Source organism: Pseudomonas sp. CG7, from assembly GCF_023701885.1.
GTDB classification, from domain to species: Bacteria; Pseudomonadota; Gammaproteobacteria; order Pseudomonadales; family Pseudomonadaceae; genus Aquipseudomonas; species Aquipseudomonas zanjanensis.
In genome coordinates this window covers 1-56941 of sequence record NZ_JABAEE010000033.1, presented here as the reverse complement: position 1 = coordinate 56941, position 56941 = coordinate 1, and the positions used below count along the sequence as shown (strand labels likewise).

Below are 56941 nucleotides of genomic sequence, written 5' to 3'. Positions count from 1 at the left end.
GATCCGGGTCGACAACAAGACCAAGCGCACCGCCGACGGACGCGACTTCCTTGGCATCAACCCCAAGGGTTACGTGGCCGCCTTGGTGCTGGATAACGGTGAGGTTCTGACCGAGGGACCCGCCATCGTCCAGTATCTGGCCGATCGGGTCCCTGGGAATACACTTGCGCCGGCCAATGGCACTTGGGAGCGAGTTCGTCTGCAGGAATGGTTGAACTTCATCAGCACCGAGATCCATAGCGGCTGTGCCCCGCTGTTCAATGCCGATATCGCCGAGTCAACCAAGGCGATCTTCAAGGCAAAGCTGTTCAAGCGCCTGGACTACCTCAGCCAGGCCCTTGAGCAACAGGATTGCTTGATGGGCCGCTTCGGCCTGGCCGACGCGTACCTGTTCACCGTTTTGACCTGGTTGCCGTTGTTCGATATCGCGATCGGCGACTGGCCGGTACTGGCGTCGTTCATGGCCCGAATCGCGGCACGTCCCAGCGTCCGGGCGGCGATGGCGGCAGAAGCGGCATGATCCATCCCAGTGCAAACTGACCCACCGCTATCGCGAGCAAGCTCGCTCCCACAAAGGTCGGCGGTGGATTCCGATTTCTTCAACGCCTCGAAACCACTGTGGGAGCGAGCTTGCTCGCGATGACGGCGGCACATCTAACATCCTGCAAGCTGACCTACCGCTATCGCGAGCAGGCTCGCTCCCACAGAGGCCTGCGGGCGACTCAAAAATTGAAGGGCTTATTCGCCCAAGGCCTGGCTGAAGGACGTGTCGATAATTCCGGCGGTGACCAACGGGGCCGGCAGCGCCTTGACCTTGAACAGGAAGTCCGCCGTGCTTTGCAGGTCGGCGGCGGCCTGTCGGTCCACCGGGCCGATGCTCATGTGAGCCTGGCGCAACCAATGGCGCGAGACGTTCTGGTCGAGGTTGGCCTTTTTCGCCCACAGGTCCGCGTATGCGTCGGTGTGGGTGTCGACCCAGCCACGGGCCTGCTTCACCCGCCCCAGGAAGTCGGCGATGGCTTCGCGCTTGCTGTCGATGGCCGGTGTCGAAGCGGCAATGGCGCTGAGGCCGGGCATGAGGTTTTTCGCCGTCAGGATCGGCCGGGCGCCGGAGAACAGGATCTGCTGCGAGATGTAAGGCTCCCATACCGGAAAGGCATCAATGCTGCCCTGGGGCAAGGCCGCCGCCGCGTCGATCGGCATCAGCTTGATGAAGTCCACATGGTTCTCCGGCAGGCCGGCCTGTTCCAGGGCTCGCAGGGTCAGTTGCTGGCTCCAGGCGCCCGGCCAATAGGCGACCTTCTTGCCCTTGAGGTCGGCGATGGTCTTGACCGGCGAGTCCTTGGGCACCAGTAGCGCGATGGTGTCCGGGTTTTGCCGCGAGACTCCGATCAGTTTCACCGGAGCCTGTTTGGCAGCCAGGAACAGGAACCCCGAATCGCCGAGGAAACCCAGGTCCAGGTCGCCGGTATTCAGTGCCTCGGCCAGGGGCGCGGCGGCCTGGAAATGTTTCCAGTCGACGCGGTAGGGAGCGCCCTCAAGCACACCCGAGGCCTCCACCGAGGCCCGCACGTTGTAATAGTTCTGGTCGCCGACGTGCAGGACCAACGGCTCGCTGGCCTGGGACAACGGTGCGGCGAACAATGTGCTGAGGAGCAGAGAACGGAAGAACTTCATGAAGGCATTCCTGAATGGATTTCATAGAACATAACGCTCTTGCAATTCCCATTCGAAATTCTTTTAAAGCATAAGCTCATAGTCACAAGCCGCCCATGTCCGTGGCGCAACAGTGTTGCAACAGACTGTTGGCTGGGCAACAGCCCCTCGAAGCCTCTACCCCATGGCAACGCCCGCACACCGCCCCTTCCAAGGCTATGGCACAGAGCCTGCAATATGCCTTTCAGACGGGTTTCAGCCCCGATCCGATCTTTCGGAAATAAGACTATTGCCGCCTTGCCTGGAGCTGTTCCATGAAACCCGACTTCCGCTTCGCCCTGGCCCGCGCCAGATACCTGATCGGCGCCTGCGCCCTGGCGCTCGGCCTGCCGTCCATAGCCGTGGCCGCAGAAAACCCTCCCGCCGAAGTGCATCTGGATTATGCCTACTATTCGCCCGTGAGCCTGGTGCTCAAGCATTTCGGCTACCTGGAGGAGGCCCTGCCTCAGACCAAGGTCAGTTGGGTCCTGAGCCAAGGCAGTAACCGCTCCCTGGAATACCTCAACAGCGGCGGCGTCGACTTCGCTTCGTCCGCCAGCCTCGCCGCGGTGCTGAGCCGGGCCAACGGCAGCCCGATCAAGTCGGTGTATGTCTACAGTCGCGCCGAATGGACCGCCCTGGTGGTGCGCAAGGATTCGCCGTACCAGACGGTCGCCGACCTCAAGGGCAAGAAGATCGCCGCCACCAAAGGCACCGATCCCTATCTCTTCACCCTGCGCAGCCTGCAACAAGCCGGACTGAAGAAAGACGATGTGGAGTTGGTGCACCTGCAGCACCCGGACGGTCGCACCGCCTTGGAAAAAGGCGACGTCGACGCCTGGGCCGGTCTCGACCCGCACATGGCCGCCAGCGAAGTCCAGGCCGGGTCGCGCCTGCTGTATCGCAACCCCGTCTTCAACAGCTACGGCGTGGTCAGCGTCACGGAGAAGTATGCCCGGGAGCACCCGCAGACCATCGACACCGTGCTCGCGGCCTACGAACAGGCCCGGACGTGGTCGGTGGAGCATCCACAAGAGCTCGCCAGATTGCTCGCCGACGAATCCGGACTGACGCTGGAAGTGGCCCGGCTGCAACTGTCCCGCACCGACCTGGGCAGCCCGCAGTGGAGTGCCAAGGATGTGCTGGCCTCCAAGGCTGCCGCGCCGATCCTGGTCTCCGAGGAATTGGTACGGCGAGGGGTGAATGTGGATCAGGTGATCGATCAACTGCTCGATACCGGCCGCCAGCAGGCCGTGGCCCGTCAGTAACCCCTTGCCCAGGCGACAACCGATCCGCGCCTGGCGCGGATTCGGCGTTGCCGGAGAACCGCCATGAGCAGCAACAGCAAAGACCTCTCCAGCCCTCCCCTGGCCCTGTCCGCACCGGGCAAAGCGCCCCTGTTCAATCCCGACCACTGGCGGCTGCGTCTCAAGGGTCTGGCCCTGCCGGTGCTGATCATCGTCTTCCTGGAGATCATCGTGCGCATCGGTTGGCTGCCCGCCTACCAGATGCCGGCCCCCAGCGAGATCGCCCTGACCCTCGCCGACCTGGCCGAAGGGGCGTTGTGGAAACACATCAGCGCCAGCCTGTTGCGCGTCTTGCTGGGCTTTGCCATCGGCGCCAGCCTGGCCTTGGTTTTCGCCGCCTGGGTTGGCTTGAGCCGGGAAGCCGAAGCCTATCTGGAACCGACCTTCGCCGGCTTGCGCTCGATCCCCAGCCTGGCCTGGGTGCCGTTGCTCCTGCTGTGGCTGGGCATCGACGAAACCTCGAAAGTGGTGCTGATCGCCATCGGCGCATTCTTTCCCGTGTACCTCAATGGCGTGGCAGCGATCCGCAACATCGACCGCAAGCTGGTGGAGGTCGGTCATATGTACGGCTTCAGCCGCCGCCGTCTGGTGCGGCGGATTCTCCTGCCGGCCGCCCTGCCCGGCCTGTTTACCGGGTTGCGCAGCGGCATGAGCCTGGCCTGGATGTTCCTGGTGGCCGCGGAACTGATCGCGGCCACCAAAGGCCTGGGCTACCTGCTCAGCGATGGCCGCGAAACCTCGCGCCCGGACATCGTGCTGGCGGCGATCATCGTACTCGCCCTGCTGGGCAAGCTCAGCGACGGCTTGCTTGCCCGCTTGGAAAAACGTTCCCTGGCCTGGCGCGACACCTTTAACGGCACCGAGGAGTGAGCCATGACCCAAGCCCTGCTGGAGCTCCACGTCGAGCGCAAGACCTTCGCCACCACCATCGTGCTCAATCATATCCACCTGCAATTGCAACCCCGGGAAACCGTGAGCCTGTTGGGCCCCAGCGGCTGCGGCAAAAGCACCTTGCTGCGCATCGTCGCGGGCCTTGAGAAAGACTTCGAAGGGCAACTGCTCAGCCACACCGAACAATTGGCCTTTGTATTCCAGGAACCGCGGGTGATGCCCTGGCTGACGGTGCAGCAGAACATTGGCTTCAGTGATGACGACGATTACGACCAGGTCTGGGTCGCGCAGTTGATCGAGGAAGTCGGCCTCAGCGGTTTTGCAGACGCCTTGCCCAAGGCGTTGTCCGGCGGCATGGCACAACGGGTGGCGATTGCCCGCGGCCTGTACTCGCGACCACGGGTGCTGTTGTTGGACGAACCGTTCAGCGCCGTGGACGCCTTCACCCGAATGAAACTGCAGGACCTGATGCTGCAACTGGCCGAGCGGCACGCCATCGCCCTGTTACTGGTGACACACGATATCGACGAGGCGCTGTACCTGAGCGACCGGGTATTGGTGATGGAGAACCGCCCAAGCAGCATTCGCCAGGAACTGGCGGTGCAACTGGACCACCCGCGAGACCGGCGCGACCCATCGCTGGCCCGACTCAAGGCCCTGGCCCTGACCGAGTTGCACCGCGCCCATGTGATTTGAGCAGGTCACCTTGCTAAGCATTTAAAAGCATTAATAAATAAACAATCAGTATTTATTGGTTATATACATAACCACGTACGCTCAGCTCATCCCGTCCCATTGGCCACGACAGTGAAGTGCCTTATGAAACCGACTGACAACGTTATCGACTTCGTCCAGTTCCGCAAACGCAAGCAGGCCCAGCAACTGGCCCGGGCCATGTGGGAAATGTACGCGCGCAATGCCGGTTACCAGGCGTTCCAGTGGGTCCACGCGGCCCGGCCGACCCGGACGTACCACGCGTGAGTGCCCAGGAGCCCTCGCGCTTCTTGGCGAGTACCGACGAACCCGAAGTGGACCTCAATACCCTGGCAGCCCTGGATGAGGATCCGATCTGCGAACGGGTCGCACAGCACCTTCAGCGTCTGCGCGGCAAGCGACACCTGTCCCTCGACGCCCTCGCCCGCCAATGCGGCGTCAGCCGGGCCATGCTCGCGCAGATCGAGTCCGGACGCAGCGTGCCGTCGATCAAAGTGCTGTGCAAAATCGCCAAGGGCTTGAAGGTGTCGGTCGCCGCCTTCCTGGAGCACCGGGCTTTCGAAGGCGTGGCGGTGCTGTCGGTCAGCCAGAGCAAGCGCCTGGTCAGCGCCAATGGCGCCTTCGTCAGCCGTGCCCTGTTCCCGTTTGATGTGGCGCGCCAATCGGAATTCTACGAACTGCGCCTGGGCCCCTTGGGCGAGGACCAGTCCGAAGGGCACGGACCTGGTGTCCAAGAGAACCTGGTGGTGTCCCAAGGTGTGTTGGAGATCCGTGTCAACGACGAGCGTTACCTGCTTTCCACGGGGGATTCGATTCTGTTCTACGCAGACCAGCCTCACCGTTATCGCAACCCGGCCGACAGTGAAGCGGTGGCGTATCTGGTGGTCACCTATCCGGAACGCCTGGACTGAAAAAGCCCGGCCGTATCACCGGCGCGGGCTTTTCAGGATGGGCTTGAGACACGGAACCTGTGGCGAGGGAGCTTGTCCCGCTGGGCTGCCCAGCGGCGCTATTTCGTGAGCGCTCCACACTCAAACGGGAGCAAGCTCCCTCGCCACAATGGATCGTGCCCGCTTCAAGAGCGTTAGCCGGTTGTAATCAGCAGGTGCAGCACATCATCGGCATGCCATTGCAACTCATCATCATCGGCATGCCGCAGTCGTCCATCATCTTCATCATCAAGGCGCAGCAGTTTTTCATCATGTCCATATTCATGCCGGCCATCGGCATGATTTTGCACATCATGCAGTCGGCCATCACGGTGCATTCCATCACGCATTTCATCGACGGCATCGGCATGCCCATCATCGGCATTGGCATCATCATGCTCGCCATCGGCATGGCCATGCTCGCCTGGGACATGCACATCATGCTCATGTTGCCGCAGTGCATCATCATCGGCATGCCGCAGTTCATCATCATCTGCATCATGTCGGCGCTGTTCTTGAACAGGGCCATGTCCATGCCGGCAGCTGGCATCATTTTGCACTGCATGCCGTCATCCATCATTTCGCAGGTCATGGTCGCCATCATCATCGGCATGCCCATCATTGGCATCATCGGCATGTTGGCGTTCATCGACATTGGCATCTGCATGGCATTCATCATGGTGGTGTTCCCTGTAAGTTCGAGAGTCGGACAAGTTGATGGGGCGGATTCTAAGCATTGACCCTGGCCCGACAAGATGGCGATCGAACAGCAGGAATGAACGTTCAAGCAGGCTTACCGGAGTGACGCACGCCAAGCTGTCTGTTGCTGCATGCAGAACGGTTTCATTGCAGATATTTCCCAGGCGACAGCTTCGATTCTTCGGTCATGGATATACCCTCCAGAGCTATACCCATAACCGTAAGAAATAATCGATCTAAATTGGGTCCTGAAATGCCCCACCACGCGGGCTCAGCCGATCAACCTCGCATACACCGGCCGGTCGATATTCCCCCCGGTCAGAATCACCGCCACCTTTTTCCCCCGCATCGCTTCACGCTCCTGCATGAGCGCCGCCAAGGCCGCGGCGCCCGCACCTTCGGCGAGGTTGTGGGTGTCGGTGTAATACACCCGCATGGCCTCGGCAATTTCAGCGTCGCTGACCGCTACGATCCGCGCCGCAGCGGCACCGTAGATGGCCAAGGCCTCGGGAATGGGTTTGCGCACGGCCAGTCCGTCGGCAAAGGTGTTGGCCGAAGGGGTCTCGCAAAGTCTTCCCGTTTCAAAGGACGACTTCGCCGCGTCGGCCTCGGTGGACACGACGCCCACCACGCGGGTTTTCAGGCCCAAGGCATCGCGGGCGGCGATGACTGCGCAAATCCCCGATCCGCAGCCTATCGGCACGTAGACCGTATCCAGGTCCGGCACCGCCTGGAACAACTCAAGCCCATAGGTCGCCACGCCCTTGACCAATTCGGGATGAAACGGCGGCACCAGGTAGAGACCCTGGGCGTGGGCCAAGCGCAAGGCCTCTTCGCGGGCCTCATCGAAATCGCGGCCAAACTCGACCACCTCGCCGCCAAAGCCACGCATGGCGTTATTCTTCTCCACCGAGTTACCTTGCGGCACGACAATCAGCGCTTTCAAACCCAGGGCAGTAGCCGCCAGCGCCAGGCTCTGGCCGTGATTGCCGCGCGTTGCCGTGACGATGCCTTTTGCCTCCGGGTGTTCGCGCTTGAGCCAATGCACGAAGGTCAGGCCACCGCGCGCCTTGAAGGCCCCGGTCGGGGTGTGATTCTCATGCTTGACCCACACGGTGCAACCCAACCGTTCAGCCAGCAACGGCCAGGCGTATTGGGCAGTGGCGGGCATGAATTGATAGAGATGGCGGGCAGCCTGTTCGATGTCGTCGCGGGTCAGTGTGTGCATGATGGGCCTCCAGGTTTTAGCCCAGTCTAATCAGCGCGCCATCGGCGGGCTTTCAGAAAACTGACCTGACTTTCGGGCTTGCTCTTCATTACTATGCGGTTCATGAGCCCGCGAAACCGCCAGTCGCCGCCCCCACCAGAACCGGTCCGTCGTATCGAGGCCGGACCCTGGGCGATCGAATTGCTGCCCGGCTGCGCCTACGCCACTCGCTATGTCGCGACCCAGTCAGCCATCGGCTTTGCCTTCGACAGCCAGCGCGGCCTGCATGCCATCGGCAGCGACCGCGTGCGGCCCTTCGAGGCGCTGCCCAACGGCCTGGCATTCGTTCCCGCCGGGTGCGACGTGATCTCCGAATCTCCCGCCGGCGGTGAATACCTGCGAGTCGTGCGTACCGACGGTATGGCGTTACCGGGGACGCATGCATTCAACAATCGCATTGACCCGCAGGCCATCACCCTCGCGTTGAGAATGCGCAGCGCGCTGTTGCGTGCCACCGCAGAGGACGATTGGGAAGCCTGGGCGCTCGGTTTGGCTGAACGCGTGATCGACCACAAAGCGTTTTCACCACGCCCTCAAGGCTCCATCACGGACGGCCGGATGCGCCTGCTCGACGACTTCATCGACGCCAGTCTCGACAGCCCGGTGGGGGTCCAGGCCATGGCGGGGCTGCTTGGCTTGTCCGAGGGTTATTTCATCCGAGCCTTCAAGCAGGCGACTGGCAAAAGCCCGCACAGCTACCTGATCGACCGGCGCCTCGCCAAGGCACGGGCGCTGATGCGTGACTCAACCGCCCGGCTGACCGACATCGCACACACCTGTGGCTTCAACTCCCAGGCGCACATGACCACGCTGTTCAAGCAACGCCTTGGCATCAGTCCGGCGCAGTTGCGCAGGTAGTTGTTCGGGCCTGATACACCGTTATCGCGAGCAGGCTCGCTCCCACATTCGATCGCCAGCAGACAGAACAGCCGTGGGCAGCACTGCCCCCTGTGGGAGCGAGCTTGCTCGCGATGAGGTCCTGCCAGTCGGCATTGATACTGAATGAAAGACCGCCATCGCGAGCAAGCGCGCTCCCACAAGGCCCCCAGGCTAGCCGGCGGTAACAGTCATGCCACCATCCGCCATGACCACCGCACCGACCACAAAACTCGCACGGTCCGAGGCCAGGAATGCAACCACATCGGCAATCTCCTGCGGCTGTGCAGCCCGGCCGATGGGCGCAGCTTCACCGTGCTGGGCGAGAAACGCCGGACCGTCCTCGACTACGTCATTGAGGATGTTGGTGACCACATCGCCAACACCGATGGCATTGACACGAATACCGTGCTCGATGGCGTCCAGCGCCAAGGTGCGCGTCAGTTGCGCCAGGGCCCCCTTGGAGGCGGTGTAGGCGGCAATGGTCGGGAAGGCAAAATAGGACGCGTAGGAGGCGATGTTGACGATGGCCCCCGACTGGTTGGGCACCATCGCCTTGACCGCTTCGCGCGAGTGCAGGAAGGCGGCGGTGGCGTTGACCGCCTGGATGCGCTCCCAGTCCTGGCGCGTCATGTCGATCACTAACTTGTTGATGATGATCCCGGCATTGTTGACCAGGATGTCCAGCCGACCGAACTGCTCGACGGCCAGGCCGACGGCGCGCTCGGCGGCTCCATCCGCGGTGATGTCGGCCTCCAGCGGCACCAGCCCCGGGCGGGCCAGCTCATGGACGGCAGGGTTGATGTCTTCAGCCACCACCTTGGCGCCGCGGGCATGCAACAGCAATGCGACAGCCCTGCCGATGCCACTGGCAGCGCCGGTGACCAGCGCAACCTTGCCTTCGACTTCGTGGGGAATAGTGGGTTGGATATCGGTCATGATCGCTCTCCTGCGTGAGCGGGCAGACGAGACATTCGCCGGCCCGGCGCCCATGGGCGCTGTCGTATGGACGGCTTCACTTTCTCGCATCCGAGGTGACCGGGCTTTCGCGGGTTTGCTGGGACTGTCGGGGTTTTGCGCGAATCTGTCCGTGAGGGCCAAAGCCGTGCTCTAGCTGAACCATCGCCATCGCGAGCAAGCTCGCTCCCACAGGGGAGTGGCGGTGGATGAGCCTCTCGCAGGCGCCCCAAAAAATGTGGGAGCGAGCTTGCTCGCGATGACGGTCGCACCGTCAACATCATTTCATGAGCAGTTGATCCAGGCAGCGGCATCAGCGAACCAGATGCTGGACGCCAATCGCTGGCCTGTCGGGGATAATAGCGGCGGACTACAAAGGCTCTGCAGTCTGGATGAGCGAATTGAGCACCAGCTTTATTTCAATCGCCGGATCTTTATGCCCTTGCAATATCAAGCCTTCGGCCAAGGCCGTGAAGGTCTTCGCAAGCGCGGCATGTTCCAGCGGTGGTTTCTTGCCAGCATGGTTGAATATGACAGTAATCAACTTGCCCAAGGCCTCGCTGTTTTCCTCATGCAAGTCGTAGTAATGCTGCGAGAACTCTTCATCACGCAGGGCAATCAATTGCAACTCGGCATCGAGGATCGCACAGCGGGTATTATTCTTCAGGGTGTCGATATAGGCATTCAAGCCATGGCTCAACTGCTCTGACGAATACCCCGACGTCAGGGTCGTACTCAATCGATCGATTTCAACGCGCTTGAAGCGTTGAGTCAGTTGCAGGAGCAAGTCCGATTTACTGGAAAAATTGGAAAAGAAGGCGCCTTTGGAAAAGCCGGCCTCCTCGGCAATGACGTTGACGCTGGCGGCATGAAAACCTTTGCTGATCATCAGCTCAGTAGCGGTGTCGAATAATTTGTCTCTTGTTATTTGCTGGCTCTCTTCTCGACCTAGTCTCTTTTTAATCACGCCCTCGGCTCCTTTGGCCAGTCAAAATATGCACCTGTATCTGAATGCGACGAAGCGATTACTCACTGTAGTGAACCGGTGTCCGCCATCATATCTTATACGCGCCTCATTCAATCATTTACATTTTAACTTTCAAAAAGTGCCATGTATGTGCCATGTAACCGGGACAGCCTGCCGTGATGCAAGATGGACTATGCAGTCACGTTTTTCACGCCGGGAACAGGTAAATCCAAACCATCGAGGCTCGTTGCTGGCGAGCGGGTTGGCCCCTCTTTGACCTTCCTCAACGCCGCATTTTCCGCACCTCCATGCCACGCTATCGGATGAAAAAATCCGCGTAACGGCCGGTTCAGAGCCATCGATTCGCTAGCCTTACGAAATACCGCTTGATTTCCAGATACCGAATGGTTTTTACTTGCGCCGTTGGTGGAGCCCAACGCCTGATCAGGGCATCGAGTCAGTGACACCGATCTCGATGCAATGACAGGTCACCTCACAGGAGCGGGATTTTAATGGAATATGCCTTCGTTACAGGCGCTACTGGCCTGCTCGGGAATAATGTCGTTCGTGCGCTGTTAAAACGAAACATCAAAGTAAAAGCCCTGGTTCGTTGCGCCGAGAAAGCCAGGAAACAGTTCAGCGGCCTGCCCGTGGAATGGGTCGAAGGCGACATGCTCAATGTCGACGCCTTCAGTCATGCACTGCAAGGGTGCGATGCCTTGTTCCATACGGCGGCTTATTTCCGCGACAGTTACAAAGGCGGGAAACACTGGCAAAAACTCTATGACACGAATGTGACCGGCACCGAGCGCTTGTTGCAAGCCGCTTATGACGCCGGCATCCGTCGTGCCGTGCACACCTCTTCCATTGCCGTATTGAAGGGCAATAAAGATCAAGTCATCGATGAAACCATGTCTCGCAGTGAACAGGAGGCTGACGATTATTACTTGAGCAAAATATTGTCCGAACAAAAGGTCCAGCAATTTTTGGCGCAGCACCCGGACATGTTCATTGCCATGGTATTGCCAGGGTGGATGTTCGGCCCGGGGGATATCGGCCCGACTTCCTCAGGCCAGTTCCTGCTGGACTTTGTCGGACAAAAATTGCCCGGTGTACTTCCTGGCAGCTTTTCCGTCGTCGATGCCCGGGACGTGGCCGAACATCAAATCGCGGCCATCACCCGCGGCAGGTCCGGAGAGCGTTACCTCGCCGCCGGCAATCACATGGACATGAAGAGCATCTTCCAGGCGCTGGCCAGCGTCAGCGGCGTAAAAGCCCCTGAACGAAAAGTGCCTTTGTTCATGCTGCGACTGATCGCACTGATCTATGAAGGCTATTACCGGATTACCAAGAAGCCGGTACTGATCAGTACGTCTACGGTCAAGCTCATGGCGCAAGAACAAGACCGCACGCATTTCAGCCACAACAAAAGTTCAAGGGAGTTGCAATGCCAATTCCGCCCTGTCGCTGAAACCCTGACCGATACCCTGGACTGGTATCGGAATAACAACTACACAGATGCTTAATTGAGACCATTCATATAAAGCCTGCCTCTGTAGTACTTTTTTGACACGCCCTATATCCAAGGATTGAAAGAGGTTGGTAAATGAAAAGCCTTTCATATAAAGAAGGTTTTCTGCATCGTTTTGTCGGTTTTTCGGAATCTTTTCCCGAGCAAGTTGCTATCCGGCACTTAGACACGGAAGAAGACACCGTTACTTATCGCGAGCTGCGCATCAAGGCCGAAGCCTGCAACGGCGCCCTGACGGCACTCGGTGTATTGCCAGGCGATAAAGTCGCGCTGGTGCTGCCCAACGGGGTGGCATTCATCGCTTATTACCTGGCGATTATCGGGCGGGGTGCCATTCCGGTCATCCTCAACCACAAGTTGACCGTTTTTGAAATGAACAGTGTGGTTAGCCTCGCCAGGCCAACCCTGGTGGTCACGACCGAAGCGTTATGGATGCAACACGACGAGATATTCCAGCCCAACAACGGCGTCAGACACGCCCTGGTGCTGGACGACGGGAGCGAACCTTCATCGCCCCTGCCCGCCAATGCAACGGCCGCCTCTCAATTGCCTCAACAGCTCGAACCCTTGTTGCTGCCCGAAGGCAATCCGATCGGCTCGGTGCAGTTCACTTATCGAGGCATCGGCAGGCCCCTGGCGGTTTCTCACCGCTACCTCGACCTGACGCAATCGAGCGATGGGCTGCACGAGCATTTTCACCTGCAGGGCGTCGGCTCCGTGCACCTGGTGACACTGCCGCTGTATGCCATCTTCGGCCTGTCGGTGATGATGGTGTTTCCCTTGAGCGTGGGCGCCACCCTGCTCATGACCAACACCCTGCTCAACCGGGACCTGGCAGAAGTCCTGTCCGAGCACCAGGTCACCTTTGCCTGCCTGGTGCCCGATGTCATTCGCTACTTCAATACGCGGCTGGCCAAACGCAAAGGCCCGCGGTTGCCGTTGCACCCGCAATTGATGATCTACTCGGGCGGCAGCCACCTGCCGGCCGATGAAGCCGAAAAGCTGGGCACGCTACTGGGCGGCAATCCGGTACTCCAGGGCTACGGTTTGACCGAAAGCATGCCGGTGATCGTCCAGAGTTCGATAGGCCCGGTCCACCGCGGCGCCATGGGCCAGCCGATCAGCGGCGTGGAACTGCGCGTCGTCGATGCCGAGGGCCAGGACGTGGCACCCGGGCGCATCGGCGAGTTACTGATCCGCGGCGCGATGGTGATCGGCGGCTACAACGATGCCGAGGACACCAATGCCCGATTCTTCCGCGACGGCTGGTTCCACAGCGGCGACCTGGTCTGGCGCGACGACGATGGGCATGTATTTTTCTTTTGCCAACGCCTGCGCATCTCGAAGATCAAGGCGCAGATGGTCGATCTGGTGGAAATCGAATCCATCGCCCTCAAGCACCCCGACGTGGTGCGCGCCAGGGCCTATATCGTCCCGGATCACAAGGAAGTCAACGTGCTGCACCTGTGCGTCGAAGGGACCGGCGAGCTGACCCAGAACGCGCTGGGCACCCTGCTTTCCCGCGATCTGTCGGGCTTCAAGCTGCCCAAGACCATCGAGATCATCCCGCTCAAGGAAGAGGCACATGCACACTAACAGCACCCAACCGGTACTGGCCGTTGTTGACTTCGACGGCACGTTGACCGACCGGCACACCTTCTGGCGCTACATGCGCTACATCGTCGGCACCCGGTCGTTCTGGCTGCGGATCATTCCCCTGCTGCCCAAGATGCTCAGCGTGATCCTGGGCATCACCCCACTGATGCAAGCGCGCCTGGCCTTCATTGCCTGTTACCTGGGCGGGCTGTCGGTGGAGCAAGAACGCGAGCACGCCAAATACTTCATCAGCGAACAGCTGCCGCTCTGGCTCAGGCCCGAGGCGTTGCGGCGACTGCAATGGCATCAGTCCATGGGGCATATCACCGCGCTGGTCAGCAACTCGCCGGAAAACTACCTGATCCCTTGGGGCCAGGCCGCGGGGTTTGACTATGTGTGCGGCACGCGCCTGGCCACGGCAAAAAACAAACTCACCGGCGGGATCGCCGGTACCAATTGTGTAGAGCGAGAGAAAGTCACGCGCCTCAAAGGCTGCCTGAGCAATCTGGATGATTTTTATATTTATGCCTACGGCGACTCATCAGGCGACGACGCCCTGCTCGGCATTGCCAACTCTCCCTTCTACAGAAACTGGTACTGATCGATGAACACGCTGAGCAACTTGGCCCCCAAGCATTTCAAGCGCCCTGACAGCGCCCCGACCGTCATGATCGTCGGCGCCGGGCCCATCGGCCTGTCCCTGGCAATCATGCTGAAAAAATGGGGCGTGGCGTTTCGCATCATTGAAAAGAACGCCGGCCCCTCGACCGCGACCAAGGCGATGGCGATCCACTCCCGCACCCTGGAAATCTTTCGAGACCTGGGCGTTGCCGAGCAAGCCATTCACGACGGTTTCACGATCAACCAGTTTTCCGTGCAGTCGAATGCCAAGCGAGTGCTGAACTACAACTTCTCCTACCTGGACGCGACCTATCCCCTGCTCTTGAGCCTGCCACAGCCGCAAACCGAGAAGATTCTCCTGGAGCGGTTGAAGGAACTGGGCGCGGAGGTGGAGTGGAACACCGAACTGGTGGACATCGAACACCTGCCGGGTTCGGTGCGCATGACGCTCAAGCATGCCGACGGCACCGACGAAACCTTCGCCAGTCGCTGGGTGGCCGCCTGTGACGGTGCTCGCAGCAACATCCGAAAACGCCTGGACATGACCTTCGAAGGTTCGTCCTATGACCGCTTCTTCATGCTCGCCGATGCCGATATCCAATGGTCCGGCAGCCAGGATGAGGGCGCGTTTTTCCTCGGTGCACAAGACGGTTACGTGGCGGTTGCGCCGATCAGCGCCCAGTCCCGTTATCGGCTGTTCATCGAAATGCCCTACAACCTGCCGCCAGAAGGCGAGCGTCCGTCACTGAGCCTGGAGAACTTCCAGCGCCTGTGCGAAGGACGTGGGCAAAAGATGACGCTGTCCAATATTTCCTCGACGACCATCGCCTCGTTCCAGCATCGCCGCGTGCAAACGATGCAACAAGGCTCGGTGTTCCTGCTGGGGGACTCGGCGCATATCGGCAGCCCCATCGGTGGCCAATGGATGAACCTGGGGGTTTCCGAGGCCTATAACCTGGCCTGGAAAATCGCCTATGTCGATCAAGGCCTGGCGGATCCGTCCTTGCTCGACAGCTACAACGAAGAGCGTTATCCGGTTGCCCTGGAAGTCGAGAACACCGCCCACCGGTTGACGGGGTTGATTACCGTCCGGCGGCGCGCCCTGGTCTGGCTGCGTGACAACGTCCTGCCGTTGTTGAGCAACCGGAAAAAGGTCCAGCGCAAGTTGCCGTCCATGATTTCCGGTCATCAGTATCACTACGAGAAGAGTGACTACATCCAGGAATCGCTGACGAAGAAACAGCGCTACAACTGGAACAAGAAAGGCAAAAAAACCGAGTTCCCGAGCGCAGCGCCTCGCGCCGGGCAACTGGCACCCGATGTCGAGTTGTGGCAACTGCAAGGGCTGCCCACAAAACACTTGATCGACCTGTTCCACGGAACGTTCACGCTGTTGATCTTCAGCGCGGCCGATCAGTTTTCACCTTTATTGCCGGGCCATTACGCCTTGGCCGAGTCGGTGGAAAAGGACTATCCAGGCATCAAGGCTTATTGCGTGATCGATGCCCTGAGCAGCGCCGGGCTGCCATCCTGGCACTCGACACTGCTGGACCCGGACTGGCGACTGCACAAGCGCTACCACGCCAAGGCAGGCACGTTGATGCTGATTCGTCCTGACGGCTACATCGCTTTCCAAGGTGCCGATGCGATAACGCTGGCGACTTACCTGAACGTAAGGTCCGGGTTGCTCAAGGGCGCCAGAAAAACCACCTCTTATGAGATCGACGCAGTGGAACTCCAACTTTAAGTCGCGCCATGGCTACAGCCAATTTGCTTCATTGATATAAACAAGGCCCAGTCCTGGGCCATGATTTTTGATTTTTCTTTAGTATAGAAATATCGACCGACTTGGTTAGGAGAACCTGATGCGTTTGCAACTTAACGATGTGGTGCAGGAATTCATCGTGTCCAACGGGAGAATAGCCCACAGCTATTTCTCTCTGTCCGAAAAGATCATTGAGTCATTGTGCGAATCCAATGTCGCCAAGGAAGCGATATTGCTGCGCGTGTTGGAACAAGCCGAAACCGTTACTGCCCATTACTTCAATGCTCATCAACAAGTTCTCGAGGGCGTTTATGCCCATGGGATCGAAACCTCCGTCAGCCAGAATGTTGCAGTGCTGGAGCCTGTTCAGGCTAAACCGACCATCTTGGCCCCGATGCCCGTCGCCGAAACCGTCGCAGAGACATCGGCACTCAGCTACGGGCAATGGTTGCGCGGAGAAATCAGCGCCGTCACCGGCTTCCAGGCACAACAGATCGACTTCGATCAAAGCTTCGAGAGCCTGGGGAGCGACTCGCTGGGACTGGTGGATATTTTCGAGTCCCTGGCCCAGCACTTCCCGGAAAAGAAAGCGCTCACCGCGCAGCTCTTCGATGCCCCAACCCCGACCGCCTTGCTGGCACGGCTTGAAGCCGATCCACAGGCGCCGGCGGTGGATGTCCAGGGTTGGGTACTCGACCAACTCGCGGCGATCACCGGCTTTACGGTTGAGCAGATCGACCCGACACAAAGCTATGAAAGCCTGGGCCTGGATTCGCTCGTGCAGCTGGATTTCCTCGAGTCGGCCGTCGCCCTGTGGCCACAGCTCAAGGCTCACAGTTCCGAGCTGGCCAATGCCAAGTTCCCGCAGGCAACCATTGACCTGATCCAAGCCGCCCTGGCCGATCCCCAACCGCAAGCGGCGCCCTCACCTGCCGCGGCCGCCACTCAAGGGCAGGCAGAAAACCTGCTGCTCAACGCCCTGTCGCCGTTGATCCCGGACGCCGCGCAGTCCATCGATATCCAGACACCGTTCGCCCAACTGGGTCTCAACGGCTTCGCCCGAGAAGCACTCTGCCATTCCATGGCGCAACAGTGCTCGGCCAGCGAGTTTGCCGGTGAAGCGCTGATGTCCCGTCGCACGCCTCAGGATGCCTTGTCGCTGCTGGCCAGACTGAGCTGAGCCCAGCAACGAGCGACAGGAATGGAATCCGGGTGACGAACCCGTCACCCAGCAGTTTGGCGATCAGGAGACAGGGTATGAGTGGCGCAGCAACAACAGCGGACGATTTTTGCTTCAGCGCGATGGCGGGCGAGTTTCCAGGAGCACCGTCAACGGAAGCGCTTTGGCAGTTGCTTTCCCAAGGGCAGGTCGCACCGATCGAATCGATGCCGACACGCTGGGACGTGGACAAGGCGTCGATCTATTCAACCAAGGCCGGCGAGAAAGATCGCACCTACCTGGACAGCGCTTTTTGCCTGACCGACGACGCTTCGACTCCGTCACGGCACGAAGGACGACAGGTCGCCATTGGCAAGAAAGTGCTCCAGACGCTGTTCAGCCAACTGGCCGCACAGGGCTCGCTACTGAGTAGCGAACGCACGGCATTGGTGGTCGCGACATCCTGGAGTGACGAGAGCTATTTCGTCACCGGCATGTCCGGAAAACCCGATGCACCGCTGGGCTTTACCCCCGGTGAACAAGTCGCGGCGCTGGCCGCGGCCTTTGCCTTGGGTGGGCCGGCGCTATCGGTGGACACCGCGTGCAGCTCGTTCCCCTATGCCTTGGACATGGCCCAGGCGCTGGTCAACAGCGGCCAGGCGGACAACGCGATTGTCATGGCCCTCAACACCGTGCTGCCACCGGCGCTGTTCCTGGGCTTCTCGCAGTTGACGGCGTTTTCCGCGCGGGCGCGGATGGAAGCCTTCGGCCAGGACGCCGACGGCATTGTACCGGGCGAATGTGCCGTTGCGTTCCTGGTCGAACCGGTCGCCCGGGCCCTGACCGCGCAACGCCGGCCCCTGGGTGTCTTGCGCGCCTTGGGCATGTCCGCCGACGGCGCCGAAGGCTCGGTGTTTGCCCCCGGCAAACAGGCCCAATACTCGGCTTACCAACGTGCTTATCGCGGCCTTGACCCAAGGGACGTGGACTACATCGAGACCCACGGCACCGGCACACCGCTGGGGGATGCGACGGAGCTGGCCTCGCTGGACAGCTTCTTCGCCCCCCATCGCCCGCACGGCGAGAAAATCACCATCGGTTCGATCAAGTCGGTCATCGGCCATCCCCTGGCCGCTGCCGGCGGCGCTTCGCTCGCCAAGGCCCTGATGATATTGCGCCACAAAGGCATCCCCCCGCAGCCGGGCTACCGCCCCAGCGCAAAAGTCGACGCCACCTGCCTGCGACTCGCCACCCAGCAGGTACATCCTCTGGAGGCGCGTCAGTCGGCGATCCGGATTGGCATCTCCAGTTTCGGCTTTGGCGGCGCCAACGCTCACCTGGTGGTGGATGAATACGTTCCCAACGAGCGGCCTGCCGCAGCCCCCGCCAACACCTGCGGCGTGGTGATGCTGGACCTTGCCATCGTCGAGGCTGAGGCCGCGCTGGGCAGCCACCGTTCGTTGCAGGCATTCCAGCAGCAGCTCGACCAACCCGCGGCGCCTTCGGTCGTGTTCCCTTATGGGCGCTTCGTCGATTACACCCCGGTGCCCGGTCAGCCTTTGCTGGGCAAATTCCTCGCCCAGGACCACGTCATCGATATCGATGGCTTCGGCATGGGGCCCAAGCCGCTGGCCCACGTCGACCCGTTCAAACTGTTGATCACCGATCGCGTCAACCACTTGCTGCGACGCTTGCCGGGCGTGGCCGGTTCGCCCGGCACCGCGATGGTCATGTGCTGCAACATGGGCGGCGAGCGCTTCAGCAACGCCTATAGCAGCGCCCACAACTTCTTTTCCCGGACACAAGGCGCGGCGCCGGGCGTCGAAGTGACTGACGTGGCAACCATGCTGCCGAACATGTTGTCCGGCTACCCGGCACAGATTTTTGACTTCAAGGGTTTCCATCAGACCCTGGTCGGCACCGCGGGCCTGTTCTGGCAAACCTTGCTGGCTTCGCCGCAATGGTTCGACAACGGTATCACCACGCTCCTGCTCGGTGCCGGGCGTTTTCTCAGTGGTGAAATCGAGGTCGAGCGTGCCCGGCGTACCGCGACCCAGCAGGGTGAAGGACTGGGGCTGCTGGCGGTGCGTCGCTATCAGCCGCAGGCCTCAGACAAACCGTTGCTGGTGATCCGCGCCGCAGTCCTCGCCCACGCCGCCGACTCGTTGGAAGCGGCTTGCCGGTTGGTGGGCAAAGCGCCGAACCACTATGCGAACGTTGAAATCTGCGAGTTGCAGCCGGTTGCGACACCTGCCAGCGGATCGCTGCGGGAAATCACCGGTTTCCTCGCCGAAGCCAGCGGCATCGAAACCCTGCTGGCGGTGATGTTGCGCAGCGCGACCCATAGCGTGATCGAGGTGCGTGAGGCCGGCAAGACGGTGATGTGGCTGTTTACCGAACGGCTTCGCCAGTGGACTCCGACCACGGTCGAGGCCAGCTCGCCCATCAAGCATCCGTTCATGCTGCGCTTTGCCCATTCGTCATCCCAGGAACTGCAGCAGGTCATCACGCCTGTCAGCCTGGTCCACGAGCCGCAGAACGATGGCGTCGATGTGCAGCAGCTCAGCGACATGCTCACCAGCACCCTGCTCTCCGGGGTGCGGGTGCGGGTGCGCGCCATGGAAAGCCTGTTCGCCCTGCACCGTGGCGATACCACCCAGCGCCCGACACCCTGGCAGCGCAGCGCGGAACATAGCGTGATCACCAACGCCCGGCGCAGCCCTCAGTCGCTGCACGCCCAACTGGTGGTGAATGAAGCGCACCCCTACTTCTTCGACCACCCCTTGGATCACATTCCGGGCATCTTGCTGCTGGAGGGCGTGCTGCAATTGCTCGAACTGGCCATGCCGCCACTGAGCGGACGGGTCGCCTACATCAAGACCCTGACGATCAAGTTCCAGCACTACGTACAGAAGCACGGCACGGTCGATCTGCATGTGGAGCAAGGCGAAGATTCCCAGGTGTTCCATGGGAAGGTCATGCAGGCCGGGAAAGTGATGTGCACCTGCATCCTCGAAATGGCCTACAGCTCGGCGTTCGAGACCTCGCCGGCCAGCGACTTCACCGCCACGCCCTGCCGCGACAAGGCCCTGTTGCACAAGGCCCGGGCGGAAAACGTCATCGTCAGTGACATGAGCGGTGTCGCCCAGGGCCTGAGCGTGGACACGGTGAAACTGCCGCCGGAGCACTTCTTCCAGGCAGGCGATCCCCAGCACTATTCCATGGTGTATTTCCTCGAGGTGGCTCGCCAGTGCTACATGCAGATCGCCCACAGCCATCTGCGCATCCCCCTCAACACCCCAATGAACCTGCTGGCCTTGAGCTTCACCCTGGATCGGCCCATCCCCAGGAACAGCCCGCTGTCATTGGCGCCGCAGGCCGGTTTTGACGCTGCGCTCCAGGCCTTCAAGACCAACCGCATCTACATCGACCTGTTCAACCGGGGCGAAAAAATCGGACAAGCCAGCATTACCGCCCAGGTGCTGAGTCAATCCGCACCGGCAGCCTGAGCATTGAATGGATCTGCCACCCCGCATGACCGTGCCCCCCACAACCAAGGTGTCACCGTGAACGACGTCAACGTGCAAGTCATAGTCAAATCGCCGCCTTCTGAAATCTGGAAGCTCTGGAGCAACTTTCCCGAAGCACCGCTATGGGATACCGACGTTCGCCAGTGCCAGCTCGACGGTCCGTTCCAGGCGGGAACGCGCGGCAGATGTGTCCTCAAGAATGGCTTGAACATGCCCCTGAAGCTGGAAGCCGTGAGCCCGCACGAAAGTTATCGCAACAGCGCACGGCTGCTCTGGATCGACCTGGAATTCGACCATCGGATGCGCCGGCTCTCTGCCGATGAAACCCATGTCATCCATAGCGCGAGGATTTCGGGGCCGTTGAGTTTCCTGTACCGCGCACTGCTGCGCAAAGCACTGGCCAGGGCGATGACCACCGCCCTGGACAACCTCTGCAAGCTGGCTGAACAACGGGCCGCCACCTCGGCGCGGGGGAAAACCGCGACGCCCTTGCACCTCGTGTGAGCGCCCTCGGACGTGTTTCGCCTACCTATCGATAACAGCAACATTTCGGATCTAGCATGAACCTACAGAAAAACACCCGCTATCTCGTCATGGGCATCGTTGGCCTGGGTGTGATCGCCCCAACGTCGAGTTTCGCCGACACGCTCGGCCCCTATGTCAGTGGCATGGGCGGCGTGAACTGGGTCGCTGAACAGGACCTTAACCAGAACGATCTTGATTTCGTCGAAATGGAATACAACCAGCCGTTGCATTCCGGCTTCGCCACCGGCCTCGCACTGGGCTGGCGCTTCCCGACCGGGCTACGGCCCGAAGTGGAACTGAGCTACCGCCGCAACACCCTGACCCAGTTCAATCAGCGGGTCTACGAGGGCGGCGGCAGCATCGACGGCAAAGGCGAACAGGAAGCCACCAGCCTCATGGCCAACCTCTGGTATGACATCTCGAACCTGCCGGCCCCCTTGAGCCGCTTCACCCCGTATGTCGGCGGTGGCCTGGGCTACGCCGTGCTGACCATCACCGGCCTGGAAGCCGGTGGCGTCGAGTTCGGCGACACCCATCGCGACACCGTCTCGGCCTGGCAACTCGGCGCCGGGGTCGCTTATGAACTCAGCGAGCATTGGTCCATGTCGCTGGACTATCGCTACTTCAAGACCGGCGAAGCGCACTTCGGCGACATCCAGGGCCTGCCCCAGGGCGATGTGCAAACGGAGTACAACGCCCAGTCGTTGATGCTTGGCTTGCGCTATTGGTTGTAGCTGGTAGACGGATCGGCGCCTCAGGTGCCGATTCGTCTCTCACGGCTTCGCTGTCCAAGCCTGGGGCCATTTACTACGGGTGAAACGCATTGCTAGATCGAAAGCACAAAGCGGCTTCCACTCTCGATGTCCTCGCCATCCGACACCGCTCCAGGTACAAACCCGCACCGCTCAAGACCCTTCCTTGAGCCGACGTTGCTCTCATAAACATAAGCCACCAGCTGTGTAAGCTTCCAACGCATCCGCGCCGCCTCGATCAGATGTTTCAGAGCCAGCGTTGCCAGCCCTTGCCCGCAAGCGCGTTGATCAATGCGATAGCCCACCTCGGCGCATCCGTGTGGTGAATGGATGCTTTTCAAATTCGCCCGCCCCACGATTCTCCCGCTGGAATCCTCGATGACAAACGGGTGCCAGGCACCCTCAGCGAAATCGGCCAGATAGCTATCGATGTGATCGGCGACGCCCGTCAATGAATAAAAGGCCGGGTCGCGTGGGTCGATCTGCGACTCGAACCATTCACGGTTGTGGATTTCGAAGGCCAGCAGCGCTTGCGCATCGGTGCTCTCCAACTCGCGAATTCTGAATGGTTTCACTGATTGTTTCTCCGGGGCCTGGAAGCGCAATCGTAAGGTCGGATGATCGTTCATGGCCAGGGCTTCTGCTTGAGCGGGTTTGTGTTGAGGGCCGCTGCGCAGGGACTATGTGGCGAGGGGATTTATCCCCGCTGGGCCGCGGAGCGGACCTAAAATTAGACACTGTGATGTTTCAGGTTGACCGCATTCAGCCTTTGTTGGGGCTGTTGCGCAGCCCAGCGGGGATAAATCCCCTCGCCACAAGGTTATTTATTTGATGGGGGTATAAACGAAAAATGCTCCGTACCTTTCGATACGGAGCATTTCTTCAAGGCTTCCTCAGATGGCCAGGGCTTCACGCGGTGGTGAATCGCCTGCTTCAATCGCCTGCAGAATCCGGAGCGATTCTGCAGTTTCTATCGGGGAAGCCAAAGTGGAACCTGCCTGGCGTCCTTCAGGCGTTCTGGTTCCAGGGACGGTCTCCATGCTCGTCCTTGATGCGCGTCGGCAAGCCCATCGCATCCAGCGCCTCGAGGAACGCCTCGGCAGGCAGCTCCTCGACGTTGACCATGCGCTGCACGTCCCACTCACCACGGGCCACCAGCAAGGCTGCGGCCACGGGTGGCACGCCGGCGGTGTAGGAAATGCCCTGGCTGTCGGTTTCGGCGTAGGCGTCCTCGTGGTCGGCTACGTTGTAGATGAACATCTCGCGCGGCTGGCCATCCTTGGTGCCCTTGACCAGGTCGCCGATGCAGGTCTTGCCGGTGTAGCCCGGCGCCAGCGAGCTCGGGTCAGGCAGCACGGCCTTGACCACTTTCAGCGGCACGACTTCCAGGCCTTCGGCGGTCTTGACCGGTTGCTCGGAGAGCAGGCCAAGGTTCTTGAGCACGGTGAACACATTGATGTAGTGCTCGCCGAAGCTCATCCAGAAACGCACGTTGGGCACGTCGAGGTTCTTCGACAGCGAGTGCACTTCGTCGTGACCGGTCAGGTACAGGTTCTGCGAGCCTACGACTGGCAGGTCGTCGGTGCGCTTGACTTCGAACATGGTGTTGCTGGTCCACTGGCTGTCCTGCCAGCTCCACACCTGTCCGGTGAATTCGCGGAAATTGATTTCCGGGTCGAAATTGGTGGCGAAATATTTGCCATGGGAGCCGGCATTGACGTCGAGAATGTCGATCGAATCAATGCGGTCGAAATGCTGTTGTTGCGCCAGTGCCGCATAGGCATTGACCACACCCGGGTCGAAGCCCACGCCGAGAATGGCGGTGATGTTCTTCTCCTGGCACTCCTGGAGATGGTTCCACTCGTAGTTGCCGTACCAGGGCGGCGTCTCGCAGACCTTGCCCGGTTCTTCGTGGATGGCGGTGTCCAGGTAGGCCACGCCGGTATCGATGCAGGCACGCAGCACCGACATGTTGAGAAAGGCAGAGCCGACGTTGATGACGATCTGCGACTCGGTTTCGCGAATCAGCGCCTTGGTCGCTTCGACATCCAGAGCGTTCAGTGCAAAGGCCTTGATGTCGGCGGGTTGCTTTAGGCTACCCTTGGCCTTGACGCTGTCGATGATGGCCTGGCATTTGGAGATGTTGCGCGACGCGATAGCAATACGACCGAGTTCGTCGTTGTGCTGCGCGCACTTGTGGGCCACCACCTTGGCGACACCTCCTGCACCAATGATAAGTACGTTCTTCTTCAATTTCTTTATTTCTCCTTCCGCCAGCTCAAGAGAGGCTGGACAAGTAGTCGTCGTAAACAAACTCGCGAACCACCTCGACGCTGCCGTCGAGTTGCTTCACAACGATGGACGGCATCTTCAGGCCGTTGAACCAGTTTTTCTTGACCATGGTGTAGCCCGCTGCGTCGATGAACGACAGCCGATCGCCGATGGACAACGGACGATCGAATTTGTACTCGCCAAAGATGTCTCCGGCCAGACAGGATTTGCCACAAACCATGTAGGTGTGTTCGCCCTCGCTCGGTGCCAGCTTGGCGTCCAGGCGATAGATCAGCAGGTCGAGCATGTGCGCCTCAATGGAACTGTCCACCACGGCGAGGTGCTTGCCGTTGTAGAGCGTGTCGAGCACGGTGACTTCCAGCGACGCGCTCTGGGTGATCGCGGCCTCGCCCGGCTCCAGGTAGACCTGCACGCCATACTTTTGCGAGAAGGCCTTGAGCCGTGCGCAAAAGGCGTCCAGGGCGTAGCCCTCGCCGGTGAAATGGATGCCGCCACCGAGGCTGACCCACTCGACCTTATGCAGCAAGTGACCAAAGCGTTCTTCGATAGTGCCCAGCATCTGGTCGAACAGGCCGAAATCGCCGTTCTCGCAGTTGTTGTGGAACATGAAGCCGGAGATGTGCTCGATGACCTGCTCGATCTTCACCGGATCCCACTCGCCCAGGCGACTGAACGGTCGCGCCGGGTCGGCCAGCAGGTAATCGGAGCTGCTCACCTGCGGATTGACCCGCAAGCCGCGGACCTTGCCGGCGGACGCTTCGGTGTAGCGCTGCAACTGGCCGATGGAGTTGAAGATGATCTTGTCGCAGTTGGCGAGCATCTCCTCGATCTCTTCGTCGGCCCAGGCCACGCTGTAGGCATGGGTCTCGCCGGCGAACTTCTGCCGGCCGAGCTTGAGCTCGTAAAGCGACGACGAGGTGGTGCCGTCCATGTACTGCTGCATCAGGTCGAACACCGACCAGGTGGCGAAGCACTTGAGCGCCAGCAAGGCCTTGGCCCCGGACTGCTCACGCACATAGGCGATCTTCTGCATGTTCGCCAGCAGCTTTTGTTTGTCGATGAGGTAGTACGGCGTTTTGATCATTTTCGAGGCCTCCGGGCAAGGCGAGCCAAAAAAGGATGCGCATTGTGCCTTCACTGACTGCAGATCGAAAGAGCGAAAAGCCCCGTTCGCGCAATCATCCCGATCCAGGCCGACGCTTTGCGATAACCGGACGTACCGGCCGCCCAGGCGACAAGAGGCTGGATCTGGCAACGGAGGGATTACCAAAAAGCGCTGACGCTCGACCTTGAGCCGTCATCGATAAGCGTCACGGCGGGCAACCGTTCGTGATCAGCTTTTATGCATCAGGCCATGAAGCACACCGAACCTGAGGCCCGCTTCGCTAGCGAGCATGTCTGTAATACCGAAGACCTTGAACGCCGCCAGCATGATCGCCAGGCCACCGGGCAAGATGCCCAGGCGATGACGCTGCAAGCCGGCCAACCTGAGTTGCTCGACATGCCCGACTTCCAGCAGCCGCAGCGACAGGCGCAGCAACCCGCCGTAGGTGATGCCGCCTTGTCCGAAGTCATTGAGACCATTGGCCTTGAGCACCTTGGCCAACATCCGCGCTGTACCGGATGAGCCGATCACCTGCTGCCAGCCCTGCGCGCGATAATGCGCCGCCACTGCTTCAAACTGCAGGACGGCCACGCGTTCAGCCTCCAGCAGCGCCTGAGCGGTGATGCGTCCGCCCGGAAAGTAACGCGCGCCAACGGTGCCACTGCCAATGGCAATGCTTTCCGTCAACAACGGTTGGGCGCCCTGCCCCAAGATCAGTTCGGTCGAGCCACCGCCGATGTCCACCACCAATCGCGTCTGTTCGACGCCGGGCACCGTATGGGCCACGCCGGCATACACCAGCCGGGCTTCTTCATGCCCCGACAGCACGTCGATCCGAAACCCCAGGTGCCGTTCGGCACTGGCCAGGAACAACTGGGCATTGGCCGCTTCGCGCACGGCACTGGTCGCCACCGCCCGCACCCGTCCGGCTTCAAAGCCGCGCAGTTTCTTGCCGAATCGGGCCAGGGCCTGCCAGCCTCGATCCAGCGCCAGCTCGTCCAGCGCCCCGGCCTGCAGGCCCTCGGCCAATCGGACCGGCTCGCGCAAGGTTTTCACTTCCTGGATCATCATCTGTCGATTGCGCCTGACCGACTGGCCAATCATCAGGCGAAAGGCGTTGGAACCCAGGTCAATGGCCGCGAACAGGGGGGCGTCGCCTTTCATAGCGGTATTCCTTGATTCATCAGCCAGCAGGCACAAGCGCTGCCGAGCATCCCACGATGATTTGCGAGGATCCTGCCACGGGTTCGATGACACCTGGATGACACTCCCTGTTTTAGCCAACGACAAACTCATGAAGCGTAGATGACGTCACTACTATGTAACAAACTGCAGATAGCGTGGATCGCGCCTCCACGACCGAGTTTTCCACCATGCTTTCAACCCAGGACACCTTGGTACAGCGCATCCACCGCGAATTGCTCGATCACAGTGACGAAGAACTGGAGCTGGAATTGTCCGAAGACGGGCATGACCTGAACGCCCTGTTCGATGAACACGCTCCGCAAAGCAGCGAAAAGGAAAACCGCCGACTGTATTTCAGCGAACTGTTCCGCCTCCAGGGCGAACTGGTGAAGCTGCAAAGCTGGGTGGTCAAGACCGGGCACAAGGTCGTGATCCTGTTCGAAGGACGGGACGCCGCCGGCAAGGGTGGCGTGATCAAGCGCATTACCCAGCGGCTCAATCCCCGGGTGTGTCGCGTTGCCGCCCTGCCCGCCCCCAACGACCGTGAACGGACTCAATGGTATTTCCAGCGCTACGTCTCGCACCTGCCGGCGGCGGGTGAGATCGTGCTGTTCGACCGCAGCTGGTACAACCGCGCCGGGGTCGAACAGGTCATGGGCTTCTGCACCGACGACCAGTACGAAGAGTTCTTCCGTACCGTGCCGGAATTCGAGCGGATGCTCGCCCGCTCCGGCATCCAGCTGATCAAGTACTGGTTCTCCATTTCCGACCAGGAACAGCACCTGCGCTTTCTCAGCCGTATTCATGACCCGCTCAAGCAATGGAAGCTCAGCCCCATGGACCTGGAGTCCCGTCGGCGCTGGGAGGCCTATACCAAGGCCAAGGAAATCATGCTTGAACGCACGCACATCGCCGAGGCTCCCTGGTGGGTGGTGCACGCCGACGACAAGAAAAAGGCCCGGCTCAACTGCATCCACCACCTGCTGGGGCAAATGCCCTATGAAGAAGTGGAACTGCCCACCATCGAGCTGCCGCAGCGCGTACGCCAGGAAGACTATTCCCGCAGCCCGACGCCCCCGGAGCTGATCGTGCCCCCGGTCTATTGAGACCCGCCAGGCAGGGACGCCCACCAGGGTTGTCCCAAACGGCTCTGCCCTCGTGCATCTCCTGCCCGCTACATACCCATGTGGGAGCGAGCTTGCTCGCGATGGCGGAGGATCAGTTGCCAAGTTTGACTGATACCCCGCCATCGCGAGCAGGCTCGCTCCCACAGGACTCTTCGCCATCAAGCCCCCACAAGGGGTTTGGGTGAGTTCATAGCCAGAAACGGTTAACATCCCTTTCCTTCGTCTACCCTCACAGAACGGCGTACCGCCCCTGTGGGCTGACGCTTCAATATTTCCTTGCCTTCCTGTATCGGAGATCCTTCATGCTCAAGCCGTCCTTGGCATTGGCCGCTGGTGTTGCCCTGTCGTTTTGCAGTTGGCTGGCACAGGCCGCCGACACCCTGAAAGTCAGCGCGATTCCCGACGAAGCCCCGACCGAGCTGCTGCGCAAGTTCAAGCCACTGGGGGCTTACCTGGAACAGCAAACCGGCAGGAAGGTCGAGTTCGTCCCCGTGAGCGACTACCCGGCCGTGGTCGAGGCGCTGGCCACCGACCGGATCGCCATGGCCTGGCTGGGTGGCTTCACCTTCGTGCAGGCGCGCCTGAAAACCGGCAACGCCATCCCCTTGGTCCAGCGCGAACAGGATGCCCAGTTCACCAGTAACTTCATCACCGCCGACCCTGCCGTCAAATCCCTGGCCGACCTCAAGGGCAAGAGTTTCGCCTTTGGTTCGGTGTCGTCGACGTCCGGCAGCCTCATGCCGCGCTATTTCATGCTCCAGGACGGCATCAAGCCGGAAACCTACTTCAGCCGCGTGGGTTATTCGGGCGCCCATGACGCCACCGTCGCCTGGGTCCAGGCCGGCAAGGTCGACGCCGGGGTGCTGAACGCAAGCGTCTGGGAAAAACTGGTAGCGGCCGGCAAGGTCGACACGGCCAAGGTCAAGGTCTTCGCCACCACCCCCACCTACTTCGACTACAACTGGACCGTGCGCGGAACCCTCGACCCGGCGTTGGCGGCCAAGATCAAGGCGGCCTTCCTGGCCCTCGATCCGGCCCACCCGAAGGCCAAGGCCATTCTCGCCCTGCCAGCCGCCAGCCGCGTCATCGAAACCAAGCCTGAGAACTACAAGGGCATCGAGGAAGCCGCGCGCGCCGCCGAACTGCTCAAATGACCCTGCAACTGACCCAGGTCAGCGTGACCCATGCCAACGGCGTCCAGGCGTTGCGGGGCATCGACTTGCACATCGGCGCCGGCGAACAGGTCGCGGTCATCGGCCCGTCCGGTGCCGGCAAGTCGAGCCTGCTCAACCTGCTGGCCACCGCCCTGCGCCCGGGCTGCGGCGAGGTGCAGCTGCTCGGCGAGCGTGCCTGGCAGCTGCCTGCCCGTCAGCGGCAGCGCTTGCGCGCGCGCCTCGGCCTGATCCCCCAAGCGCCGCCCCTGCCGCCACGCCAACGGGTGGTCCCGGCGGTCCTGGCCGGGAAGCTCGGTCAGTGGGGCATTGGTAAAAGCTTGTTGAATCTGCTGCACCCGCTGGACATTCCCGGCGCCAGGGCGGCATTGGCCCGGCTGGACCTGGGCGACAAACTGTTCGCGCAATGCCAGCAGCTGTCCGGCGGTCAACTGCAACGCGTGGGCATCGCCCGGGTGTTGTACCAGGCGCCGGAGGTATTGCTGGCCGACGAGCCGGTTTCGGCCATGGACCCGGTATTAGCCGAACATACGCTTTCGGTGCTTTGCCAGCATGCCCGGGAACACAACGTGACCCTGGTCGCCAGCCTGCACGCGGTGGAACTGGCCTTGGCGCACTTTTCCAGGGTCATTGGCCTGCGTGAGGGGCAGGTCCTGTTCGACCTGCCCACCGAGGCGGTCGACCGTCCGCTGCTCGACACGCTCTACGCCAACGATCAACTGCAGCCTTCACCAACGCCCCCTACTACCTTGAGCGTGCAGATCCCCCGATGCTGACACGCGATACCCGAGACCCCGCCACCCGCCCTCGCCTGCTGCTCAGCCTGCTGGCCCTTGTGCTGCTGTGGCCGGGCATCCGGTTCAGCGAATTGGACCTCAGCGTATTGGTGGCGAGTGACAGCCAGAGCGAGATGGGCCGCTTTGTCGCGGCCTTCTGGCCGCCCGCCCATGGCGACGAGTTCGTTGAACTGCTGTGGCAGGCCACCTTGCAGACGCTGGCCATCGCCACGGCGGGCATGGCCCTGGCGTTACTGCTGGCGGTGCCCGCGAGCCTGCTGGCCAGCCGCGCCCTGTCACTGTCGGCGGCCTCCCGTGCCGGCCATCCGGGCTATTGGGGCCAACTGCTGCGCTGGCCGGTACGCGGCCTGCTGATCTTCTTGCGCAGCGTCCCGGAAATCGTCTGGGCACTGCTCTTCGTCCGCGCCGTCGGCCTCGGCCCAACGGCCGGCGTACTGGCGATCGCGATTACCTACAGCGGCATGCTGGGCAAGGTCTACGCGGAAATCTACGAATCGGTCGACCAGCGTCCGGCCCACGCACTCTTGCAGTCCGGCAGCAGCCGCCTCGCCGCCTTCTGCTACGGGATCCTGCCCAATGTCGCGGCGGAACTGTTGTCGTACACGGTGTATCGCTGGGAGTGTGCGATCCGCGCCTCGGTGGTGATGGGTTTCGTCGGTGCCGGGGGCCTGGGCCAGCAGATGGACCTGTCGCTGCGCATGTTCGCCGGCGGAGAAGTGGCCAGCCTGCTGCTGACGTTCCTGGCACTGGTGCTGCTCGCCGATCAACTCAGCCGCCTGCTGCGCTGGAGGCTGGCATGAATCGCCTGATCAACGCGGCCATTGTCCTGTGCCTCGGCGCGGCGGTCATCGCCTCGTTCGTTTACCTCGGCATCGACCTGGGCGAGCTCGGCGACAGTCGCAATCTGCACCAGATGGGCGCTTATGCGCAGCGTTTCTTCAGTCCAGACCTGAGCCCGGCCCATTTAAAGGCGATCGGTCACGGCGCCCTGGAAACCCTGGCCATGTCGGCCCTGGGCACCCTGCTCGCGGCGGTGTTCGGCCTGCTGTTGGCCTTGCCGGCAGCCGGGCGCTTTGGCTGGCCCCTGCAGAGCGCATCGCGCCTGGTGCTCAACGCCTTGCGTGCCGTTCCAGAACTGGTGTGGGCCGCGCTGATGGTCCTCGCCGCGGGGCTCGGCCCGAATGCCGGCACCCTGGCCTTGGCCCTGCACACCACCGGCGTGCTCGGCCGGCTGTTCGCCGAAGCCCTGGAAAATACCCCCTCGGAACCTGCCGACGCCATCCGCCTGCAGGGTGGCAACGCCGTGTTGGCGTTCTGTTACGGCACGCTGCCCAATCTCCTGCCGCAACTGCTGGCCTATGTCCTGTATCGCTGGGAAAACAATATCCGCATGGCCAGCGTGCTCGGCTTCGTCGGTGCCGGGGGCTTGGGGCAAATGCTCTACGTCAGCCTCAGCCTGTTCCAGGAAGCCCAAGGCAGCACGGTGATCCTGGCGATGCTGTTGCTGGTGTTGGCCGTCGACACGTTGAGCGGTTGGAGTCGCCAGCGTTGGGTCAAGGCTTGAGGGCTGTTGTGCGGCGATGAGACGGGAGATTGGTCATTAAGACCGCGACATGACGCAGGCCACCGACCAGGCCAGGCTGACACAACTGGCCGCCTCCACCGGCCCGGTGGAATGCCTGGTACCCAATGCGGGAATCGCGCCACTGGCCGACGGCCTGGACCTGACCCCAAAAAAGACTGCGCAACCCTGTGGGAGCGAGCGTGCTCGCGATAGCGGCAGCCCAGCCGACATCGACGCTGGCTGACCTGGCCTATCGCGAGCAAGCTCGCTCCCACAGGGTTACAGGCTCAGCCAAACCTACTCATCGTCTCGCCCACAGAACCGTGGCGAGGGAGCTTGCTCCCGCTGGGCTGCGCAGCAGCCCAACAAAGCAGCATGCAATTGACCTGAAACACCCCGCTGCTTGATTTCGGGGCCGCTTCGCGCCCCAGCGGGAGCAAGCTCCCTCGCCACCTTGGTGACAACTGTCGATGGGGCGGATACGCCGCTGACGGTTTCGACGGGCCGGATTCAAGCCGGCGCCAGCCCAGCCGATAACCCTATCAATGATAGCCCCTGGCCTTGCCGGGCTCTGCCAGTTGCATAGGGTAATGATCAATGGGTTTGCCGCTGAATCGCCTGCTGATGTGGGGCGTCCTGATGTTCCTCGCTGCAAGCGCTTGCGCGGCAGAGACACCGCTGCGCATCGTGACGGAGGAGTTGCCGCCCTACAACATGACGCAGGACGGGCGCGTGACCGGCATGAGCACCGAGGTGGTCCAGGCCGTGCTCAAGGAAGTCGGCATGGACGCACCCATCCAGCCCATGCCCTGGGCCCGGGCCTACGAAATGGCGCTCAATGAAAGCAATGTGCTGATCTATTCGATCGTCCGCACGCCTGCACGGCAATCGCTTTTCCAGTGGGTGGGCACCATTGGCCCGACGCAGTGGTACATCTATTCCCTGGCAGACCGGCCGGTCAAACTCAACTCGCTGGCCGATGCCCATGGTCACCAGATCGCCACGGTCAATCAGGACGTGGGCGAGCAGTACCTGGTCTCGAAAGGCTTTCGCATCGGCGAAGACTTGCAGTCGAGCACCAAGTACGAACACAACTACCGCAAGCTCAAGGTCGACCACGTGGAGCTGTGGATTTCCAATGAGCTCAACGCGCTGTACCTGACGCGCCAGAATGGCGAAGACCCGGACAAGGTGCTGATCCGCTCCCTGGCGCTGCCCGAACTGAGCAGCCCGGACGGCCTGAGCATGGCGTTCAGCCGCAAGACGCCGGCCGAAACCGTGGAGAAGTTCCGCGTTGGCCTTGAAACCATCCGGCGCAACGGGGTCTACGACGCCATCCTGCGCAAATGGTTATGACATGGATAACCCTTTCCGCACGACGTCCTCCCTGCCACCAGAGACCAAGGCGTTCAGCTCCCTGGGCCGGCGCCTGGTGCTGGCAACGCTGTTGTTCTGCCTGGTCTTTACCCTGGCCATGGTCACCTGGCGCACCTGGCAGGCCTGGGAAAACAACCTGGCGGACATGAATTCGGAATTGGCCCTGATCGATCAGGTGTTCCAGAACACCCTGGCCTACGCCATTTGGGAACTGGACCGTGAATCCCTCGACCAGCAAATCACCAGCGTCGCCGCGGCCGCTCCCGTGGGTCGCGTGGTGTTGAACATCTTGCGCCCGGGACAAGCGCCGGAAGTCATCGAACTCAAGCGCTACACCGTCGATCAATCGGGCGTGGTGCCGGTGCTGCATCGCCAGCTCATCGCCCACCCCTACGCCGGGGCCCATGAAAAAGTCGGTGAGCTGACCATTGAAGGCGACAACAACCTGCTGTGGGAGCGCCTCTGGAGCGAAGCACGCGGCATCGTCATCACCCAGCTCATCCAGTCCTTGCTGCTGGCGGGGTTGGTCATGACCATGTTCAACCGCCTGGTGACCGTGCATGTGGTGCATATCGCCCGACACCTGGGTGAACTCGCGCCGCACACCCTCAAGCATCATCTCAAGCTGCAACGAGCGGTGCAGCGCCAGGACGAACTGAGCCTGCTCGAGTTCCAGGTCAATGAACTCCAGGACAATCTGCGCGCCCACCTCGAACGCCAACACTCGGATGAACTGGCCTTGGCCGCCAGCCGCGATCAAATGGCCGAACTGGTCGAGGCCCGCACCGCGGAACTGAAGGCGGCGAACCAGTCGCTTGAAGCGCTGTCCCGTCACGATGCCTTGACGGGCCTGGCCAACCGTCGCTATTTCGATGAGTTGAAGGAGATCGAATTTCGCCGGGCGATCCGCCACAACACCCCGCTGGCCGTGCTCATGTGTGACGTCGATTTCTTCAAGATCTACAACGACACCTACGGCCACATGCAGGGCGACCTGTGCCTGAAAGAGATCGCCGAAACCCTGCGCACTGTGTTCGGCCGCTCAGGCGAACTGACCGCCCGCGTAGGCGGCGAAGAGTTCGTCGTGGTCCTGCCCAACGTCGACGCGGCCCAAGCCTGCGAAGCCGCCCAACGCTTGCGCGCCAGCCTGGCGGAACGTGAGCTGCCCCACAGCGGTTCCAAGGTTTCGCCTTTCGTCACCGTGAGCATCGGCGTCGCCGAGCTGGACCCGCAGACCATGGACCATTTCGATCAACTGCTGCAACGCGCCGACCAGGCGCTGTACCGGGCCAAACACCAGGGACGCGACCGCGTCGCCCTGTAATTACTCTCGCGCGCCATGAGGTCTATCTATGCACTATCGCCTGATACTCTGCTCGTGCTTGCTACTCGCCTCGATCAGCCTGCACAGCCACGCCGACACAATCGAAGTGGTGACCGAAGACTCCCTGTACGCCCATCAGCGTGACGACAAGGTCATCGGGCCGGGCATTCGCATCGCCGAAGAAACGCTGAAAAGCGCGCAGCTCACCGATTACAGCCTGTCGCTGTACCCGTGGGCCCGGGCCTACGAAAAGGCGCTGCACGAGCCCAACGTGCTGATCTTCCCGCTGGACCGCACCCCGGCCCGCGAACAATTATTCAAATGGGTAGGTGAAATACATCGCGTGGCGAGCCGGCTCTATAAATTGCGCGACAATAAAGACATCGCCGTCAACAGCCTCGAAGAAGCCAAGCAGTACAGCATCGGCGTGGTGCGAAACGACGCCAAGCAGATCTACCTGCAACAACGTGGATTCACCCGGCTGGTCATCTCGGCCAACAACCACGACAACTTTGAAAAACTGCTGAATCGCCAGATCCAGTTACTGCCGATGCCGGAGAATACCGCGCGCCTGATGAGCAAGGATGCCCAGGTGGATTTCACTTCGCTGGAAGAGGTCTATACCCTCGACGAACAACCCCACAGGGTCCACCTGGCCTTCAGCCTGAGCACGCCGGATGAAGTCGTCGCCAAGGCCCAACTCGCTTTCGAAAAACTCAAGGCGTCCGGTGAAGTCGCACGAATCATGAACGAACAGCGGTAGACTCTGGGGGGATCACACCGCAAGCAACGATGAGGTATGTCCCGATGAGTAAAGCGTCCTACGTTCCGCCCAAGGTCTGGAAAAACGACGCCCCGTCTGGCGGCCAGTTCGCCAGCATCAACCGCCCAGTCGCCGGGCCGACCCATGACAAAACCTTGCCGGTTGGCAAGCACCCGCTGCAGCTCTACTCCCTGGCCACGCCCAACGGCGTGAAGGTGACCATCCTGCTGGAGGAGCTGCTGGCGCTGGGTCATGCGGGCGCGGAGTACGACGCCTGGCTGATCCGCATCAACGAGGGCGACCAGTTCTCCAGCGGCTTTGTCGAGATCAACCCCAACTCCAAGATCCCGGCCCTGCTGGACCGCAGCGTGGAACCCGCTATCCGTGTCTTCGAGTCCGGCTCAATCCTGCTTTACCTGGCGGAAAAATTCGGCGCCCTCCTGCCCACCGATCCGGCAGGTCGCACCGAAACCCTGAACTGGCTGTTCTGGCAGATGGGCTCCGCCCCGTACCTGGGCGGTGGCTTCGGGCATTTCTACGCCTACGCGCCGGAGAAACTCGAATACCCGATCAATCGCTTCACCATGGAAGCCAAGCGCCAACTCGACGTCCTGGACCGCCGCCTTGGCGAAAGCCAATACCTGGCCGGCGATGACTACACCATCGCCGACATCGCGGTCTGGCCCTGGTATGGGCAACTGGTGCGCAACAACGTGTACGGCGCCGCCGAATTCCTGAGTGCTCACGAATACACCCATGTGCAGCGCTGGGCGGAAGAGATCGCCAAGCGCCCAGCCGTACAGCGTGGGCAGCGGGTCAACCGCACGTGGGGCGATGAAGCGAGCCAGGTGCCGGAGCGGCATGCGGCTGGGGATTTGGGCTGAGGCCAGGTCCCATGTCAGGTCGCTGGTAAACCCCGGTTTCTCGACTGGCACAAATCTCCTTGTGGGAGCGAGCCTGCTCGCGAAAGCGGTGGATCAGTAGCCTCGATGCTGAATGTGCCGACGCCATCGCGAGCAAGCTCGCTCCCACATTGGATGGGTGGTGCACCGCGGTTTCTCGACTGGCACCGCCCCCCTGTGGGAGCGAGCTTGCTCGCGATGGCGGTGGATCAGCTTGCATCAATACTGAATGTGCCGACGTCATCGCGAGCAAGCTCGCTAACTCCCACTCTGCAAAAAATCTGTTTGGCAGCTTACGAAGCCCATTGAGTTTTTTCAGGATATATACCTTCCTTCCAGAGCCTCGCTAATTTCATGCTTGCCCTCTGCATCCATTCTCCGTCTTGGTCTAATGGGCACGCAGCAAGTACCGTTAGCGTTCCCCGCACTTTGTTTAGCCTAAGAACACCAACATTCGTACCCCGCCCAAAAGAGTAGTCAACGTACGCCTCGGTATCAGCAATCTTGTCCATTTCAATGTAAAAGGCCATATTTTTCAGTCCTACCTTCGTTACTTCGTTAACGGAACACCGCCGTTAACGCGGAACAGCGGACGATCGGAGCAATAATGAAATGGGGTGTGGCCGACGGTTTTTGCTTCTGATCGTTCGGTCATTTGCGACCTCCACTGACTGAGATGCAGCAGGACCGCGATACAGAGCTGCGGAGCAGATGAGGCTGTTTGCTTGATCTATTGATATGCATTGTTCAACTCCCTTGACTCGAAGAGCTGCCGCATCCGTTACCAAGCGAATGGGTGGCAGCTGCGCGCAGGTTGGTAAACCGGGGAATCAAGGAAACCGGCACGTCAGAAGACGTCCCACGCACAGCTGCCATAAAACAAAATCGCAGGCCTGAAAGCCTGCAATCCTGTCCGTGCACTGTTACGCCTTATTCCACCGGGTTACCAAGCCCGGTCGCTGAATGTGCAGCGACATCCAGAGCGTAACGCGACAGAAAACCTCCGGCGAGAGGCTTAGGGCCAGAATAGTGCTTTTGGTGGGATTTCCAGAAGTTTCCTACGTGAGGACCCGATGCGCGCGCAGAACCCTCCGGAACAGACACGTTCTACGGACGCGGCTCAAATTCTCGAAGCACCTTTAAGAGGCTTGATCACGCGTTGCGAGCAGAGGTACATCAAGAGGCACGGGTCTTGGAGTAGGTTTGTGGGGATCACTCAGGGCCTGTCCCCGTTTCTTCTAACCAAAGGGCTCCCTCAAAGTCTGCCCTCGTTATCCTTCAGGTTGTTTTTTTACAAAGGCAGGAAATTTAACTCCCCTCATCTTCAGCATATCTATGACAGTATTCTTCCAACGTTGTGCTTCGGAGTCTGGTGGTACCTGACGGATTTCAACACTCATTGCCAAGTCGCGCAGGTCATACGTGTAGCCATGTTCCAACAGCCAAGCGACCACCTCAAAGTTTGACAACGCGGCAGCAGCAATGGCCGCCGATTTACCATATTCATCATGGTCATTAACGTCTGCTCCGGCGCCCACGATTAGCCTGACGTTCTGCAATCGTCCTTCCCGCGCAGCACGATCCAAAGGTTTCATGCTCCTTTTGAGCCCAGTCCCTTTAGCATCACCTCCGTAACGAAGTACTAATTCCAATAGCTCCAAACTATTTCCCCCCGCAAGGAGGGCCATGGGTGAGAGGCCTCTAAGCTTTTCAGACATTAGGTTGGGATTTGCACCAGCTTTCAATAACGCTTCGACACCTTTAACGTTACGAGCGTTAAGTGCCCAGATGAGCGGAGTCGTTCCATCACTGCCCACTGTATCTACATTGACTCCTTGGGCAGCCAGTCGATTCACATCACCGGCACGCCCCTCCATTGCGGCGTCGATCAGGGCGACAACCTCAGCATCCTCAAAAACCTGAGACATCGCATTGCCTCCAAGCCGCAAGGAGGCCTGAGCAAGTCCTATATTCATAAAAACAAACCACACTAATAGAACGATTCTTGATTTCACTATTGAGGTACTCATCGCACTAAACCACCAATCAAATGCGAAAACGGGGGCAGACCACGTTTTCTAAACTAAGACAGCAATCGCTGCCCCCCGGTCGACCTCGCGGAGCTCCCCGTCCGATTACTGCTTCAGTTTCCTCAAAAACGAGTCTGTCCCCGTTTCTCCCAGGCAGCGAACTACTTTCCCATACACAAAAAATCATAGGGGAGCGATTTTTATGAAATAAGCTCGAGTTTCAACAAGACGTTTTCGCACGTGACTCACATTAAAAATAAAATCTCCGCCTTCAGGGCGATAGCACGCTAGGACTTCCACCGTCTGTTGCAGAAAATCATCGTCCGGATAAGCATTATCAATCAACACTTCTAAACGATTTGCAGCTTCAATACTTGTATCGCCCCCATCAATAAAATCATCTAACAACGTCACAACATCTCTCACTTCCATATTAGTTCCCCTTTGATAAATTAAAGCGGAAATCCATTCCCACTTCCGGCTCAGGAAAAAAATCGTGCCGTAACGGTCAGCAATAGATGGTTCATATTTACTTTGACGATCTAGTTTCTCTTAATATTTATCAGATTCATCTCACTGTTCTGAAAAACAGTGACCACGTGCCGTTATCCATATCCGAAGGAGACGACAAGTAGGTTTCCGTCTCACGCCAAGGATTGCTTCTGTCGGCCAAAAAAAGTAGCAAGAGGCCATCACCGAAGCATAGCGGCTACCATTTTTTCGTCTAGAGGTCAGAGACTGTTTTTTCATCGCCCTCCCCTGGCACCCATACGAAAGTCGCTAACCAACAGACCCAACAAACCCCAACCAAAAGCCCCTATGGAACCCCCCCGCAAATAGCACAAGCTCACGCCCACACAAGCCCCCCAGCCGTGACTGCTACAGCGAAAGGACTCCCCACGCATCCCTCGTACGCATCACGTCGCGCTCAACCGAGTCCAGCCATGAACCTACCGAACCTCTTCAACAAAGCCCGAACCCGCACTCAAGGGACGGTCAGCGTGGCCTGCATTTCGGGTGAACTTGACCAAACGCTGGCCAACCTACGTATCACCCCAGTACTGATCACCGGTTTCGTCTCCCCTCACCTGGACATCGACCAGGTCGCCGCCAAGGTCAAGAAGCGCTTCGCCCACAGCACCATCAGCCTGTGCACGACCTCGGGTGAACTGTGCAACGCTGCGAACACGCTGTACTGCCAGACCGGCGAAACCTGGGATCGGGTAGTACTGCAGTTGTTTGACGCGAGTGTGATTGTGTCGGCCGAGGTGGTGATGGTGCCGCTGGAGTGCGAGGACATTCGCGGTGGCGACAAGCGCTTGGCCATGCGCGAGCGAATCACCCGATTGGTGAATAACATCAAGCAGGCGCAGGTGAGCACGCCTATCGATCATCGCGATACCTTGGCCTACGTGGTGTTCGATGGTCTTTCAGCTTCCGAGTCGTTCTTTATGGAAGCGCTGTATGAGTCTGGACGCTTCCCCTGCCTGTTCGTCGGTGGTTCGGCCGGGGGCAAGGCTGATTTCAAGAAGACCCTGATCAGTGATGGGCAGCGCAGTTATCAGAACCATGCGCAGATTGTCTTCCTGAAAACCGCGGCGGATGTGCGCTTCGGGGTGTTCAAGAGCCAGAACTTCCAACCGGCGGGACTGACGCTCAGCGTGCTGACCGCGTCGGTCGAAGACCGCACCATCGATCAGGTCATCGACAGCCGGGGCAATATCAAGAGCATGGTCCAGGCGCTGTGCGATGCATTCGAGTGCAGTGCCCAGGCATTGGAGAAGAAGCTGGCCGATTATTCATTTGCCATTCGCGTGGGCGAAGAATTGTTCGTGCGTTCCATTGCCCGCATCGACCATCAACAGCAGATCATCCAGCTGTTTTGCGACGTGGCGCCTGGCGAAGAGTTGGTGATGATCAAGCGCACGCCCCTGCGCGAGGCGACCCGGCTCGACTACGAGAAATTCCTCAAGGGCAAAGGCGGCCAACCGGTGGCGGCTATTCTCAACGACTGCATCCTGCGTCGGCTCAACAACAGCAGCGACCTGGGCAGCATGGCCGGTATTTTCGGGGATGTGCCGTTGGCTGGTTTCTCGACGTTCGGGGAAATTCTCGGTCTCAATCTGAACCAGACGCTTACGGCGATTTTCTTCTTCAGGGTCACCAAGGGCGCAGGTTTTGTCGATGAGTACGTCGATAACTTCATCGCCCACTATGGCGAGTTCAAGGCGTTTTTCCTGCGCCGCCAGATCAAGAAGTTGGCGGGGCTGAACCATGTGGTGGTCAAGCAGATCAAGGCGTTCAAGCTGAATGATTTCAGCAGCGCCTTGGATACCCGCGGCCTGGACCCGACTATCCTGCCGGTGTTCGACGGCCTGACGGACCTGGGCCAGGTATTGGCGCAGGCCAGCCAGCAACAGGCGCAGATGGCGACGCAGGTCAAGCATTACTCCGGCGAGCTGCACCTGTCGATGGATGACCTGACAGGCACGATCGACCGGCAACATAGCGTCGCCGAGCAGGCCGGCACGACCGTCGAGCAGCTGGCCACGCAAGCGGGGGAAGCGGTGGGCGGCGCCCGTGCGCTCGCCAGTTCGAGTTTGCGCATTCAGTCGATTGTCCAGGTCATCCAGCAAATCGCCGGTCAGCCCAACCTGTTGGCCCTCAACGCCGCCATCGAGGCCGCGCGGGCCGGTGAAATGGGCAGAGGGTTTGCGGTGGTGGCCGATGAGGTCCGCAAGCTGGCGGAGATCACACGTAAGAATGCGGCGGAATTCGGTGTGGACAGTGATCTGCTCTCGACAGAGATCCAAGGGGTCGCCCAGCAGATCGAAGACCAGTCCGTCGCTGTGAGCGCCTTGCGGGCGATGCTCGATGCCCTGGAAGACTCGAGCCGGACCACCGAAGGCACGGCGCAACGCACGAAAGCCATTGCGGATACCTTGACCGGGCTGACCCATGCCAATGCTTGAGATCGAATCGCCCAGACAATGAATCAAGGTTAGCGCCCGCCACAGTTCCCCTTGTGGAAGATTCCTTTGTGGGAGCGAGCTTGCTCGCGTTAGCGGTGGATCAGCTGGCATCAATGCTGACTGTGCCGCCGTCATCGCGAGCAAGCTCGCTCCCACAGTTTTTTGAGTCGCTCGCAGACATCACCATCCCCCTGAATCCCTTGTGGGATCTGGGGTGCTGCGGGTGTTACCGTCAGGGAATCAACATCTGCACCTGCCCCGGCACGACGATCTTGATCACCCCGGCCCAGCTGCACATCAAGGTGCTGTTGGCGTCGATGGCTGGCATGTTGCCCAGCAACAGGGTCGGGGCGCCGCCGGGGATCCACGGGGCGGCGGTGGCCGGGATGCAGGGCATGGGGGTCAGCACGCCCAGGGCCGCTGCGGTGGCGGCGGCCACGGTGGGGTTTGCCAGGCTCATGCACATGCCGAAGGGAGTGATGTTCACCAGCGGGATGTGATCCATGATGTTCGCCGCCGGCATCCCGCCGGTCAGCAGGCGATTGACCGGCAGCACATTGAGCACCGCCGGGGCTGCGCCGAAGCTGCATTGAAGGGTCGCGGTGCCACAGACTTGCGGGCATCCCATCGCGGTTGCTCCTTTGAAAGCGACAGACCCCAAAACCTTAGCTCGCCCCCATCCAACGCGCACGCCGCCATGCATCAAGCCCGCTGATTATCCGGCAACACGCTAACCTATAAGACCCTGGCGTGCTTGTGGCGCCTCCCACGCGCCATTAGATTAGCCAATGATCGATGGCCTCCAAAATAAGCAGAAGGGATAAGCATGGCGTTTACTGATCAGTCCACCCGCGTGCGCGACGGTGAAGAACTCGATGCCAACCTGATCGACCCGTACCTCAAGGCCCACATTCCCGGCCTGACCGGCCTGCCGAAGATCAGCCAGTTCCCCGGTGGCGCGTCGAACCTGACCTACCTGCTGGAGTACCCCGAACAGGAATTCGTCCTGCGCCGGCCGCCGTTCGGCCACAAGGCCAAGTCCGCCCATGACATGGGCCGTGAGTTCCGCATCCTCAACCAATTGCGCGATGCTTTCCCGTACTGCCCCAAAGCCTATGTGCACTGCACCGACGAGTCGGTGATGGGCGCCGAGTTCTACGTGATGGAGCGGGTCAAGGGCATTATCCTGCGCGCCGAGCTGCCGCCGGAGCTGGGTTTTGACGCCGAGCGCACCGAAGCGCTGTGCAAGAGCTTCATCGACCGCCTCGTCGAACTGCACCGCGTCGACTACAACGCTTGCGGCCTGGCCGACCTGGGCAAGCCCGAAGGCTACGTGGCCCGGCAGATCCGTGGCTGGAGCGATCGTTATGAAAAAGCCCTGACCCCTGACGCGCCGAAGTGGGAAGCGGTCAAGGCCTGGCTCAACGACAAGATGCCCGCCGACCACCCGACGTCGAGCATCGTCCACAACGACTACCGCTTCGACAACGTGATCCTCGACCCGGAAAATCCGATGCGGATCATCGGCGTGCTGGACTGGGAGCTGACCCCCCTTGGCGACCCGTTGATGGATTTGGGCAACAGCCTCGCCTACTGGATCGAGGCGGACGACCCGGCGCCGGTACAACTGTTGCGCCGCCAGCCCAGCCACGCGCCGGGCATGTTGACCCGCCGTGAGTGCGTTGATTACTACGCCGAGCGCGCAGGGATCCGCATCGACAACTTCGACTTCTACTACACCTACGGCCTGTTCCGCCTGGCCGGTATCGTCCAGCAGATCTACTACCGCTTCTTCCACGGCCAGACCCAGGACAAACGTTTCGCGCAGTTCGTTCAGATGAACAAATTGCTGGAGCAGATGAGCCTGCAGGTCATCGCTAAATCCACGCTCTGAGCGCCCTCATAACAAGGAAACAGCATGTCCAAGACCCAGTTGTTCGACCTCGACGGTAAAATCGCTTTCGTTTCCGGCGCCAGCCGCGGCATCGGCGAGGCCATCGCCAAACTGCTGGCCCAGCAAGGCGCCCATGTGATCGTGTCCAGCCGCAAGCTCGACGGTTGCCAGCACGTGGCCGATGCGATCATCGCCGCCGGCGGCAAGGCCACCGCCATCGCCTGCCACATCGGTGAAATGGAGCAGATCAGCCAGGTGTTCGCCGGCATCCGCGAACAGTTCGGGCGCCTGGACATCCTGGTGAACAACGCCGCCACCAACCCGCAGTTCTGCAACGTCCTGGACACCGACCTGGGTGCGTTCCAGAAAACCGTGGACGTGAACATCCGCGGCTACTTCTTCATGTCGGTGGAAGCCGGCAAGCTGATGCGCGAGAACGGCGGCGGCAGCATCATCAACGTGGCGTCGATCAACGGTATTTCGCCAGGGATCTTCCAGGGCATCTACTCGGTGACCAAGGCTGCGGTGATCAACATGACCAAGGTCTTCGCCAAGGAATGCGCGCAGTTCGGCATCCGCTGCAACGCCCTGTTGCCGGGCCTGACCGACACCAAGTTCGCCTCGGCACTGGTCAAGAACGACGCCATCCTGAAGACCGCCTTGGCGCAGATACCCCTCAAGCGCGTGGCCGACCCGAGCGAAATGGCCGGCGCGGTGCTGTACCTGGCCAGCGATGCGTCGAGCTACACCACGGGCGTGGCGTTGAATGTGGATGGTGGGTTCCTTTCCTGACAGCGGGCGCCATGAAAGACCTGTGAAATCCCCCTGTGGGAGCGAGCTTGCTCGCGATAGCGTCGTATCAGTCACACAAGTACTGCTGACCCACCGCTATCGCGAGCAGGCTCGCTCCCACAGGGATGTTTGTCAGCAATGAAATGAATATTTATTCCAATATTTGCAATTAGCGAATATTTATTCCATAAAGAGCCCTTCTGAAAATAAAAACTCAAAAGGGCTCTTTCTCATGCGTGAACTCGGCATCGGTCTGATTGGCACCGGCTTCATGGGCCGCGCCCATGCCTTGGCGTTCCACAATGCCAAGGCGGTGTTCGATCTCCCCTTGAACCTGAAACTGGCGGCGCTGGCCGACGCCGATCCGCAGCGAGCCCGGCAATGTGCCCAGAGCTGGGGGTTCGAGACGGCCCACAGCGACTGGCAACAGCTGATCGACGACCCGAAGGTTCACCTGGTCGCCATCACCACCCCCAACCACCTGCACTTCCCGATGGCCATGGCCGCGTTGGCGGCGGGCAAGCCGGTCTATTGTGAAAAGCCGTTGGCGGTGTCCCTGGAACAGGCCGGGCAGCTGCGCCAGGCGGCCAAGGCCGCCGGGGTGGTGACGCGAGTCGGCTACAACTACCAGCACAACCCGATGATTCAATGGGCGCGGGACATGATCCAACGCGGCGAACTGGGGCGGATCATCGGTTTCCAGGGTGAATTCAGCGAAGACTTCATGGCCGATCCGACCTCACCGTGGTCATGGCGCTGCGAAGCGAGCCATGCCGGTGGCGCGCTGGCGGACCTGGGCAGCCATTTGCTCGCCATGGCCCGGCACTTGTTGGGCGATGTCGAGGCCGTCTGTGCCGACAGCCAGACCGTGCACCACCAACGCCCTGCCAGCGCCGGCAATGCCGAACAGCGGGCCATCGCCGTGGATGACCACGTCCATGGGCTGCTGCGTTTCGCCAATGGCGCCCGGGGCACGGTGAGCAGCAGTTGGCTCAAGCACGGCTACAAGAATCACCTGAATTTCGAGATCAGCGGCACCCTTGGCACCCTGGCATTCGATCAGGAGCGGTTGAATGAACTTCGCCTGTGCCGCGCCGGCCAGCCCGGCTTCCAGCGTTTGCTGGCCGGCCCGGATCTGCCCGGCTATGCCGCGTTCAGCCCGGCTGCAGGGCACCAGTTGGGCTACAACGAATTGAAGACGTTGGAAGTGCAGGAACTGATCATGGCGCTGGCCGGCGAAGGCGCCGGCGGGACGGACTTTGACGAGGCCTGGGAAGTGGAACGGCTGGCGGCGGCGATTCGCATCGCGGCGCGGGAAGAACGTTGGGTGAAGGTGAGTGAGCTATAACCGCCCACCTCAGCGCAAACCCTGTGGCGAGGGAGCTTGCTCCCGCTGGGCCGTAGGAGCTGTCGAGTGCAACGAGGCTGCGATCTTGCCCCAGACACTTGAGCCTCAAGCGAAAGATCAAAAGATCGCAGCCTTCGGCAGCTCCTACACAACCCAGCGGGAGCAAGCTCCCTCGCCACAGGGTTCAACGCAGGGTTTGCAATTCAACTAGCCTTACTGCCAACGCCTTGGCCTGGCTCGCCACATCAGTCACCGCCGTGCTTTCCCACCACATCCCCCGCAGCGGCGGGCCCATGGCGAACAGGCGGCTGGCCGGTTCGCCTTGGGCATCCAGCACCGCACCATCAGCACGCGCGGCGCTGCCCAAAGCCAGCGGCCCCGGTTGGATCAATCCTCGAGCCAGCAACTGTTGCGGCAACGGTCGCGCAACACGACGCCAGTCATATTCAATGCCACTGGAGTTGATCAACGCGGCGCCCTGCACCACTTCCAATCCAGCCTCGCCCCGTCGACGAATATTGATCGCTTCCGATCCTTCGCCAGACGCGGCCAGCCCCTTGAACGACGCCGCCTGAATCCGCAACCGCCCTTCCCCATGCAGGCGCGCCACCAGCTCCGCGCTCAACGGTGGCGAGCGATGATGATGACTCTCCCACCACGGCCGCACATGCCGCACGAATTGCCGGCGCTGCACATCGCTGGCCTGGTTCCACAAGCGCCCGATGTGCGCGCGCACCGTGTCCAGCGGCGCCTGCCAGTCGATGCCCTGGGCTTGGGCCTGGCGGCATTGCTCGCGTAGAGCGCGCATCAACTGGCGTGGCGAACGCAGGCTGTGATCTTCGGCGAGGAAATCCACCCAGGCGGGTGGCTGGCGGCGCACATGGGGCAGCAGGCCATGGCGGGAAAACACTTCGATCGGCCCGCGATGGCCGGCCTGTTCCAGCGACACCACGGCATCGACCATGGTCAGACCCGAGCCGATGATCAGCACCGTGGACTGCGGATCGAGCTGGCGCATCGCAGCGACGTCCCAAGGGTCGAGGGCTGCAGCGTTCAAGCCGCTGGATTCGGTCTGCGGGGTGCGCGCCGCCGGGACCATGCCGGTGGCCAGCACTGCAAAACGGCCACGCAAGCGTTGGCCGTCATCCAGCGTCACCATCACGGCGTCGTCGGCAAGCCGCAGGTCCACGGCCTCCCCGCGCACGTGCTCGGCGGTCGAGCCATTTTGTGCGCCCAGCTCGCGAGCCTCGGCCAGGCGTTGCTGCACATAGAGGCCAAACATCCCCCGGGGTGGAAACAACTCGCTGATGGGCACGTGCTGCTGATCCGACTCGGGCCAGCCGCCGGCCTCGATGAAAGCGGTGAGCCATTGGGTCAGGTCATCGGCGTTGTCCGGGTCGACGCTCATGCGCGCCGCGTTGCCGTTCAAGGTGTGACCCAGTTCCACGGCACTGTAGGCCTCGCCCCGGCCCAGTTCGCTGCGCGGCTCGACAATCAGCATTTCGCGCCGGCCCGGCAGGCGCAGCAGTTGCGCGGCGAGCATGGCGCCGCTCAAGCCGCCACCGATGATCAGGATGTCGGCTTCGCGGATGAGGCCGCTCCCCTGTCGCTCCAGCGCTGTGTCCATACCGCTCTCCCCAGGCATCAAATCACCACGTTGCGTACGAATCTCACCGCCACCGGGCCATCGTTGCGATAGGCATGGGGCTGGTTGCTGGCGAACATGAAGAACTCACCAACGCCTATGCGGCGCTCTTCGCTGCCCAGCAGCAACGTCAGGCAGCCTTCGAATACATAAAGTTGTTCGCTCCATCCATCTGCGTCGCACTCGGAATGGTAGTGCTCGCCCGGCTCCAGCCGCCATTCCCAGAGTTCTACCTCACGGCTGGCGGTGGCCTTGGCGAGCAACACAGCTTTGCTGCCCGGGATCACACCGGCCCAGACCAGTTCGTTGATGCGGCTCGAGTCGCGGGCTTCGGGGGCTTGGATCAAGTCGCTGAAGGCGACATCGAGGGCTTCGGCGACCCGGTCCAGGGTCGTCAGGCTGACGTGCTTTTCGCCGGCCTCGATGGCCACCAGCATCCGCCGACTGACCCCCGACAGCTCGGCCAGCGCCGCCTGGCTGAGCTCGGCGGAATGCCGCAGACGACGGACGTTCTGGCTGACGTGTTGCAGGACGGAGGCCCGCTGGCCGGATTCTTTGTGCACTATATTGCTCACATGGCAGGGTTGCGCATTATACTGCCCAACTTCGGGCGCATTGTGCGTCCGCCTCAAGTGGCGCGCAAGGTCATGGCATCGGTGAATTCCCCCCACGCTTCCTCCCGTGTCTCAAGGTTCAGCAAGGCCGAATGCGTGCTGGTCCTGATTACGATGATCTGGGGCGGGACTTTCCTGTTGGTGCAGCACGCCATGACGGTCAGCGGGCCGATGTTTTTCGTCGGCCTGCGCTTCGCTGCCGCGGCCGCGTTTGTCGCGCTGTTCTCCTGGCGGCATCTGCGTGAACTGACGCTGTTCGAACTCAAGGCGGGGTGCTTCATCGGCGTGGCGATCATGCTCGGCTACGGTTTGCAGACCGTCGGCCTGCAAACCATTCCCAGCAGCCAGTCGGCGTTCATCACCGCCCTCTACGTGGCGTTCGTGCCCCTGTTGCAATGGCTGGTGCTAGGCCGGCGGCCAGGCTTGATGCCGAGCATCGGCATCATGCTGGCGTTCACTGGGCTGATGCTGGTGTCCGGTCCGGCCGGGGCCTCGCTGAACTTCAGCCCCGGTGAAATCGCTACGCTGATCAGCGCCATCGCGATTGCCGCCGAAATCATCCTGATCAGCGCCTATGCCGGCCAGGTCGATGTGCGCCGAGTGACCGTGGTGCAACTGGCGAGCACGGCGGTGCTGGCGTTCCTGATGGTGGTGCCGACCCAGGAAGCGATCCCGGATTTTTCCATGTTGCTGCTGGTCAGCGCCGTGGGCCTGGGGGCCGCCAGCGCAGCGATCCAGGTGGCGATGAACTGGGCACAGAAAAGCGTCTCGCCGACCCGCGCCACGCTGATCTATGCCGGTGAGCCGGTATGGGCCGGCATCGCCGGGCGCCTGGCGGGCGAGCGGCTGCCGGCGATCGCATTGTTCGGCGCGGCGCTGATCGTGGCGGCGGTGATTGTCAGTGAGCTCAAGACTCGCAGCAAAGGTGTTGTCGAAGTGGATGAGGGGCTTGAGCGCGAGCAGTGAGGCCGGTTACCGGCAGCGGTGATTGAACCTGTGGCGAGGGAGCTTGCTCCCGCTGGGTTGCGCAGCGCCCCCAAGGAAGCCGAATGCAATCAACCTGACACACCCGGGTGACTGGTCTCGGGGCTACTGCGTAGCCCAGCGGGAGCAAGCTCCCTCGCCACAGGGATAAGCGCGACATTGCGCAAGACCTCGCCCCAGCGGCTCCAATACGCGTGCTGATTCCTGAGCGGTGTCCGCTGACCCAAACACGCAAAGTCAGAAAACTCCACCTACCTTGTAGGATTCTGCGACACCCTCGCGGTTGGAGATCGGGAATACGCCACGTATGATCCCTCACAACCTTCCGCCGAATAGAAGCCTATGTCACTGATAGTTCTATTGCTTTTGCCCTTCATCGGCAGCTGTGTCGCGGCGCTGCTGCCGCATAACGCCCGTAACGCCGAATCACTGCTGGCCGGCCTCGTCGCCCTGGCCGGCACGGTTCAGGTGGCCTTGCTGTACCCGCAGATCGCCGACGGTGGCGTGATCACCGAGCGCTACACATGGCTGCCCAGCCTGGGCCTGGATTTCGTGCTGCGCCTGGACGGATTCGCTTGGCTGTTTTCGTTGCTGGTGCTGGGCATCGGCACGCTGGTGTCGCTGTACGCCCGCTACTACATGTCGCCGGACGACCCAGTGCCACGCTTCTTTGCCTTTTTCCTGGCGTTCATGGGCGCCATGCTCGGGTTGGTGATCTCCGGCAACCTGATCCAGATGGTGTTTTTCTGGGAACTGACCAGCCTGTTCTCGTTTCTGCTGATCGGCTACTGGCATCACCGTGCCGACGCCCGGCGCGGTGCGTATATGGCGTTGATGGTCACCGGTGCCGGTGGGCTTTGCCTGCTGGCCGGGGTGATGCTGCTCGGCCATGTGGTGGGCAGCTATGACCTGGACAAGGTCCTGGCCGCCGGCAACCTGATTCGTGACCACGCCCTCTATCCCATCCTGTTGCCGCTGATCCTGATCGGCGCATTGAGCAAAAGCGCTCAGTTCCCTTTTCATTTCTGGCTCCCCCACGCCATGGCCGCCCCCACGCCGGTGTCGGCGTACCTGCACTCGGCAACCATGGTCAAGGCCGGGGTGTTCCTGCTGGCGCGGTTATGGCCGTCGCTGTCGGGCAGTGAAGAATGGTTCTACATCGTCAGCGGCGCGGGGGCCTGTACGTTGTTGCTGGGCGCCTACTGCGCGATGTTCCAGAATGACCTCAAGGGCCTTTTGGCCTATTCCACCATCAGCCACCTCGGGCTGATCACCCTGCTGCTGGGCCTGAACAGTCCGCTGGCGGCCGTGGCGGCGGTGTTCCATATTCTCAACCACGCCACGTTCAAGGCGTCGCTGTTCATGGCCGCCGGGATCATCGACCACGAAAGCGGCACCCGGGACATTCGCAAGCTCAGCGGCCTGGTGCGGCTGATTCCGTTCACCGCGACCCTGGCGATGGTCGCCAGCGCGGCGATGGCCGGGGTGCCGCTGCTCAATGGTTTCCTGTCCAAGGAAATGTTCTTCGCCGAGACCGTATTTATTTCCGCCACGGCCTGGGTCGAGCTGGCGCTGCCGATCATCGCCACCATCGCCGGGACGTTCAGCGTCGCCTACTCCCTGCGCTTCACCGTGGACGTGTTCTTCGGCCCCACCGCCAGCGACCTGCCCCATACTCCCCACGAACCGCCACGCTGGATGCGCGCGCCAGGGGAGTTGCTGGTGTTCACCTGCCTGTTGGTGGGGATCTTTCCGGCCCAGGAGGTCGGCTCGTTGCTTGCCGCCGCCGCGTTGCCGGTGGTGGGCGGCACGCTGCCGGAATACAGCCTGGCGATCTGGCACGGCCTGAACGCGCCGATGATCATGAGCCTGGTGGCGATGTCCGGCGGCATCGTCCTGTACCTGTTGCTGCGCAAGCAATTGCGCCAAGGGCACATCAAGCACCCGCCGTTCATTGGCCGGCTCAGCGGCAAGCGCCTGTTCGAGCGCTGCCTGGTGTGGATGATGCGCCAGGGCCGGCGACTGGAGCGCAGGATCAGCACCCGGCGCCTGCAAGCCCAACTGTTTTTCCTGGTGCTGGCGGCAGTATTGGCCGGGCTGATTCCGATGTTGCACAGCACGCTGGTCTGGGGCGACCGCCCGAAGATTCCCGGTTCCATCGTCTTCGTGACCCTGTGGCTGCTGGCGATCGCCTGCGCCCTGGGCGCGGCCTGGCAGGCCAAGTATCACCGGCTCGCGGCCCTGACCATGGTCAGCGTCTGCGGCCTGATGACCTGCGTGACCTTCGTCTGGTTCTCCGCCCCTGACCTGGCCTTGACGCAACTGGTGGTGGAGGTGGTCACCACGGTGCTGATCCTGCTGGGCCTGCGCTGGCTGCCCCGGCGGATCGAGGACGTCTCGCCGCTGCCCAACAGCGAGCGGCGGGCACGTATTCGGCGCGTGCGGGACTTGCTGCTGTCCATCGCCGGCGGCGGCGGCATGGCGCTGCTGTCCTATGCGATGCTCACGCGGCAGACACCCAACGACATTTCGTCGTTCTACTTGAGCCGGGCCTTGCCCGAAGGCGGCGGCAGCAACGTGGTCAACGTGATGCTGGTGGATTTCCGGGGCTTCGACACCCTGGGGGAAATCACCGTGCTGGTGGCGGTGGCCCTCGCGGTGTTCGCCCTGTTGCGACGTTTCCGTCCACCGAAGGAAAGCATGCAGCTACCGGCGCAACAGCGCCTGCTGGCGCCGGACGTGGTCACCGACCTGGTCAACCCGCGCCATGCCAGCGATACCGCCCTGGGTTTCATGATGGTGCCGTCGGTGCTGGTGCGCCTGCTGCTGCCGATCGCCCTGGTGGTGTCGTTCTACTTGTTCATGCGCGGCCACAACCAACCCGGTGGCGGCTTCGTGGCCGGGCTGGTGATGTCTGTCGCGTTCATCCTCCAATACATGGTCGCCGGCACCCAATGGGTCGAGGCGCAAATGAGCCTGCGACCGCTGCGCTGGATGGGCACCGGGCTGTTGTTCGCCACGGCCACCGGCCTGGGGGCGATGGCCGTGGGGTATCCGTTCCTGACCACCCACACTTGGCATTTCGAACTGCCGCTGCTGGGGGATATCCACCTGGCCAGCGCGCTGTTCTTCGATATCGGCGTGTACGCGGTGGTGGTCGGTTCCACCCTGTTGATCCTCACCGCCCTGGCGCACCAGTCGGTCCGGGCCCATAAACCGGGCCTGCAACCCAAACCCGTCGCCGCCGTCAAAGGAGCCACCGCCTGATGGAAGAAGTCATCGCAATCGCAATCGGCGTATTGGCCGCCTCGGGTGTCTGGCTGGTGCTGCGGCCACGGACCTTCCAGGTGGTCATGGGCCTGTGCCTGCTGTCCTACGGCGTCAACCTGTTCATCTTCAGCATGGGCAGCCTGTTCATCGGCAAGGAGCCGATCATCAAGGACGGCGTGCCCCAGGACCTGCTGCACTACACCGACCCGCTGCCCCAGGCACTGGTGCTGACCGCCATCGTGATCAGCTTCGCCATGACCGCGCTATTCCTGGTGGTGCTGCTGGCCTCCCGGGGCCTGACCGGTACCGACCACGTGGACGGTCGGGAGCCCAAGGAATGATGTTGACGCCTCATCTGATCGCCGCGCCCATCCTGCTGCCGCTGCTGACCGCCGCGTTGATGCTGATGCTGGGGGAGAAGCACCGCCCGCTCAAGGCCCGGATCAATCTGTTGTCCAGCCTGCTGGGCCTGGGCATCGCCGTGCTGTTGCTGCGCTGGACCCAGGACCAGGCCCTGCCCGCGTCCATTGGTGTGTACCTGCCGGGCAACTGGCAGGCGCCGTTCGGCATCGTCCTGGTGGTCGATCGCCTGTCGGCGCTGATGCTGGTCCTGACCGGCATCATCGGCGTCAGCGCCCTGCTCTTCGCCATGGCCCGCTGGGACCGCGCCGGGGCCAGTTTCCATGCGTTGTTCCAGATCCAGCTGATGGGCCTCTACGGCGCCTTCCTGACCGCGGACCTGTTCAACCTGTTCGTGTTCTTCGAAGTGCTGCTGGCGGCTTCCTATGGCTTGATGCTGCACGGTTCGGGCCGGGCGCGGGTGTCCTCGGGCCTGCATTACATTTCCATCAACCTTTTGGCGTCGTCGTTATTCCTGATCGGCGCGGCGCTGATCTACGGTGTCACCGGCACATTGAACATGGCCGACCTGGCCCTGAAGATCCCGCTGGTGCCGGAGGCCGACCGCGGCCTGTTGCACGCCGGCGCCGGCATCCTCGCGGTGGCGTTCCTGGCCAAGGCCGGCATGTGGCCGCTGAACTTCTGGCTGGTGCCGGCCTACAGCGCCGCCAGCGCACCGGTGGCGGCGCTGTTTGCGATCATGACCAAGGTCGGCGTCTACACGATCCTGCGCCTGTGGACGCTGCTGTTCTCCGGCCAGGCCGGCGCCTCGGCGTATTTCGGCGCCGACTGGCTGGTCTACGGCGGCATGGCGACCATCGTCTGCGCCGCCATCGCGATTCTGGCGGCCCAACGCCTGGAGCGCATGGCCAGCCTGAGCATCCTGGTTTCGGCGGGGATCCTGTTGTCGGCCATCGGCTTCGCCCAACCGAATCTGGTGGGCGCGGCGCTGTTCTACCTGGTGAGCTCGACCCTGGCGCTCTGCGCGCTGTTCTTGCTGGCAGAGCTGATCGAACGTTCGCGCTCGGCCAATGAACTGTCCTTGGACGACGACTTCGACACTTTGCCGCGGCCGTTGGAATCCTTGCAGCCACCCAAGGGCATCAACCTGGACGACGAGCAGAAAGCCGTGGTCGGCCAAGTGATTCCCTGGACCATGGCCTTCCTCGGCTTGAGCTTTATCTTTTGCGCGCTGTTGATCATCGGCATGCCGCCGCTCTCGGGGTTCATCGGCAAGCTGAGCCTGCTGAGCGCCTTGCTCAATCCCCAAGGATTCGGCGCCAGTGCCGGGACGCCGATGTCGAACCAGGCGTGGGGCTTGTTGGCGCTGCTGATCCTGTCGGGGCTGGCCTCATTGATCGCCTTCTCGCGCCTGGGCATCCAACGCTTCTGGACACCTCAGGAACGTCCGTCACCGTTGCTGCGGCCGTTCGAATGTCTGCCGATCGTCGTACTGCTGGGCCTGGGCATCGCCCTGACCTTCAAGGCCGAGCCGTTGCTGCGCTATACCCAGTCGGCCGCCGACGCGCTGAACACCCCGGAACATTCCGTGATGTCGGTACTCGCCACCCGCGCCGTGCCCAACCCCGAAGCCCGTGCCGCGTTGCGGGAGGTGCAGCCATGAAGCGCCTGTTTCCCGCCCCGTGGTTGTCCCTGGCGTTGTGGCTGCGGTGGCTGGTACTGAACGTGTCGGTCAGCGCCGGCCATCTGCTGCTGGGCGCTGCATTGGGGTTCCTGGCCCCGTTGCTGATGCGCCCGTTGCGACCGCGGCCCATCCGTTTCCGCCGGCCGTGGGTGGTGTTGCGCCTGTTCCTGCTGGTGGGCCGCGACGTGCTGGTGTCCAACCTGGCGGTGGCCTGGGGGGTGCTGAACGCCGGGCGCCGGCCGCCTCGCTCGCGATTCATCAAGGTGCCGCTGGACCTGCGCGATGCCAACGGCCTGGCCGCGCTGTCGATGATCACCACGGTGGTTCCCGGGACCGTCTGGTCGGAACTGGCCCTGGATCGCAGCATCCTGTTGCTGCACGTGTTCGACCTGCCGGACGAGGCGTCATTCATCGCGCACTTCAAGGCCACCTACGAGCGCCCCTTGATGGAGATTTTCGAATGAGCCCGTTGCTGTCCAATGCGATCCTGTTGAGCCTGTTCCTGCTCTCCCTGGCGATGGTGTTGACCCTGTGGCGACTGTTCAAGGGCCCCTCGGCCCAGGATCGGGTACTGGCCCTGGATTACCTGTACATCGTGGCAATGCTGATGATGCTGGTGCTGGGCATCCGATATGCCAGTGACACCTATTTCGAGGCGGCGCTGCTGATCGCCCTGTTCGGCTTTGTCGGCTCGATTGCCCTGGCCAAGTTCCTGTTGCGTGGCGAGGTGATCGAATGACCGGCGAACTGTCGATGTGGGTGGAAATCCCGGTGGCGATCCTGATGGTGCTCAGCAGCTTCTTCGCCCTGGCCGGGGCGATCGGCCTGGTGCGCTTGAAGGATTATTTCCAGCGCATGCATCCACCAGCCCTGGCCTCCACATTGGGCGCCTGGTGCGTGGCATTGGCCTCGATCATCTACTTTTCGGCACTCAAGTCCGGGCCGGTGTTGCACGCCTGGCTGATTCCGATCCTGCTGTCGATCACGGTACCGGTGACCACCCTGCTGCTGGCCCGGGCGGCACTGTTCCGCAAGCGCATGGCGGGGGATGATGTGCCGGCCGAAGTGAGCAGCCGCCGTACCGACTGACAGACATCTCGCCGCTACAGCTTTTGTGGCGAGGGAGCTCGCTCCCGCTGGGGTGCGCAGCAGCCCCAAGACCTGTCACCTCGGTGTGTCAGGCTGACTTGTGTTCAGCTTTTTAGGAGGGCTGCGCCCTCCAGCGGGAGCAAGCTCCCTCGCCACAACGGCGTTCGCCGTTAGAGGCTCAGGCCCATGCCACCGTCAACAACCCAGCCCCGAGCACCACGCACAACGGCGAATAGATCCAGGTGTCGAGCCTGGCGAAGGTCGAGCCCTTGACCTCCTTGAAGAAACCCACCAGGTTCGACTCGCCAATGGCTCGGGCGAACATCATCAAGGCAATCGCGCTGATCAGCCACTGCAACGCCCGATGGGTGACCGGCTGGGCCAGCAGGCCGACCCGCAGGCACACCAACAGCGCAATCATCAGCAGCGCCAGGGCCACCAGCAATGTCAGCCAGCCCGAGGGGTCGAACGCCGGTCGTAACGCGTCCCCCTGCTTCACCGGCTCCTGGGGCACCACCGCCAGGGCCGCCCACCGCCCACCCAGGGCCCAATACAAATGAATCAAGCTGATGGGCGCAAACACTGCGACCAGCGACCGAGCCAATAAAAGCGTCATTCGCCAGCCTCCTGAAAAAGGTTGAACAATCATCCTAGCTCGAATTTGGCATTTCGCTGGACGGGCGCAGGTTGCCAGGTTTCAGCGAATGAGGACTTGCCCAGGATCAACTGTTCAATTGACTGACGCACTCGCTACAGACCGGCAGACACCTTGTCGGCGACGTCCTTGGGCAACCAGGCCTGCCAGACCTCAGGATGGGCCTTGAGGAACGCCTCGGCCGCTTCACGGGGTGGCGTGCGTTTCTCGCTCATGTCGGCCAGGGCCTTGTTCAACGGCTCGATGGGTAAGTCGACCTTGCTGAAGAACTCGGCAATGTCCGGGTATTGCTTCTGGAACGGTGCGGAGACGCCAATCGACAATTTCGAGGCCAGCGAGCGGGTCGGCTTCGGGTTGGGGTTGTCGGCGTCGGTCAGGGTTTTCCAGGCCTCGGCATCGAAAGGCGGCTCTTGCAACTGCACCAGCTTGAAGCGCCCGAGCAGCGGCGTGGGCGACCAGTAATAAAACAGGATCGGCTTGCCCCGGCGGATCGTCGAGCTGATTTCCGCATCCAGCGCCGCCCCCGAGCCGCTGCGAAAATTCACGTAGCTGTCGGACAGGCCATAGGCCTTGAGCTTCTGCTTGTTGACCACCTCGGAGGTCCAACCGATGGGGCTGTTGAGAAAGCGGCCCTTGTCGGGGCTTTCCGGGTCCTTGAACACATGTTTGTAGCGCGCCAGGTCTTCGACGCTGCGCAGGTCCGGCGCCAGGGGCTTGATGCCCTTGGCCGGGTCGCCCTTGATGACATACTCGGGCACCCACCAGCCTTCGGTCGCGCCTTTGACCGTATCGCCCAAGGCGACCACCTTGCCTTCGGCCTCGGCCTTGACCCATACCGGGCTGCGGCCGGCCCACTCCTCGCCGATCACCTGGATATCGTTATTGGCCAGGGCGGGTTCCAGGGTGATGGTGGTGCCGGGCAAGGTGTCGGTCTGCAATCCATAGCCCTTTTCGACGATGACCCGCAGGATATCGGTGATCAGGCTGCCGCTTTCCCAGTTCAAGTCGGCAAAGTGGATCGGCGCTGTGGCGGCCGACACCGGAACGGGTGAAACCAACACAGCGAAGGTGGCCCAGGCAGCCAGCCACTGTCGAACTCGTCTCATGCTTTGCACCTCGTGCCAGATAAACAGCAATCCCTGAACGGCCCTGCGTAACGAAACGCAAGCCCCTGAATAGTTCAGTCAATTGACTGTAGCCGAGGTTCCAGCGAGATCTTGCAAAACTGTCAGCGGTTTGGGTGCACAGGCGCCGAAACGGTCACTCACTGGCCTTGAAAGTGACCAGTTCGCCCTTGCGCCACTTGGCGGCCTTGGCGGTTACCGCTTTCAAGGTCTTGGTCAAGCCTTCCTGCAGCTGTTCGTTGGCCGCGAACACGGTCACTACGCTGTGGCCTTCCTTGAACAGGATGGCCTGGCCACCGGGAGTCGTGACGAAGGCGTAATCGCCAAGGCCATAGACCGTCAGCTTGATTTCGCGAAAGCGGATTTCAAACTTGCCGCCTTCGCGGCTGGGCAATACCGCCGCGCGAAAATGATCACCGACCTTGAGCTCCAGCCTGGGTTTGTCATCGACTACCAGGGCCGATTCGGTGTCGATTTCGGCAACATAAATACCTTCGGCGGTCTGCTCGGTGATGTAGACGAAACGTGACTGGAATTGTTTGACCAGTTTTGCCCGCAGGTCACCAAGTACAAATAACGCATGCATGTCGAGATTACTTACTGCCAAGGAAACATCCCCATCTTTGAAAAAGACCCGCCCCGCGCAAAGGACGGACCACGAGAACCCGTACCGACTGTAATGTCGTAATGGACCTGTCACTGAAATTCGAAATGAACGGCGCGCCCTGTCCCGGGCCGAGAGCAGACTAAAGGTTGCCGCTCTCGCCGTCTTTCCCGGGGAGTCGCCAGAGGCTGAAGGAAAACGCCACTCTGAGCTTCGGAAAAGATGGGACTACTAACTTTAGGGAAATTTCTCACTTAAAAAAGCATTTTTCTGACATCGAGCCCAAAAATAATTGCTTTAGATAGGCGCAACCGTCCACACGGCACTGCTGATTCTAGAGCAGCCCAAGGCGTGGAGACTACTCGAAGTCGCCGGCAATTCGTCGGTAAATCATGAAAAGGAATTCATAAAAGTCTATAATACACATCTCCGAGCCCCCGAGCCACGCAGCACTCTCGGATGCCGTGGTCTGCGTGAAAAAAAAACG

Annotated in this window: 53 protein-coding genes and 2 pseudogenes (1 of these 55 cut by a window edge); 37 read left to right on the top strand and 18 right to left on the bottom strand. The window is 61.2% G+C overall.

The window, feature by feature from the left end; genetic code table 11:
• A protein-coding gene (gene gstA / locus HGO40_RS15360; protein ID WP_250963687.1) for a glutathione transferase GstA crosses the window boundary here: on the top strand, positions 1-520 show its 3' portion. The gene continues 80 nt to the left of window position 1, outside the view; only the last 520 of its 600 coding nucleotides appear in the window; its start codon lies beyond the left edge, outside the window; it ends in the stop codon at positions 518-520.
• A gap of 218 nt (positions 521-738) precedes the next feature.
• Here the strand turns inward: gstA and HGO40_RS15355 are convergent, their stop codons facing one another.
• On the bottom strand, positions 739-1677 hold the full coding sequence (locus tag HGO40_RS15355) for an ABC transporter substrate-binding protein (RefSeq protein ID WP_250963686.1): 939 nt from the start codon (positions 1675-1677) through the stop codon (positions 739-741).
• Positions 1678-1970: 293 nt separating this feature from the next.
• Here HGO40_RS15355 and HGO40_RS15350 point away from each other — a divergent pair, with 293 nt between their 5' ends.
• The 5 genes from HGO40_RS15350 (at position 1971) to HGO40_RS15330 (ending at position 5518) form a co-directional block, all read left to right on the top strand.
• Positions 1971-2963 (top strand): aliphatic sulfonate ABC transporter substrate-binding protein, encoded by a 993-nt coding sequence (locus tag HGO40_RS15350; protein WP_250963685.1) that lies wholly within the window; start codon positions 1971-1973, stop codon positions 2961-2963.
• A 63-nt stretch (positions 2964-3026) separates the two neighbouring features.
• Positions 3027-3872: an ABC transporter permease gene (locus HGO40_RS15345; RefSeq protein WP_250963684.1), complete on the top strand. Its 846-nt coding sequence runs from the start codon at positions 3027-3029 to the stop codon at positions 3870-3872.
• Between the two features lie 3 nt (positions 3873-3875).
• Positions 3876-4589 (top strand): ABC transporter ATP-binding protein, encoded by a 714-nt coding sequence (locus HGO40_RS15340; RefSeq protein ID WP_250963683.1) that lies wholly within the window; start codon positions 3876-3878, stop codon positions 4587-4589.
• Positions 4590-4712: 123 nt separating this feature from the next.
• The gene (locus HGO40_RS15335; protein ID WP_250963682.1) at positions 4713-4874 is read left to right on the top strand and encodes a hypothetical protein; all 162 of its coding nucleotides are present in this window, start codon (positions 4713-4715) and stop codon (positions 4872-4874) included.
• A 47-nt stretch (positions 4875-4921) separates the two neighbouring features.
• Entirely contained in the window at positions 4922-5518 is a 597-nt protein-coding gene (locus HGO40_RS15330; protein ID WP_250963695.1) for a helix-turn-helix domain-containing protein, read from the top strand.
• Positions 5519-5705: 187 nt separating this feature from the next.
• Here HGO40_RS15330 and HGO40_RS15325 read toward each other — a convergent pair whose 3' ends face one another.
• Both HGO40_RS15325 and HGO40_RS15320 read right to left on the bottom strand, forming a co-directional pair.
• On the bottom strand, positions 5706-6215 hold the full coding sequence (locus HGO40_RS15325) for a hypothetical protein (RefSeq protein WP_250963681.1): 510 nt from the start codon (positions 6213-6215) through the stop codon (positions 5706-5708).
• A 291-nt stretch (positions 6216-6506) separates the two neighbouring features.
• A complete protein-coding gene (locus HGO40_RS15320) occupies positions 6507-7463 on the bottom strand; it encodes a threonine dehydratase (RefSeq protein ID WP_250963680.1) in 957 nt (318 codons plus the stop codon).
• 93 nt (positions 7464-7556) lie between these two features.
• Here HGO40_RS15320 and HGO40_RS15315 point away from each other — a divergent pair, with 93 nt between their 5' ends.
• Complete coding sequence (locus tag HGO40_RS15315) at positions 7557-8360, top strand: helix-turn-helix transcriptional regulator (protein WP_250963694.1); 804 nt, start codon at positions 7557-7559, stop codon at positions 8358-8360.
• Between the two features lie 192 nt (positions 8361-8552).
• Here the strand turns inward: HGO40_RS15315 and HGO40_RS15310 are convergent, their stop codons facing one another.
• Entirely contained in the window at positions 8553-9317 is a 765-nt protein-coding gene (locus HGO40_RS15310; protein WP_250963679.1) for an SDR family NAD(P)-dependent oxidoreductase, read from the bottom strand.
• A 388-nt stretch (positions 9318-9705) separates the two neighbouring features.
• Entirely contained in the window at positions 9706-10302 is a 597-nt protein-coding gene (locus HGO40_RS15305; protein ID WP_353050731.1) for a TetR/AcrR family transcriptional regulator, read from the bottom strand.
• Positions 10303-10814: 512 nt separating this feature from the next.
• Between HGO40_RS15305 and HGO40_RS15300 the strand changes: the two genes are divergently transcribed.
• The 8 genes from HGO40_RS15300 to HGO40_RS15265 all read left to right on the top strand — a co-directional run bounded on the left by HGO40_RS15300 (position 10815) and on the right by HGO40_RS15265 (position 21763).
• Positions 10815-11828 (top strand): SDR family oxidoreductase, encoded by a 1014-nt coding sequence (locus HGO40_RS15300; protein WP_250963677.1) that lies wholly within the window; start codon positions 10815-10817, stop codon positions 11826-11828.
• Positions 11829-11908: 80 nt separating this feature from the next.
• Positions 11909-13429, top strand: a complete 1521-nt coding sequence (locus HGO40_RS15295; RefSeq protein ID WP_250963676.1) for a class I adenylate-forming enzyme family protein — start codon at positions 11909-11911, stop codon at positions 13427-13429.
• Entirely contained in the window at positions 13419-14030 is a 612-nt protein-coding gene (locus tag HGO40_RS15290; protein ID WP_250963675.1) for an HAD-IB family hydrolase, read from the top strand. Before HGO40_RS15295 ends, HGO40_RS15290 begins: the two co-directional genes overlap by 11 nt.
• 3 nt (positions 14031-14033) lie before the next feature.
• On the top strand, positions 14034-15797 hold the full coding sequence (locus tag HGO40_RS15285; RefSeq protein ID WP_250963674.1) for an FAD-dependent monooxygenase: 1764 nt from the start codon (positions 14034-14036) through the stop codon (positions 15795-15797).
• 118 nt (positions 15798-15915) lie between these two features.
• Positions 15916-16995 carry a phosphopantetheine-binding protein gene (locus HGO40_RS15280; protein WP_250963673.1) on the top strand — a complete coding sequence of 360 codons (1080 nt, stop codon included), beginning with the start codon at positions 15916-15918 and terminating at the stop codon, positions 16993-16995.
• A gap of 77 nt (positions 16996-17072) precedes the next feature.
• Positions 17073-20483, top strand: coding sequence for a polyketide synthase family protein (locus tag HGO40_RS15275; RefSeq protein WP_250963672.1), 3411 nt, complete (start codon positions 17073-17075; stop codon positions 20481-20483).
• Positions 20484-20540: 57 nt separating this feature from the next.
• Positions 20541-21008: an SRPBCC family protein gene (locus tag HGO40_RS15270; protein WP_250963671.1), complete on the top strand. Its 468-nt coding sequence runs from the start codon at positions 20541-20543 to the stop codon at positions 21006-21008.
• A 56-nt stretch (positions 21009-21064) separates the two neighbouring features.
• Positions 21065-21763, top strand: coding sequence for an outer membrane protein (locus HGO40_RS15265; RefSeq protein ID WP_250963670.1), 699 nt, complete (start codon positions 21065-21067; stop codon positions 21761-21763).
• A 92-nt stretch (positions 21764-21855) separates the two neighbouring features.
• Here the strand turns inward: HGO40_RS15265 and HGO40_RS15260 are convergent, their stop codons facing one another.
• From HGO40_RS15260 to HGO40_RS15245, 4 genes are all read right to left on the bottom strand, one after another.
• Positions 21856-22356, bottom strand: coding sequence for a GNAT family N-acetyltransferase (locus HGO40_RS15260; RefSeq protein ID WP_250963693.1), 501 nt, complete (start codon positions 22354-22356; stop codon positions 21856-21858).
• A 433-nt stretch (positions 22357-22789) separates the two neighbouring features.
• Positions 22790-24034 carry a saccharopine dehydrogenase family protein gene (locus tag HGO40_RS15255; RefSeq protein WP_250963669.1) on the bottom strand — a complete coding sequence of 415 codons (1245 nt, stop codon included), beginning with the start codon at positions 24032-24034 and terminating at the stop codon, positions 22790-22792.
• Between the two features lie 25 nt (positions 24035-24059).
• The gene (locus HGO40_RS15250) at positions 24060-25157 is read right to left on the bottom strand and encodes a carboxynorspermidine decarboxylase (protein WP_250963668.1); all 1098 of its coding nucleotides are present in this window, start codon (positions 25155-25157) and stop codon (positions 24060-24062) included.
• Between the two features lie 249 nt (positions 25158-25406).
• A complete protein-coding gene (locus HGO40_RS15245; RefSeq protein ID WP_250963667.1) occupies positions 25407-26342 on the bottom strand; it encodes a Ppx/GppA phosphatase family protein in 936 nt (311 codons plus the stop codon).
• 209 nt (positions 26343-26551) lie between these two features.
• On the opposite strand from HGO40_RS15245, the gene ppk2 reads away from it, so the two are divergent.
• From ppk2 to yghU, 10 genes and pseudogenes are all read left to right on the top strand, one after another.
• On the top strand, positions 26552-27469 hold the full coding sequence (gene ppk2, locus HGO40_RS15240) for a polyphosphate kinase 2 (RefSeq protein WP_250963666.1): 918 nt from the start codon (positions 26552-26554) through the stop codon (positions 27467-27469).
• Between the two features lie 323 nt (positions 27470-27792).
• Positions 27793-28644 (top strand): putative selenate ABC transporter substrate-binding protein, encoded by an 852-nt coding sequence (locus HGO40_RS15235; RefSeq protein ID WP_250963665.1) that lies wholly within the window; start codon positions 27793-27795, stop codon positions 28642-28644.
• On the top strand, positions 28641-29438 hold the full coding sequence (locus tag HGO40_RS15230; RefSeq protein ID WP_250963664.1) for a phosphonate ABC transporter ATP-binding protein: 798 nt from the start codon (positions 28641-28643) through the stop codon (positions 29436-29438). The genes HGO40_RS15235 and HGO40_RS15230 overlap by 4 nt, the downstream gene beginning before the upstream one ends.
• On the top strand, positions 29432-30259 hold the full coding sequence (gene phnE, locus HGO40_RS15225; RefSeq protein ID WP_186707368.1) for a phosphonate ABC transporter, permease protein PhnE: 828 nt from the start codon (positions 29432-29434) through the stop codon (positions 30257-30259). The genes HGO40_RS15230 and phnE (HGO40_RS15225) overlap by 7 nt, the downstream gene beginning before the upstream one ends.
• Entirely contained in the window at positions 30256-31023 is a 768-nt protein-coding gene (gene phnE, locus HGO40_RS15220) for a phosphonate ABC transporter, permease protein PhnE (protein WP_186707367.1), read from the top strand. The genes phnE (HGO40_RS15225) and phnE (HGO40_RS15220) overlap by 4 nt, the downstream gene beginning before the upstream one ends.
• A gap of 46 nt (positions 31024-31069) precedes the next feature.
• Positions 31070-31186: pseudogene (locus HGO40_RS15215) on the top strand (short-chain dehydrogenase); the annotation flags it as partial.
• Positions 31187-31620: 434 nt separating this feature from the next.
• On the top strand, positions 31621-32379 hold the full coding sequence (locus tag HGO40_RS15210; RefSeq protein ID WP_250963663.1) for a substrate-binding periplasmic protein: 759 nt from the start codon (positions 31621-31623) through the stop codon (positions 32377-32379).
• A 1-nt stretch (position 32380) separates the two neighbouring features.
• A complete protein-coding gene (locus HGO40_RS15205; protein WP_250963662.1) occupies positions 32381-33724 on the top strand; it encodes a GGDEF domain-containing protein in 1344 nt (447 codons plus the stop codon).
• Between the two features lie 28 nt (positions 33725-33752).
• The gene (locus tag HGO40_RS15200; protein WP_186729081.1) at positions 33753-34487 is read left to right on the top strand and encodes a substrate-binding periplasmic protein; all 735 of its coding nucleotides are present in this window, start codon (positions 33753-33755) and stop codon (positions 34485-34487) included.
• 44 nt (positions 34488-34531) lie between these two features.
• Positions 34532-35371, top strand: coding sequence for a glutathione-dependent disulfide-bond oxidoreductase (gene yghU, locus HGO40_RS15195; RefSeq protein WP_250963661.1), 840 nt, complete (start codon positions 34532-34534; stop codon positions 35369-35371).
• 568 nt (positions 35372-35939) lie between these two features.
• Here the strand turns inward: yghU and HGO40_RS15190 are convergent.
• The 3 genes from HGO40_RS15190 to HGO40_RS15180 form a co-directional block, all read right to left on the bottom strand.
• Positions 35940-36044 carry a DUF3077 domain-containing protein gene (locus HGO40_RS15190; protein ID WP_186707362.1) on the bottom strand — a complete coding sequence of 35 codons (105 nt, stop codon included), beginning with the start codon at positions 36042-36044 and terminating at the stop codon, positions 35940-35942.
• A gap of 616 nt (positions 36045-36660) precedes the next feature.
• Positions 36661-37419, bottom strand: coding sequence for an ankyrin repeat domain-containing protein (locus HGO40_RS15185; protein ID WP_250963660.1), 759 nt, complete (start codon positions 37417-37419; stop codon positions 36661-36663).
• 183 nt (positions 37420-37602) lie between these two features.
• The gene (locus tag HGO40_RS15180; RefSeq protein ID WP_250963659.1) at positions 37603-37851 is read right to left on the bottom strand and encodes a hypothetical protein; all 249 of its coding nucleotides are present in this window, start codon (positions 37849-37851) and stop codon (positions 37603-37605) included.
• A 512-nt stretch (positions 37852-38363) separates the two neighbouring features.
• On the opposite strand from HGO40_RS15180, the pseudogene HGO40_RS30860 reads away from it, so the two are divergent.
• Together HGO40_RS30860 and HGO40_RS30855 are read left to right on the top strand one after the other, a co-directional pair.
• Positions 38364-39518, top strand: a pseudogene (locus tag HGO40_RS30860) (FIST signal transduction protein); the annotation flags it as partial.
• 327 nt (positions 39519-39845) lie between these two features.
• Positions 39846-40391, top strand: a complete 546-nt coding sequence (locus HGO40_RS30855; RefSeq protein WP_502943295.1) for a methyl-accepting chemotaxis protein — start codon at positions 39846-39848, stop codon at positions 40389-40391.
• 232 nt (positions 40392-40623) lie between these two features.
• On the opposite strand, the gene HGO40_RS15170 is transcribed toward HGO40_RS30855, so the two are convergent.
• A complete protein-coding gene (locus HGO40_RS15170) occupies positions 40624-41019 on the bottom strand; it encodes a DUF4280 domain-containing protein (RefSeq protein ID WP_250963657.1) in 396 nt (131 codons plus the stop codon).
• A 198-nt stretch (positions 41020-41217) separates the two neighbouring features.
• On the opposite strand from HGO40_RS15170, the gene HGO40_RS15165 reads away from it, so the two are divergent.
• The 3 genes from HGO40_RS15165 (at position 41218) to HGO40_RS15155 (ending at position 44425) form a co-directional block, all read left to right on the top strand.
• Complete coding sequence (locus HGO40_RS15165; protein ID WP_250963656.1) at positions 41218-42285, top strand: phosphotransferase family protein; 1068 nt, start codon at positions 41218-41220, stop codon at positions 42283-42285.
• 24 nt (positions 42286-42309) lie between these two features.
• Positions 42310-43077 (top strand): SDR family oxidoreductase, encoded by a 768-nt coding sequence (locus HGO40_RS15160; RefSeq protein ID WP_003180553.1) that lies wholly within the window; start codon positions 42310-42312, stop codon positions 43075-43077.
• A 232-nt stretch (positions 43078-43309) separates the two neighbouring features.
• Complete coding sequence (locus HGO40_RS15155; RefSeq protein WP_250963655.1) at positions 43310-44425, top strand: Gfo/Idh/MocA family protein; 1116 nt, start codon at positions 43310-43312, stop codon at positions 44423-44425.
• Positions 44426-44609: 184 nt separating this feature from the next.
• On the opposite strand, the gene HGO40_RS15150 is transcribed toward HGO40_RS15155, so the two are convergent.
• A complete protein-coding gene (locus HGO40_RS15150; RefSeq protein WP_250963654.1) occupies positions 44610-46052 on the bottom strand; it encodes an FAD/NAD(P)-binding protein in 1443 nt (480 codons plus the stop codon).
• 17 nt (positions 46053-46069) lie between these two features.
• Complete coding sequence (locus tag HGO40_RS15145; protein WP_250963653.1) at positions 46070-46633, bottom strand: helix-turn-helix domain-containing protein; 564 nt, start codon at positions 46631-46633, stop codon at positions 46070-46072.
• On the opposite strand from HGO40_RS15145, the gene HGO40_RS15140 reads away from it, so the two are divergent.
• The 7 genes from HGO40_RS15140 (at position 46628) to HGO40_RS15110 (ending at position 54071) form a co-directional block, all read left to right on the top strand.
• Positions 46628-47650 carry a DMT family transporter gene (locus HGO40_RS15140; RefSeq protein WP_250963652.1) on the top strand — a complete coding sequence of 341 codons (1023 nt, stop codon included), beginning with the start codon at positions 46628-46630 and terminating at the stop codon, positions 47648-47650. The genes HGO40_RS15145 and HGO40_RS15140 overlap by 6 nt on opposite strands.
• A gap of 360 nt (positions 47651-48010) precedes the next feature.
• Positions 48011-50935: a monovalent cation/H+ antiporter subunit A gene (locus HGO40_RS15135; RefSeq protein WP_250963651.1), complete on the top strand. Its 2925-nt coding sequence runs from the start codon at positions 48011-48013 to the stop codon at positions 50933-50935.
• Positions 50935-51279 (top strand): Na+/H+ antiporter subunit C, encoded by a 345-nt coding sequence (locus HGO40_RS15130; protein WP_003202835.1) that lies wholly within the window; start codon positions 50935-50937, stop codon positions 51277-51279. Before HGO40_RS15135 ends, HGO40_RS15130 begins: the two co-directional genes overlap by 1 nt.
• Positions 51276-52961 carry a monovalent cation/H+ antiporter subunit D gene (locus HGO40_RS15125; protein ID WP_250963650.1) on the top strand — a complete coding sequence of 562 codons (1686 nt, stop codon included), beginning with the start codon at positions 51276-51278 and terminating at the stop codon, positions 52959-52961. The genes HGO40_RS15130 and HGO40_RS15125 overlap by 4 nt, the downstream gene beginning before the upstream one ends.
• Positions 52958-53446, top strand: coding sequence for a Na+/H+ antiporter subunit E (locus tag HGO40_RS15120; protein WP_250963649.1), 489 nt, complete (start codon positions 52958-52960; stop codon positions 53444-53446). The genes HGO40_RS15125 and HGO40_RS15120 overlap by 4 nt, the downstream gene beginning before the upstream one ends.
• Positions 53443-53721 (top strand): K+/H+ antiporter subunit F, encoded by a 279-nt coding sequence (locus HGO40_RS15115; protein WP_250963648.1) that lies wholly within the window; start codon positions 53443-53445, stop codon positions 53719-53721. The genes HGO40_RS15120 and HGO40_RS15115 overlap by 4 nt, the downstream gene beginning before the upstream one ends.
• Complete coding sequence (locus tag HGO40_RS15110; RefSeq protein WP_250963647.1) at positions 53718-54071, top strand: Na+/H+ antiporter subunit G; 354 nt, start codon at positions 53718-53720, stop codon at positions 54069-54071. Before HGO40_RS15115 ends, HGO40_RS15110 begins: the two co-directional genes overlap by 4 nt.
• A 178-nt stretch (positions 54072-54249) precedes the next feature.
• Here HGO40_RS15110 and HGO40_RS15105 read toward each other — a convergent pair whose 3' ends face one another.
• The 3 genes from HGO40_RS15105 to HGO40_RS15095 all read right to left on the bottom strand — a co-directional run bounded on the left by HGO40_RS15105 (position 54250) and on the right by HGO40_RS15095 (position 56436).
• Positions 54250-54687: a DUF3995 domain-containing protein gene (locus tag HGO40_RS15105; RefSeq protein ID WP_250963646.1), complete on the bottom strand. Its 438-nt coding sequence runs from the start codon at positions 54685-54687 to the stop codon at positions 54250-54252.
• A 134-nt stretch (positions 54688-54821) separates the two neighbouring features.
• Positions 54822-55832, bottom strand: a complete 1011-nt coding sequence (locus HGO40_RS15100) for an ABC transporter substrate-binding protein (RefSeq protein ID WP_250963645.1) — start codon at positions 55830-55832, stop codon at positions 54822-54824.
• A 154-nt stretch (positions 55833-55986) separates the two neighbouring features.
• Positions 55987-56436: a hypothetical protein gene (locus tag HGO40_RS15095; protein ID WP_053122788.1), complete on the bottom strand. Its 450-nt coding sequence runs from the start codon at positions 56434-56436 to the stop codon at positions 55987-55989.
• Between the last annotated feature and the right edge of the window lie 505 nt (positions 56437-56941).

Excerpts from the sequence above, each read along its gene's own strand:
- HGO40_RS15355 (WP_250963686.1), bottom strand. The coding sequence starts at position 1,677 with ATGAAGTTCTTCCGTTCTCTGCTCCTCAGCACATTGTTCGCCGCACCG.
- HGO40_RS15350 (WP_250963685.1), top strand. The coding sequence starts at position 1,971 with ATGAAACCCGACTTCCGCTTCGCCCTGGCCCGCGCCAGATACCTGATC.
- HGO40_RS15345 (WP_250963684.1), top strand. The coding sequence starts at position 3,027 with ATGAGCAGCAACAGCAAAGACCTCTCCAGCCCTCCCCTGGCCCTGTCC.
- HGO40_RS15340 (WP_250963683.1), top strand. The coding sequence starts at position 3,876 with ATGACCCAAGCCCTGCTGGAGCTCCACGTCGAGCGCAAGACCTTCGCC.
- HGO40_RS15335 (WP_250963682.1), top strand. The coding sequence starts at position 4,713 with ATGAAACCGACTGACAACGTTATCGACTTCGTCCAGTTCCGCAAACGC.
- HGO40_RS15325 (WP_250963681.1), bottom strand. The coding sequence starts at position 6,215 with ATGATGAATGCCATGCAGATGCCAATGTCGATGAACGCCAACATGCCG.
- HGO40_RS15320 (WP_250963680.1), bottom strand. The coding sequence starts at position 7,463 with ATGCACACACTGACCCGCGACGACATCGAACAGGCTGCCCGCCATCTC.
- HGO40_RS15315 (WP_250963694.1), top strand. The coding sequence starts at position 7,557 with ATGCGGTTCATGAGCCCGCGAAACCGCCAGTCGCCGCCCCCACCAGAA.
- HGO40_RS15310 (WP_250963679.1), bottom strand. The coding sequence starts at position 9,317 with ATGACCGATATCCAACCCACTATTCCCCACGAAGTCGAAGGCAAGGTT.
- HGO40_RS15300 (WP_250963677.1), top strand. The coding sequence starts at position 10,815 with ATGGAATATGCCTTCGTTACAGGCGCTACTGGCCTGCTCGGGAATAAT.
- HGO40_RS15295 (WP_250963676.1), top strand. The coding sequence starts at position 11,909 with ATGAAAAGCCTTTCATATAAAGAAGGTTTTCTGCATCGTTTTGTCGGT.
- HGO40_RS15290 (WP_250963675.1), top strand. The coding sequence starts at position 13,419 with ATGCACACTAACAGCACCCAACCGGTACTGGCCGTTGTTGACTTCGAC.
- HGO40_RS15285 (WP_250963674.1), top strand. The coding sequence starts at position 14,034 with ATGAACACGCTGAGCAACTTGGCCCCCAAGCATTTCAAGCGCCCTGAC.
- HGO40_RS15280 (WP_250963673.1), top strand. The coding sequence starts at position 15,916 with ATGCGTTTGCAACTTAACGATGTGGTGCAGGAATTCATCGTGTCCAAC.
- HGO40_RS15275 (WP_250963672.1), top strand. The coding sequence starts at position 17,073 with ATGAGTGGCGCAGCAACAACAGCGGACGATTTTTGCTTCAGCGCGATG.
- HGO40_RS15265 (WP_250963670.1), top strand. The coding sequence starts at position 21,065 with ATGAACCTACAGAAAAACACCCGCTATCTCGTCATGGGCATCGTTGGC.
- HGO40_RS15250 (WP_250963668.1), bottom strand. The coding sequence starts at position 25,157 with ATGATCAAAACGCCGTACTACCTCATCGACAAACAAAAGCTGCTGGCG.
- HGO40_RS15245 (WP_250963667.1), bottom strand. The coding sequence starts at position 26,342 with ATGAAAGGCGACGCCCCCCTGTTCGCGGCCATTGACCTGGGTTCCAAC.
- ppk2 (WP_250963666.1), top strand. The coding sequence starts at position 26,552 with ATGCTTTCAACCCAGGACACCTTGGTACAGCGCATCCACCGCGAATTG.
- HGO40_RS15235 (WP_250963665.1), top strand. The coding sequence starts at position 27,793 with ATGCTCAAGCCGTCCTTGGCATTGGCCGCTGGTGTTGCCCTGTCGTTT.
- HGO40_RS15230 (WP_250963664.1), top strand. The coding sequence starts at position 28,641 with ATGACCCTGCAACTGACCCAGGTCAGCGTGACCCATGCCAACGGCGTC.
- phnE (WP_186707368.1), top strand. The coding sequence starts at position 29,432 with ATGCTGACACGCGATACCCGAGACCCCGCCACCCGCCCTCGCCTGCTG.
- phnE (WP_186707367.1), top strand. The coding sequence starts at position 30,256 with ATGAATCGCCTGATCAACGCGGCCATTGTCCTGTGCCTCGGCGCGGCG.
- HGO40_RS15210 (WP_250963663.1), top strand. The coding sequence starts at position 31,621 with ATGGGTTTGCCGCTGAATCGCCTGCTGATGTGGGGCGTCCTGATGTTC.
- HGO40_RS15205 (WP_250963662.1), top strand. The coding sequence starts at position 32,381 with ATGGATAACCCTTTCCGCACGACGTCCTCCCTGCCACCAGAGACCAAG.
- HGO40_RS15200 (WP_186729081.1), top strand. The coding sequence starts at position 33,753 with ATGCACTATCGCCTGATACTCTGCTCGTGCTTGCTACTCGCCTCGATC.
- yghU (WP_250963661.1), top strand. The coding sequence starts at position 34,532 with ATGAGTAAAGCGTCCTACGTTCCGCCCAAGGTCTGGAAAAACGACGCC.
- HGO40_RS15190 (WP_186707362.1), bottom strand. The coding sequence starts at position 36,044 with ATGACCGAACGATCAGAAGCAAAAACCGTCGGCCACACCCCATTTCAT.
- HGO40_RS15185 (WP_250963660.1), bottom strand. The coding sequence starts at position 37,419 with ATGAGTACCTCAATAGTGAAATCAAGAATCGTTCTATTAGTGTGGTTT.
- HGO40_RS15180 (WP_250963659.1), bottom strand. The coding sequence starts at position 37,851 with ATGGAAGTGAGAGATGTTGTGACGTTGTTAGATGATTTTATTGATGGG.
- HGO40_RS30855 (WP_502943295.1), top strand. The coding sequence starts at position 39,846 with ATGGCGACGCAGGTCAAGCATTACTCCGGCGAGCTGCACCTGTCGATG.
- HGO40_RS15170 (WP_250963657.1), bottom strand. The coding sequence starts at position 41,019 with ATGGGATGCCCGCAAGTCTGTGGCACCGCGACCCTTCAATGCAGCTTC.
- HGO40_RS15165 (WP_250963656.1), top strand. The coding sequence starts at position 41,218 with ATGGCGTTTACTGATCAGTCCACCCGCGTGCGCGACGGTGAAGAACTC.
- HGO40_RS15160 (WP_003180553.1), top strand. The coding sequence starts at position 42,310 with ATGTCCAAGACCCAGTTGTTCGACCTCGACGGTAAAATCGCTTTCGTT.
- HGO40_RS15155 (WP_250963655.1), top strand. The coding sequence starts at position 43,310 with ATGCGTGAACTCGGCATCGGTCTGATTGGCACCGGCTTCATGGGCCGC.
- HGO40_RS15150 (WP_250963654.1), bottom strand. The coding sequence starts at position 46,052 with ATGGACACAGCGCTGGAGCGACAGGGGAGCGGCCTCATCCGCGAAGCC.
- HGO40_RS15135 (WP_250963651.1), top strand. The coding sequence starts at position 48,011 with ATGTCACTGATAGTTCTATTGCTTTTGCCCTTCATCGGCAGCTGTGTC.
- HGO40_RS15130 (WP_003202835.1), top strand. The coding sequence starts at position 50,935 with ATGGAAGAAGTCATCGCAATCGCAATCGGCGTATTGGCCGCCTCGGGT.
- HGO40_RS15125 (WP_250963650.1), top strand. The coding sequence starts at position 51,276 with ATGATGTTGACGCCTCATCTGATCGCCGCGCCCATCCTGCTGCCGCTG.
- HGO40_RS15120 (WP_250963649.1), top strand. The coding sequence starts at position 52,958 with ATGAAGCGCCTGTTTCCCGCCCCGTGGTTGTCCCTGGCGTTGTGGCTG.
- HGO40_RS15115 (WP_250963648.1), top strand. The coding sequence starts at position 53,443 with ATGAGCCCGTTGCTGTCCAATGCGATCCTGTTGAGCCTGTTCCTGCTC.
- HGO40_RS15110 (WP_250963647.1), top strand. The coding sequence starts at position 53,718 with ATGACCGGCGAACTGTCGATGTGGGTGGAAATCCCGGTGGCGATCCTG.
- HGO40_RS15105 (WP_250963646.1), bottom strand. The coding sequence starts at position 54,687 with ATGACGCTTTTATTGGCTCGGTCGCTGGTCGCAGTGTTTGCGCCCATC.
- HGO40_RS15100 (WP_250963645.1), bottom strand. The coding sequence starts at position 55,832 with ATGAGACGAGTTCGACAGTGGCTGGCTGCCTGGGCCACCTTCGCTGTG.
- HGO40_RS15095 (WP_053122788.1), bottom strand. The coding sequence starts at position 56,436 with ATGCATGCGTTATTTGTACTTGGTGACCTGCGGGCAAAACTGGTCAAA.